The organism is Coprothermobacter platensis DSM 11748, from assembly GCF_000378005.1.
GTDB lineage: Bacteria > Coprothermobacterota > Coprothermobacteria > Coprothermobacterales > Coprothermobacteraceae > Coprothermobacter > Coprothermobacter platensis.
On the sequence record NZ_KB899040.1, the window covers coordinates 609,645 to 667,315 of the forward strand.

A 57,671-nucleotide genomic window follows, 5' to 3' on the forward strand; every position below is an offset into this window, starting at 1 on the left:
TGTGTTGGGTCCGATAGTAAAAGGGTTATTCCATGTAGAAGTGGACATGAAACAACCACTCACATATGGAAGATGGATACTTACCCCGAACCATACCAGTGCCTGGGACCCTGTGTGCCTTGCCGCTTCTTTGCCGCGCTCTGCTTACTTTGTTGCAAAAAAAGAACTGATGAGCATAATGGGACCTCTTCTTCATGCCTTAAACGGTGTTACCATTACTCGAGATACCCCAGATATAACGACGATAAAAACAATAAACAGACTTCTTTCTAAGGAAAAACTTGTAGTTATATACCCGGAAGCAAAAATCTTCACAGATGGTGTAATGGGACCTTTTAAAAGTGGGGCATTCTATTTTTTACGCAAACGAATATCTCCAGTGGTTCCCGTCGTTATAAAAGGACTGGAACGGCTTACGCCGGATTCTTTCTTTGGACGTCGGGTAAGTGTTTCTTTCCTAGAGCCTGTGTTTCCCGTAGATACTTTGGGTATGAGAGAAAATGCCATTGCTAATATGATTAAGAGTAGTATGGAGACAGCGTATGACGGAATGTAATAAGGAGATACATCTTGCTTTTCCTCAAGGACCATGCTTTGGTGTCAAACGCAGCATAGAAATATGCGAGAAACTTCTTAAGAAACATGATGCTGTGTATTGCATACACCCATTGGTCCATAACGAAGTAGTCATGCAAGACCTGCAAAAACAAGGGCTGATTCTGGAACCGCATTTGGAAAATATTCCTGATAACTGTTGGGTGATCCTGTCAGCTCATGGCACGTCGAAAGATGTAGTGGCTGAATTAAAAAATAAAGGTTGCCATATTGTGGATGCTGTGTGTCCGCTAGTCCTATTTGTCCACAAGAAGGCAAAAGAGACGGTCATTAGTGCTGGAAAAGTTAACATCGTTGGTGATCCAAAACATCAAGAGGTAGTTGCGCTTTTATCTGACCTTCCGAATGATTCTTACATCCTGGCAGGAGAGAATGGGAAGGCAATAGATCCACGTTTCCCTACTGTTTTTCAAAGTACTACAGACCCTCGTGTGCTTCAAGACCTTAGAAATGAAGGATTTTCAGTAGTAGATACCATATGTTTTGCTACAAAAGGGCGGCAAAAAGCACTAGATGAACTTATAGAAAACTGTGATGCGCTTGTTGTCCTCGGTTCTTCTACCAGCGCAAATACTAAACATCTTGCTATTAAGGCTCAGGAAGCCCACAAAAAAGTATTACTCACTTTAGATTTACTTCAAATAGAGCAATTTGTACAAAAGATTAGTTGCGTAGGCATTATTGCAGGAGCATCTACTCCTCTTTACGTTGTTTATGACGCATATGATAGAATAGTTAGCGCATATGAAAAGATTTGTGATTATCGGAGCTCCTAATGTTGGGAAATCCTCTTTATTCAACCGTCTTGTGGGCGGTCGTGATGCATTGACATATGATCAACCTGGAGTAACACGTGACTATCTCACACGTATAACTGAGTGGAGAGGGCGTTATTTCGAACTTGTCGATACGGGTGGTTTATACCGAGGCGAATCAGATTTAGAATCCTTTTGGCGTCGTTCACTGAGCATTGCAAAAGATGCAGATGTCATTTTGTTTGTTGTAGACGCTAGTAGACCGCTTACCACAGTGGAATATGATATTGCAACTGATTTAAGAAAGATGGGCAAGCCCACTGTAGTAATCGGAAATAAGATGGATCTTCTGAAAGACCCTTCGAGCCATGAGCTCTACACGCTTGGTTTTGAAAACGTACAATTAGTGTCTGCGACAACAGGCAGGAATACTGGTGATTTGCTTGATTTAATGTGGAATTTTCTTTCAGATGATGATAGAGAGGAACCAGTCAAGGATATTTCGTTTCATGTAGCTGTTATAGGCAGAACCAATGCCGGTAAATCGACACTCATGAACAAACTTCTGGGCATAGAAAGAGTTTTAGTTTCTGACATGCCTGGAACCACTTTAGACTTTGTATCTGAAACAATAAACATAAGAGACACCTCAATTGAAGTAACAGATACGCCTGGTTTAAGAAAAGGCGATCTGCGGCGTCTTACTGTACCGGAAATGCTCGCTGTAAAGCGGCTTGAGAATAGGCTGCGAAGACAACAAGTGCTTCTTCATGTGGTAGATGCACCCATGGGGCTTACAGCACTTGATGAGAAGGTTATACGCATCGCCGAAGAAGAAGGTATAGGATATATCGCAGTTCTGAACAAAATTGATTTGGCGAAGAATCCAGAAGAGGCTGCCAAGGTCTTGTCTGATGCTTTTACAAAGAAATTCCCTTGGGTAAACCGGAACGCTGTTGTTCCTGCGTCGGCTATCCAAGGCTACAATATCGACAAAATAAGAACTGCCATTCGTATGGCTCAATACGATTTGGAATTAACCTTTAAGTCTCGTGAGCTCACAGAACTTATCAAACCATTAGAGGAGCTGGTCAGCGGATATAAATTCTACTATGCTGTTCAGGTATCAACGCTGCCTGCTGTAGTTAAGATTTTTGCAAACAAAATGGAAATGCCAGGTAATCTTTTAACATTCTTGCGAAGAGAACTAAAGAAGAGAATGGGACAAAAAACGGCGCTTCCGAAAGTCATTTTGGAGAAATCATAGCATGGTTAGTTGGAATGCATCATACCATTTCATTGCGGTAGGTGGAATGGGTATGAGTGCATTAGCTAAGATACTTGCTGAAAAAGGTGCAACCGTTTCTGGTTGCGACGTTCAAGAGCAGTTTATGACCAAAAAGGATTTACAAGAACACAATGTTCGTGTACTTGTAGGTCAAAATGCGAGCCATTTGAATGGTGTCGACTATGCCGTTTTTTCATCAGCTATAAAGCCCAATAATATTGAGTTCCAAGCAGCTATGGAAATGCATGTGCCATTGTTACATCGCTCTGAGATACTGTCTGATTTGATGGATGACAAGCTTTCTATAAGCGTCACTGGAACACATGGTAAGTCTTCTACTACCGGTTTTATTGCTCAGGGTTTGGACTTAATTGGCTTCGAGCCTACATTTATAGGAGGAGCCGTTGTTAATGCATTAGGAGGCAATGCAAAACTGGGTAATGGCCCAGTGGTAGGTGAGGTTGACGAAAGCGACGGTAGCTTGTTGAGAATTCCTTCTTCTATTAAGGTTATTCTTAATTTGGACGATGATCATTTATCTTTCTACGGTAGTATGGAAAATCTAGCGTCTACGATGCAACAGTACATCAATGGTCAGCCACACAGCAGTATAGCTTTGTTGAATTACAACGATTCGCTATTGAAGAACATGGATCCGCGTAGCCGAAAGCTCTATTGGTACGGCTATGGCGCACCGGACTTTTGTATCGATTCCATTAAATTACAAGGTGTTCATCCGATAATCGATTTAAAATATAATCAGCAGACATTTACTATTTTGAACAATAAAATTTTCGGTGAGCATAATGGTTGGAACTTAGGTATGGCTTTTTCTGCTATGGTAATGGCAGGAGCCGATCCAAAACGTGCTGCTGATGCCCTCCAAAATGTTGAAACACCTCGCCGTAGGCAACAGATACTTGGTACGTTGGGCAAAACAGAAATCATGGTTGATATTGCATTACATCCCACGGAGTTCAGAGCATTAAGAGAAGTCTTCGAGAAAAACAACATGAATGTTTTGCTGGTATTTCAACCTCATCGTTATAGCAGGTATAAGCTACTCTTCTCAGATTTTGTCGAGGAGTTATCGAAGTGGCCACATGTCGTGATTACCGAAATCTATCCTTCAGATGAGCCACATGAAGATATAAGCAGTTACGGCATGTACGAAGATGTTGTAACGCAAGAAAAATACTTTATTCCTGATAAAGAAGAACTATTCCAATTCTTACCAAAAATTCTGTCGAATTTCGATGTCGTATTATTTGCAGGTCTGGGAAACATAGGTAATTGGGCAGAAGATTTCTTTTCCATTAACAAATGAAAAAATACTCGGTAGATACTCAGTTTTACAGCCTCGTTTTGTAAAATCATTAACCCTTTCTTAACCAAGCGTCGTATAATTTTAAAAGTAACAACCTATGTACACAAGCTTATTGGAGGAGGTGTTAATTTTGGATGGTAAGACCTTAAAGAGAGTTCTTTCCTTGGGTTTAGTCCTCGCTATGGTTATCGGCTTCGTTATCCCTATGAACGTAAATGCCCAGGAAGACGTTAAGATTACCGTGTTGGAAACTTCAGATGTGCATGGTCACATTTTAGCTTATGATTATGGCACAGACAAAGTTTCCGCTAACTACGGTTTATCTAAGGCATCAACGTACGTAAGCCAAGTACGCAAAGAAAATCCTAACACAGTACTCGTTGATGACGGCGATTTTCTACAGGGAACACCAATGGTAGAAAACTACTTGACAGCTACAGTGAACCCTATGGCTAAGGTGATGAACTACCTAAAGTACGATGCTGTCGTCCTTGGGAATCATGAATTCAATTTTGGTATGGACACACTATCAAACTTTGTTAAATCATTGGATGTTCCAGTGATTTCCGCGAATGTAGTTAAAGCGGGAACAGATGAACCTTATTTCAAACCATATGTCGTTGTGGAGAGAAATGGGGTAAAGATAGGGATTCTTGGATTGACTACACTTGTCGTGAAGAAAGTTGAAAAGCCATCTAATTTGCAAGGTGCAGACTTAATAGACCCAGTTGAAACTGCTAGCAAGTACGTCAACATACTGAGAAATCAGGAAAAAGTTGATGTCGTGATTTTAGCAGGTCATTCTGGCCTTGAGTACGATCCTGAAACTAATGTCCAGAGTACAAGAGAGTATCCGGAGAATTTTATTTACTCGGTTGTAACGAAAGTTCCCGGGATAGATGCAGTTTTGTCTGGACATGACCATTCACAGTTCGCTAAAGTGATAAAAACACCTTTTGGTACCACGGTACCTGTCGTACAGCCTAATTCTTGGGCTAACGCGGTGGGAAGAATTGATATTACCGTTACAAAAGCAGATGATGGTACATGGAAGGTTTCACAAGCAACCGGCACCACCGTTAATATGAAAGATTATGAAGAAGATAAGAACATCGTTGATATGCTTGCCAGCGAGCAAGAAGAAGTATTGAAGGACATTCGTACACCCATAGGTGAATTTACAGAAGACTTCCCAACCTTGGATTCCTTAGGTGCACGTGTATCCGATAATGCCTATTTCGATTTGCAGCTAAAAGCTATGGAATGGGCAGCAGGAACCGATATAGCTATCCAAGCTATATTGCCTACTAACGTGCCAACATTTAAGAAGGGCCCAATCACTGTAAAAGATGTTAATGCCCTCTACATATATGCAAACACGCTTTACAAGGCAAATGTTACGGGTCAAATGATCAAAGATTTGTTGGAAGCATCAGCTAAGTATTTTGTTTACAGCTATGATCCGCTCAATGGCGCTAAAATATCTTCCGACCCCAATTTCCGTGCTTACAACTATGATGCTGCTGATGGTATCGATTACAAAATAGATGTAACGAGACCTGCCGGTGATCGTGTCGTAGATTTGATGTACAAGGGCCAGCCTTTGCAGATGAATGCTACCTACACTATCGCCATTAATAACTACAGATTCGAAGGAATGAGAAATACTGCTTTGAAGGGCGCAGAAAAATTGTGGGAAAGTGACTATCCCATAACCGATTACATAATTCAATACATTAAAGAAAAGAAAACGATCGCTCCAGAAACGGATAATAACTGGTCTATAACGCCTACTTATCTACTCTACAGCACATCCACCGTTGTGAATGACTACGCTACGCTTGACCAAACAAAAACCCTTTATAGCGGGTATGAAGGGCCTACGGCAACACTCACAAGAGGGAGCGCAGCATGTTTCTTTACTCCCGTGTATGTGACGGAAACACCCACTGCAACTATTCCACCGTTCACGGATTTGGATCCAAATGCCAATAGCTGCGTAAAGCCTCTACTCCAGACAGGTTTGTATGCAGGGTACGGGGATAGTACCGTTAGGCTTAATAACGAGCTAACACGAGAACAAGCCGTGGTAGTAGCTTTACGTGGGTTAAAGGCTGCCAACAAGTTGCCAAGTGATGAAGAAACTGCTTCGATTTTGGCAACTTATTCAGATAAAGACCAAGTATCCGCATGGGCGCGTCCATATGTGGCTGCTGCATTAAAGTTCGGTTGGCTTGAGACCCGTGATGGGAAAATCGCTCCTCAGGACATCATAACTGAAGGCGAACTGGTCAACATGCTTCACTGGAGTCGATTCCCGAACGTCCGCATACTGAGTATTAATGATTTTCATGGCAATATCAGCACTTTCTACAACGATAGTTCGCTAAAAGCAACTGTTGGCGGCTATGAAACGATAGCTTGGTATGTTAACAAATATAGGTCTGAAAATCCACTTTATACTTATTTCTTTGACGCTGGTGACTTGATGCAGGGTACAGGCACATCCACTGCTCTTCATGGTGAACCCCTCATTGCACTGCACAATGCATTAGGTGTAGATGCCATGACTATAGGTAACCATGAATTTGATTGGGGCATAGACGTACTGAAGCAGAACATGAGCAAGGCGAATTTCCCAATAATTTCTTCTAATATCTATGAAAAAGCAACCGGCAAGCCTGTTGACTGGGCGCAACCTGACACTGTTATCCAAAAAGGATTCTTGACAGTGGGTGTCGTCGGCTACACAACGGCTGAAACATCCATAACTGCTCATCCTTCAATAGTCGGGGGCTTAAGCTTTGAGAGTGCTACAGTTGTTGAACCATATATTAAAGAGTTAAAAGATAAAGCTAATTTGGTCGTCGTCGTTGCACATGACAGCGCTTACCAAGACGCGAAAACAGGATCCATTACTGGCAATTCTATAAGCGACTCTATAACACAGATTGCAAGCTATAAACCAGATGCGCTTATAACTGGGCACAGCCACACATCTGTTGCTGGCTATGTAGACGGTGTTCCTACTGTTCAAGCTTGGTATAATGGTCGAAGGATAGGCGGTATCGGAATTCTGTACGATACACTGACTGGAAGCACACTCATGAATACGGCAACATTAATCGCGCCTATTGTTACAGAGAATACAAAAGTGCCAGATATTGCTGCAATTATAAAGAAATATGACGATCAAGTTGGTCCAGTATTCGGTACCGAAATTGGATATACAAAAAATGGACTAACAAGAAATTACAATGGCGAATCGAATTTAGGTGATCTGACATCAGATATAATTCTTGATGCTGCAGAAAAAGCTACGAGCGCTACCATTGACGCAGCTTTCCAGAATGCTGGTGGTATACGCATCGATATTCCAACTGGGACTATCACTGTTGGTACCATTTGGCAGCTTATGCCTTTCGACAACACGGTTGTGGTAATGGACCTGAAAGGAACAGATGTGAAGGCTTTGTTAGAACGTTCTTGCCTTAAAGAAGGGGAATCTGATGCAAATGGCGTTAGTAAGGGTCAGCTTCAGCCTTCTGGTATACGTTGGACGTGTGACACGAGCAAACCAATTGGCCAGAGGGTAGTTAGTATCACTTTTGAGAACGGAAAGACGTTTAGCGAAGACAGCGTTTACAAGATTGCTACCAATGACTTCTTAGCTACCGGTGGAGATGGCTTTGCTCAGTTTAAGAATGGTGCTAACATTACTAACACTTTTGTGGTAGTACGTGATGCCATAATTGATGCGTTTAAACAGATGACGGCGCAAGGTAAGACCATTGATTACGATATAGTAGGGCGCATAACAATCATTCCCTAAAAAGGTGTAATTAGCGTTCCTTATCGCATACCTTAACAAAAAGGAGGGAGGCCATTCAAAGAGGCTTCCCTCCTTTTTGTTATATAATCAAGCTTATGAAAATAGGATTAGCGCAAATAAACCCAAAGGTAGGAGACATTCAAGGCAATACAACAAAGATTCTTGGTTGTATTGAGAAACTCAGCACCGCGGATATAGTTGTTTTTCCGGAATTATGTGTGACAGGATACCCACCTGAAGATTTGCTATTCAATAAAGACTTTATTGCAGAAAGTCAGGTTGCCGTAGCAAAAATCGCTAAAGCTGTTAATTCTCACCAAGCTGTCATCATTGGGTGTCCCGAGCATACAAATGGGGAGCTGTATAATGCAGCTTTTGTAATAAACAACGGCCATATTATCGGTACCCATCGAAAAGTATTTTTACCTAATTATGATGTGTTTGATGAAATGAGGTATTTTAGTTCAGGGCAGACCGGAACCATCATAAGATTTGTTAATCATACAGTGGGCATCATTGTGTGTGAAGACCTGTGGAGGCCCGACGGGCCTGCTCAGTGGGAAGCATCTCAGGGAGCGCAAACCATTATTTCTATAAACGCATCACCTTTTGAACATGGTAAGATGGAAAGTCGATTGAACCTCATTAGGCACATGGCGAAGACATCAAAGGTAAGCATTGTTTACCTAAATATGGTGGGAGGGCAAGATGAACTGCTCTTTGACGGAGCCAGCGTGGTCGTGTCCGATGACGGTGACATTCAAGCAGTTATGCCATCATTCGAAGAATCTCTGTCTTTGGTCAATGTGCCTGCTTCCAGTGGTAATGATATCTTGCACAATGACAGTTCATTCTTGGCAAATGAATCTAACAGCATCGTGCATTGTTTTGATGTTCCTATGGAGACTTCAGATGAGAAGCCTATTTCCGACCTCGTAGAAGCTCCAATTGATTCTATAGCTAATATATATAAAGGGCTCGTTATGGGTATAAAAGACTACGTCACAAAACAGGGCTTTAAAGGTGTTATCGTCCCTGTTTCGGGTGGAATCGATAGCGCGTTAGTTGCCACGATGAGCGTGGACGCACTAGGTGCTGATCGTGTTAAGCTCATCTACTTGCCGACAAGGTTTAATAGTCCGGACTCACTCGAGGATGCAAAAAAGCTTAGCGATAATCTCGATTCACCGCTCATGGTTTTGAGTATTGATAGCATTTTTGAAACATTTGACAACACACTTAGGAATGAACTTCACAAGGAGTCTTTCGACATCGCTGACGAAAATCTTCAGGCGCGTATAAGAGCAAATATTGTGTTTTACATTTCCAATGCTACTGGTTACTTGGTTTTGTCATGCTCCAACAAAAGTGAAGCTGCTGTTGGGTATGGAACAATTTATGGCGATATGGCTGGAGGTTTTGCTCCTATCAAGGATGTACTAAAGACTCAGGTTTATCAATTGGCACGTTATAGAAATGATCTAAATCCTGTGATACCGGAGCGCATATTATCTCGGGCTCCATCTGCAGAGTTAAATGTGGACCAAAAAGACCAAGATGTTTTGCCTCCATATGACATACTGGATGCATTCATCAATGATTACATGGTCAGTAATATTCCAATCGAAAACTTAACGCAAAGGTATGGCAATGAAGTCGTAAGCAAAATTCTCCGGATGATAAAAGGAAGCGAATTTAAGAGAAAACAAGCGCCTGTGGGACCAAAGATTTCTCCCAGAAGTTTTGGTAAGGGCTGGCGTATGCCGATTGTTAATGGATTTATGCCAAAGGAGAACACGTTAGGAGATTGATGGTATAATAAATTACTGCGGGCGGGGCGTAGCGCAGTTTGGTTAGCGCGCTTGCCTTGGGAGCAAGAGGTCGGCGGTTCGAATCCGCCCGCCCCGACCACGATGGGCCCGTAGCTCAACTGGACAGAGCATCGGCCTTCTAAGCCGAGGGCTGCAGGTTCGAGTCCTGTCGGGCTCACCACTTATGGTGAGCGTAGCTCAATTGGTTAGAGCACTAGACTGTGGATCTAGGGGCTGGGGGTTCGAGTCCCCTCGCTCACCCCATAATATGTTCTCATTGTTGGGCCCGTAGCTCAGTTGGATAGAGCGACAGCCTCCTAAGCTGTAGGCCGCAGGTTCGAATCCTGTCGGGCTCACCACAAATGTGCGCCTGTGGCTCAATTGGATAGAGCAGCGGACTTCGGATCCGCAGGCTGGGGGTTCGAGCCCCTCCAGGCGCGCCAGCATTCTTAGGAATTCTTGAGGTACATTAATGGACATTGTTTCAGGGGATGGGAAATGTGTTCAGCCCTGTGTTGCGATAGTTTAGAGTTTGCCTGAATACCTTAACCCCAACGGTATTTTACGACTAAAGAAGGATTTCATGTAGCGATGACATTCTTGGTTTTGCGGACCTGAATACGAAAAACAGCCAGATTCCAGCTTCTAACCTAACGATTTTTCCCATCGAACGTGTTCCATGATTGCTAACACTTCTTGTGTTAATCCAGCTTTTTGAAGTACAACATACGCTAAGCTTAGTGAAGCATTGCAAATTGCAGGCAAACTGAGAAAAAGATGCCCTAATATGGCTGTTTCTATCATAAGCGTGAGCATTAAAGATAGCATAAGAACTTCCCAGTAGGCAGGGGGTAAGTATATGCCCTCGCTTTTTCACGTTTTCGTAATATCGTTCATCTGGAATACTTGAGTTTATTCTTACCAGAAAGAAATTTGAAAGAGGACCAAAGAAACAACAATAGCTAAGATCTAGAGTTTTACGACTCGAAAAATACCTAAACTTTTTGAAATCACGTTATTTTCTGACTTTGTGGCTTGTAACATTTATGTCACTTAACTGCATGATAGGTATGGATATGTGGGACACGAAAAATCATTCTTGAAGTCGTTCGAGCATTAACGGTTTCTCTTGCTCTTCTATTGTTCTTCCGATCTGTTCACGGACAAGGTCTACTAACTTTTCTGGGTATTTCTCTTTTATCAGTTTTAATGATAAACCTGCGTCTAAGGCGACTAGTATTCCGTCTAACATGTCATATGTGGCACCCATTGAGTATTCATCTGTTATGCCGGGGAGCAAGTCAGGTGTAGGTGGACGATCTAAGATCTCTTTAGGAACTCCCAACAGTTGAGATAGCTGCCTTACTTCGGTCTTGTAAAGATGGGCTATAGGAGCGATATCGCTTAGATCATCGCCGAACCTGACATAATAGCCTAAACGTCGTTCTGTCAAATTAGTACAGCCCGCTACAAGATAATTCAATTGTTCAGCGTAATAATAAAGGAGAACGGTTCTCACCCTATGCTTAATACGGTAATATGCAATTCCTTGATAGAAGTAGGGTAACGGTTTTGAAATATAGTCATTCTGGCCAAAAAACACTGGCTTACCGAGTTCCTTCGTATAGTTGTCGTAATACTTTCTAACAAGTCTTTCCCGCAAGGAGCGAGTTGGAATGTAAGAAAGTGGTAAATCTCTATAAATGCCGATATAACGCAAGACAGGAGTTAGAGACAAGACTTTGTAATCAACATGTTCGGCTTTCAGTAAATCTAATGCCAATGAGGTAGATAACTTCTGAGTGTCTTTTTCCGGTAGCACTAAAGCCTGTATTTTGCTCCTATCGACTGATTGGAGCAAAAGTTTTAAGACAGCAGCAGAATCTAATCCGCCGCTGATTCCGACAACAAAACCTTCTTTCTTATAGTGTTCTAACGAAGACCTCAAGAAAGAGACTATGCGATCTATTTCATTCCTAGCATCCACACCCATAAACTGAATTATATGCTACAAAAATGTTCATTAAAGCATTTTGTTGACAGTATTTTGAAGTTGTGATACTATTTAAAAAGGTTGGGCCCGTAGCTCAGCAGGTAGAGCACCGCCCTTTTAAGGCGGGAGTCGCAGGTTCGAATCCTGTCGGGCTCACCATTGGGCTGTTAGCTCAATAGGTAGAGCAACGGACTCTTAATCCGTGGGTTGCAGGTTCGAGTCCTGTACAGCCCACCAAAGACGGTGCGAAGGTGGCGGAACTGGCAGACGCGCTGGACTTAGGATCCAGTGGGCTAAACCCATGCGGGTTCAAATCCCGCCCTTCGCACCATTTTTTATTTTATTTTCCTAAATCTGAAAAAGTAGTTGACATTATCGGAGGAGGTCTGACATGAACTTAAACAAAGTTTCTTCTGTGGAGGTCATGGTTGAAGAAAATTACGACGGAGAGAAGTTTCAAGCCCTTCAAAATAAAGCGTTGGAAAAGTTAGCCAAGAGCATTCAGATTCCCGGATTTAGAAAGGGCAAAGCACCTGTCAGCTTGGTCAAGAATTACGTTAACCCAAGCTATTTTAAAGAACTGATTGTGGACGAAATGGTCGATGACATATTGGATAACGCAGGTTCACAGTTCGACGCTCCTATTTATAAAGTTCTTGTAAAAGAAGCAAATATTGAAGAAGACAAGGGTTTTGTAAAAATATCTGTGGAACTCCTTCCGCAGCCTAAGTTTGAGCAAATAAACTTCGAGGTTCTTCCCAAGTTTGAAGAGCAGCAAGTGAATGAGGATGAGGTTGCAGGAGTAGTGGATCATCTTCTCGAAGATCAGGCAGTTATAAGAAGTACTGATAGCGAAAAACCTGAAGATGGTCAGCTTGCTGAAATTGAATGGTCTTTACTGGATGAACAGGGTAATCCTCTTAAACCGAGGAGGACTACTGTTGAAATTGGAAAAGAAGAGTTCCTTGAAGGTACTGACGAATTGTTAAAAGGGATGACAGTGGGCGAAGAGAAAACAATGAAGACGCCTGATGGCCAATCTGAAATAAAAATAAAGTTATTAGACATAAAAGCTAAGGTAAAACCAGAGCTTACTGATGAACTTGCATCTGATCTTGGGTTTGATAACGCAGAAGCACTTCGAAACGCTGCTGAAGATGAAATTCGCCGTTACAAGACAGATCAATATGTGGATGGGTGGCTGAACGATATTCTGGATAAAATCGCTGAGCAGCTTAGCTTGGAATTGCCGACATCCATGATTGAAGAGGAGTACGATCACCGCTATGAAGAATTTATGAATATGTTAAATGAACGAGGGCTCACTCTTGAATCTTACGCTGCTCAAATGCAGCAAACACCAGACCAAGTTTTGACTGAGATAAGGAATAACGTTAATAAATCACTGAGGCGGTATTTCATACTGGAGTTCTTAAAGAGCTCTATGGGCATAGAAGCTGAAAACACAGAAGTATCTGAATATATGAAAACTCGCCAGGGTATAAATAGACAGGAAGCTCAGTATGAGCTTGAGATTCAGGAGTTAATAGATGCATTGAAAGAAAAAATCGGTACCGTTGCTGCATCGGAAGGTAGTGACGATCAGGTCGATGTAGCGGCAGATAAAGAGGAGGGTTAACAAGTGCCATTAGTACCTTATGTAGTAGAACAAACGCCTCGCGGCGAACGTGGTTACGATATATATTCGAGGTTACTTAGAGACAGAATTGTTTTCATCAACGGTGAAGTTGAGCCTGAGATGGCTGGATTAGTTATAGCACAGCTGCTTTTTTTGGAAGCAGAAGATCCTAAAAGAGACATTTATGTGTACATAAATTCTCCTGGTGGTGTAGTAACAGATGGTTTAGCTATTTACGATACGATGCAATACATCCAACCAGATGTGGTTACAATGTGCATTGGCCAAGCTGCAAGTATGGCAGCCATTTTGTTGGCAGCGGGTGCAAAGGGGAAACGTTTTGCGCTTCCTAATTCTCGTATTTTGTTGCATCAACCTATGGGTGGTGTACAAGGTCAAGTCACCGATGTCGAAATACAAGCAAAAGAGTTGGTAAGAATCAAACAACGTATAAATGAGATTTTGAGTCATCATACGGGTCAGCCTATTGACAGGATTTTAGAGGACACAGACCGCGATTTTATTCTTACTCCTGAAGAGGCTGTGCAATATGGTGTCATTGATCAAGTTATAACCAAGCGTCCTGGGAAAGAGGATTAGCACTTATGCCGAAAGAAATTAGATGTTCTTTTTGTGGTAGGACAGCGGATGAAGTTGATCAAATGCTTGCATGGCCTAATGGCCTATATATTTGCAATTACTGTGTAGAAGATGCTCACAAACTGCTGGACGCTAACAAAAAGAAATCTGCAGATTTTTCCGCTCTTGACGGGAAACTGCCCACACCATCGAAAATAAAGAGTTTCTTGGACCAATATGTGGTTGGTCAAGATCATGCTAAAAAGATTGTTTCGGTGGCTGTTTACAACCATTACAAACGTGTGAGAAGTAAACTAAGAGGCGATCGCATAGCTGCAGATTTAGGTAAAAGCAACATTCTTTTCATCGGTCCTACGGGTACAGGCAAGACATATGTAGCACAAAACTTGGCAAAACTGTTGAATGTTCCTTTTTCCATAAGTGATGCAACGAGCTTGACGGAGGCTGGTTATGTCGGTGAAGATGTAGAGAACATATTGCTTAGGTTGATCCAGGCTGCAGATTGGGATATTTCAAAAGCCCAGTATGGCATTGTGTACATCGACGAAATAGACAAAATTGCGCGCAAGAGCGAAAATCCTTCTATAACGCGCGATGTATCTGGCGAAGGTGTTCAGCAAGCACTGCTAAAAATTGTTGAAGGGACACTCGCCAATGTTCCACCCCAGGGTGGTCGCAAACATCCCTACCAAGAGTTTGTCCAAATAGACACGTCTGATATCCTATTTTTGGTAGGTGGAGCTTTCGAGGGGTTAGATGACATTATTAGGCAACGTCTTGGACGCCGTACTGTGGGTTTTATGTCAGAACAAAGAGTTTTGGATAGTAATGCCATTCTTGACGAAGTAATTCCTGAAGATTTACTCAAGTTTGGCATGATACCAGAATTTGTTGGGCGTTTTCCTGTTATTGCCACGTTCCATGAGTTGTCAAACGCTGATTTGGTGGAGATTCTTACGAAGCCAAAGAACAGCTTGGTGAAGCAATATCAGGCACTTTTTGCCATGGATGGTGTCGAGCTGGAATTTACTGATAAAGCAGTTGAAGCGGTGGCACAAGAAGCGCAAAAACGAGGCATGGGAGCTCGTGGCTTGCGCTCTATTATGGAAGAAACGCTTACCGATTTAATGTACGATATTCCTGAAAAACCGGAAATCAAGAAAGTGATAATAACGTCGAAATGCTTAAAAGGGGAAGAACCCATATTCCTAACAGAACTTGATCTAGCCGAAGGTAGGAGTGTTGCAAATTATGAGTGAAAAACTACCTGTAATTCCTTTAAAGAATGTTGTAATGTTTCCGGGTATAGTTTTGCCATTGCTTATTGGGCGGCCCAAAAGCATAAAAGCCTTAGAAGAAGCAATGAACGGCTCCAAGAAAGTTGTTTTGCTTGCACAAAAGGATGAAAACACTGACGACCCATCTATTGACGATTTGTATGATATAGGTGTTCAAGGCGAAGTTATACAAATTTTCAGGGCTCCAGATGGTACTGTCCGAATTGTTATTGAAGCTAAAACGAGGGTAAAAGCCACGGTTTCTGACAATGGTGATTATCTGGAAGCCGAATATGAAGAACTTGCCGAAGTAGAGGGAGATCCAACGCGGACGGAAGCGCTTGTAAAAGCCGCTGTGGCACGTTTTGAAGAATATGCGCGCCTGTCAGGAAGAATTCCTGTGGAAGTAGTTGCTGGCATCGGTGGTTTGGATAGCCCTGGCAAGATTGCAGACATGATAGCTGCCAACATGTTCATAAGCTATCAAGAAAAACAGAAAATACTTGAAATATTGACCATTCCTGAACGTCTTGAACATGTTCTTCAATTACTTTTGAGAGAAATTGAAGTTTTGAAATTATCTCAAGAGATTGAGGAAACTGTTCGAGAGAGAATGGAGAAAAATCAACGAGAATACATCCTTCGAGAACAACTGAAAGCCATACAAGAAGAATTAGGGGAGAAGGATGAAAGAACCATAGAGATCGAGCAGTATAAGAAGCGCATCGCAGAAAGTGGTATGCCAGATGACGCGCTGAAAAAAGCTGAAGAAGAGTTGGACAGGCTGCAACGTATGCCTCCATATTCGGCCGAGCTTGCTGTTATACGAACATACTTGGATTGGCTTCTTTCTTTGCCGTGGAACATAAGGACAGACGATGAAGATGATATCGACGCAGTGAAGGAAAAACTTGATAAAAGTCATTATGGTTTGGAAGAGGCAAAAGAACGCATCGTAGAATTCATAGCTACTAAGAAACTTTCAAAGCTCCCAAAGGCTCCTATTCTTTGCTTGGTCGGTCCTCCTGGTGTAGGAAAAACCTCCCTTGCGAAAGCAATAGCAACAGCTTTAAACAGAAAACTTGTCCGTGTATCTTTGGGTGGCATTAGAGACGAAGCGGAAATACGCGGCCATAGGCGCACATATGTTGGAGCTATGCCTGGTCGCATAATTCAAGGTATAAGACAAGCAGGGACAAAGAATCCTGTGTTCGTACTGGACGAGATAGATAAACTTTCGTCAGATTTTATGGGTGATCCATCAGCTGCTTTGCTTGAAGCATTAGATCCAGAGCAGAATTATGCTTTCCAAGACCATTATTTGGAAGTAGCTTTTGATCTGTCAGAGGTTTTCTTTGTCACTACAGCAAATAACCTTTATTCTATACCGCCTGCATTGCTGGACAGAATGGAAGTTATAAGACTCCCGGGATATACGGAAGATGAAAAGCTTCACATTGCAAAGCAATTCATATTACCAAAACTGTATGAACAAAGCGGTATTTCCGCAAACGAAGTTACGTTTTCCGATCAAGCTATTCTAAAAATAATCCGTGAATATACGCGTGAAGCGGGAGTACGTAATTTGGAGAGAAATCTGCTCAATATTCTTCGAAAGATGGCTGTCGAAAAACTGGAGAGTAACATCTCTCATTCACGTGTTAGTGTAAAAAATGTAGAAGAATATTTGGGCATACCTAAATTCCACTACGGTAAATCTTTGGAAAAACCCGAAATTGGTGTCGTTACCGGTCTTGCTTGGACAGAATTCGGTGGCGAGACAATGCTCATTGAGTGCCAGGTTGTAAAAGGTAAAGGTCAACTTATTCTAACTGGAAGTTTAGGACAAACATTGAAAGAATCAGCAATGGCTGCATTGACTTATGTTCGTAGTCGCGCAAAAGATTTAGGTATAGATGAAGATTTCTATAAAAAATATGACATACACATACATGCTCCTGAGGGTGCAATTCCGAAGGATGGCCCATCAGCGGGAATAACCATTGCCACGGCTATGGTGAGTGCACTTAAGAAGCAACCGGTTCCCAATGATTTAGCGATGACAGGAGAGATAACTATTACAGGTAAAGTTCTCGCCATAGGCGGCGTTAAGGAAAAAGTATTGGCTGCGCATCGCATTGGGCTGAATCGTGTTATTCTGCCAAAGGACAACAAAGTCAACATGGAAGAAATAAGTGATGAAGTAAAAAGAAAAGTGAAATTCTACTTTGTGGATACGGTTGACCAGGTGGTGGATATCGTTTTTGGGAAGAATAGCTAAAGTTTTTTTGGCTGTTTTTGGCATCATTTGCTTGTTTGCTGCTGGAAGCTTTGCTGAGAATGCACTGGTTGAGTCGTCGAAGCCTGTTTATACAGTGCTGTTACCTTACGAAACATACATGGGTAATCTATGGCAGGTAGAAGAGCTTCCAGACATCCTACAAGCAATGAATAGTGAGCATGTGGTGGCGCTGGTTTATTACCCTTTTCAAGATGTAGATAAGATTATTCAGGGTCTGAGCACGGATGTCATACTCGTCTCAAATAAACCCATAACATCAGACAAAAGGGTTCTATGGGTTAATATCGGTACATTTGCTAATGATGATTCATATTTAGATCTTTCCTATGAAACCCTACTCACCTATAAAGGCACGATGGCTGTTATCCAAAATAAGAAATTGTGCGCCAAGGATGAGCTCATGGCTTTGACAAATCAGTATTTGTGGTCAAAAACACAAGGTGTGTTTTCTGCTCAGGATTGCCCTTCAGATGCTTTGTTCATCGGTTATGGCAGCGGTTCTTCGCATAAGGTCATTGCTTTTGATGTAAAGGCTTCTATACAATCACTGGTTAAGGGCCAAAGAATTAGAAAGGTGGTCCAGTATTGAACCAGAAAAAAAGAATCTATGTACAAACGTTAGGCTGTCCTAAAAATATAGTGCGTACGCAAGATTTCTATAAGTCACTCGATTATGCCAATAATGAAGTTGTATATTCTCCAGACGATGCAGATGTAATAATTCTTAATACTTGTGGATTTATAGCTGATGCAGTAAAAGAGTCTGTTGTCAACGCTTTGGAACTTAGAGAACAATACCCTGATAAAGAAATAGTCTTCGCTGGTTGCGTTCCACTACGCTTTGGAACAGATACTGTAAGTAAAGAACTCCCGGAAATGAATGCGGTCATAAAAGGCATGGATGTTAATAGCTTTGTTACAAAAGCAAAGAATATGGATGGCTCTATTTTGACATTTCCTTACGCATACGTTTCAATAGCTGAAGGATGCAACGGTACTTGCAGCTATTGTACTATCCCTAAGTTTTGGGGACCTCTGCAGTCCAAATCGATAAAAGACATATTGGATGAACTAAACACTTTGACAGATATTGGTATAAAAGAGGTCGTGTTGGTGTCTCAAGATAGTGGAGCGTGGGGTACAGACCTTTATGGAAAGCCTTCATTATCGATGCTTATCGACGCACTTAGAGATACTGATATACCTTGGTTGAGAATCATGTACGTTAATCCTTCCTACATCAATGAGGCCCTACTAAGTAAATGGCGTGACAATGGGCGTATATTGCCTTATTTTGATATACCTCTGCAGTCTGGATCAGATAGATTATTAAAATTGATGCACAGAGGCTACTCTCGGAGCAAAGCACTTGAGTCATTAAAACTGGTTGATGAAGTATTTCCAGAAAATGTAAAGCGTACCTCGCTTATAGCAGGTTTTCCAACGGAAAGCGAGGACGATTTGAAAAATACTATAGATTTGATAATAGAAGGTAAATTGAATCATGTTGGTGTATTTGCTTATTCCGACGAAGAGGAAGCGCCATCTTACCAATTGCCACAGAAACTGAGCGAAGAAGAAATACAGCAGCATAAGAATGTGTTAGAAAACGTAGCACTTCAACTTCAAGTGGCATGGGAAAGAACACATATAGGGAAAAGTGTTTTGTGCTTGGTAGAAGCATGCAGTGACGGTAGTTTTGTTGGGCGCATGTGGGGACAGGCGCCAGAAATTGATGGTATCGTTGTTGCCCAAGGCAACGCCGAGCCCGGGGAGATGGTGGAGGTTGTTGTGGAAAAAGCAGAACCTGGTGTACTCATTGGCCATAAAAAAGGCGAAAAGGATAATAACTTCTCATAGAACGGTAAGCGTAGCAGAATCATGTACAGGCGGCCAAGTGGCGGCCTGGCTTACATTATTACCTGGTTCATCGAAAGTGTTCGATAGTGGTTATGTCGTTTATACAGTTGATGCAAAAAAACGTATGTTAGGTGTGGATACTAATGAGCCTACGTCAGCTGATACCGCTCTTTCTTTGGCAAGGGCACTACCGAAGAAAGACATAATGGTTGCAGTGGTAGGAAACCTTGGGCCATCTTCTGAAGCTGGTAGCGGTAGGGGAATAGTAACGGCATGCTTTATTGCAGACGAGTCAAAACATACGATGAGAAAGAGCTTCAGACATGGACGGTTAAGAAATAGAACTCTTAGTGCCTATTGGGTTCTGGACACAATTTCCAGGAGCTTTTTATGAGGTTATTCTTTGGTGTTCCTGTTTCAGAAGAACTTAGGACGTTTTATAAGAACTTTATTGAGCCTGAATTGGAGGCTCATGTTATAGGTAAAGCTGTAGAACCTGAAAACCTGCATATTACAATGCTTTTTCTCGGTGACATTTCTGATGTGGGTTTTATCAGCACAATTGCAAGTGATCTAAGCACCTTCTTACCCTTTGAGGTCACTGTAGGAGGATATAACTTTTTTGGGCATCCTCCACGCGTGTTTTTCATGGATGTTATAAAAGGCAAGAGCGAATTAAATGCTATTCATGATTGTCTGTGTACTGGAACAGGTCTCAATGACCCACGTTTTTCTCCTCATGTGACATTGGCACGTATAAAATATTCAAATACAGCCATACACAATATAATTAATAAGCTACCAAGTGATAATTTTACGTGGACAGTTAACAAAATCGTACTTTTTGAATCAAAATTGACGAATAAGGGGCCTATATATTCCGTTTACGAAGAATTTCCACTTAAAGCTTTATAATTAAAATAAGGAGGAAATGCCATGGAAACAAGTGAAAAAGAAAATCAAAGTGATAAACAAAAAGCATTAGACATGACAGTCCAATATGTTGAAAAAAGATTTGGGAAAGGTTCTTTAATGCGGTTAGGAGAATCTGGAAGTACCATGCAAGTAGATACTATATCCACAGGCGCACTCACGTTGGATCTTGCTCTCGGGATAGGGGGCATACCTCGTGGAAGAATAATAGAAATTTACGGTCCAGAAGGAGCAGGTAAGACAACACTTGCATTACATATTATCGCTAATGCTCAAAAGAATGGTGGAACAGCTGTATTTATCGATGCTGAGCATGCTCTGGACCCAGTGTATGCAAGAAAGCTGGGTGTCGATGTAGACAACCTTTATATCTCTCAACCAGATTATGGGGAGCAAGCTTTGGAAATTGCTGAAGAACTAAGCAAGAGCGGTGCTGTAGATGTTATTGTTATTGACTCTGTTGCTGCATTAGTTCCAAAGGCAGAATTGGACGGCGAAATTGGTGATTCATTTATGGGTTTGCAGGCTCGTCTCATGTCACAAGCCCTTAGAAAATTGACCGGTATAGCTTCTAAGACCGGTACTGCAATTGTCTTTCTTAACCAACTTAGAGAAAAAGTTGGTATCACGTTTGGAAATCCAGAAGTAACTCCAGGAGGGCGCGCGCTCAAGTTCTTTGCCTCGGCCAGGATTGAACTACGCAAATCAGAAAATATTGGCGGAAGCGGAGATGCCAGTGAAGGTGCGGTAATTAAAGCAAAAATTGTAAAGAACAAATTGGCTCCTCCATTTAGGACGGCCATGTTTGACCTTTATTTTGGAAAAGGGATATCTTGGACGGCTTCCGTGGTAGATGCAGCCATCATTGCTGGTGTTATTCAAAAAAGTGGAAGTTGGTATTCATATAATGACATAAGACTTGGGCAAGGTAAAGATAATGCAGTATCTTTTCTTGAAGAGCACCCAGATAGCCTTTCTGAAATAGAAAAAGCTGTTCGAGGAACTCTACAGGAGCTTCCAGTGGAGAGCGACGAGTAAGTGCATGGATCCTTGCGAAAAAAGCTGGTCTGGAATATTAAGACGTCTTTCGCGTAAAGATTATTCTAAACACGAGTTATTGGAAAAGGTTCCTGATGAATGTAAAGAGTTTGTCAATGAACGCCTCAATTCATACTTTCCGAACTTAGATGAAATGGTTTTGGAAGGTGAAATTAGGCGTGCAGTTAATCATGGAAAAGGTCCATTGTATCTACGAAACCGATTGTGGGAGAGAAAGGTTTCTGCGGATATGGAACTGCTGTTGGATAATGATGATGTTTGGCATAAAAGTTTAGACAATGCTTTACAAAAAGCAAAAAACAAGATTCAAGATAAGGAAAAGATCATTCAGTATTTGTTAAGACAAGGCTTTACGTACGAAATGATTTCACGGTTCATGAAGGAGGTTGATACCTAATGGCGATGATGATATTTGGTTTACTCATAGGCATAGTGGTTGGCGGTGTTTTAGCTTACTTCTACGCTATAAACTCGACGAAATCGAAAGTTCAAAAGATGATAGAGGATGCTCAGTCAGAGGCCTCATCCATTGTAAAAACAGCACGAGAGGAAGAAAAGAAAGCTCAGGAACGCTCTGAGTCGTTGGTAAAGCAAGCTCAAGAACAAGTTTCTTCTATGATTGCTGAGACAAGCAAGGAATTAAAATCGAGGAGAGAACAGCTAGACAAGCTTGAACAACGTCTTTCTCAGAGAGAACAGCAACTGGATAGACGGATGGACTCTATCGAAGCAAAAGAGAAAAGAGCTGAGCAAAAATTGCAACTGGCAGAAGAAAAGCTTAAATCTGCAGAGTCATTTGAGCAAGAAGCTGTTAAGAAGCTCCAGGAGATAGCAAATATGACTACTGATGAAGCAAAACAATTTTTGTTTTCACGATTAGAAGAAGAGTTGAAAGAGGAATTTGGAGAGAAAATAAGGACATTTGAGGAGAATTTCAAAGAAGAAGCTGACAAGAAAGCTTCAGAGCTTATTGTTAGCGCAATGCAACGTCTGACGACCGAAAAGCCTGAAGATCCTGTAATTTCGGTGGTAGAACTTCCTTCAGAAGAAATAAAAGGCCGCATCATAGGTCGTGAAGGAAGAAACATCAGAACCTTTGAACGTATCACAGGCGTGGATCTGATTATCGATGATACACCAGAAGTAGTCGTTGTCTCTTCGTTTGATCCTATTCGAAGAGAAATTGCTCGAAGAACCTTAGAAAAGCTCATAATCGATGGACGTATTCAACCTGCTCGCATAGAGGAAATCTTTGCTAAGGAAAAAGATGCCATTGAGCAAGAAATTGTGGAGGCTGGTGACAAGGCTGTTAGGGACCTTGGTATCAGGGAGATGAATGCGGATCTAAAGCACATCGTTGGCCAATTGAAGTTTAGAACATCATACGGGCAGAATGTCCTGAGTCATTCGGTCGAAGTTGGTTTCCTTGCAGGTATGCTCGCCAGCGAACTTCATCTTGACACACAACTGGCGAAACGTGCTGGTCTATTACATGATATTGGAAAAGCGCTTGACCATAGCATAGAAGGTAGCCACGCACTCATAGGAGCAGACGTAGCCAGAAAATACAGGGAGAATCCTGTGGTAGTGAATGCCATAGCGTCACACCATAATGAAGTCCCTCAGGAAAGCATGTACGCAGTTATAACACAAATTGCTGATGCTATAAGTGCCTCTAGACCAGGCGCACGTAGAGAAAATTATGCGGCTTACATAAAGAGAGTTCAACAGTTGGAAGAAATAGCTAAGGAGTTTGATGGTGTAGAATCAGCTTTTGCGGTTCAAGCGGGAAGAGAAATTCGTGTTATCGTTCATCCTGAAGTTATCGGGGACAATGAAGCATTTGCGTTAGCCCGAGATATTGCTAAAAAGATAGAAGAAGAGCTGATATATCCAGGTCAGATAAAAGTTACTGTAGTACGTGAGACAAGGGTCGCAGAATACGCAAAATGAAGATATTGTTCTTCGGAGACGTGGTCGGGCGGAGTGGTCGCCAAGCACTGAGTCGCCATGTGCAGGATCTAAAGACGTCACTCAATGCAGATGTTGTTGTTGCTAATGGCGAAAACTCCGCTGGAGGTCTCGGAATAAACAGAAAAGCTGTGGAGGAAATCTTAAACTGTGGCGTAGATGTGATTACCACGGGGAATCATGCCTTCCACTGGAAAGAATGGAAAGATGTTTACGAGAATTACCCCATGGTTGTTTTTCCAGCAAATTATCCAGATATGCAAGATCGTTCATGTTATTCAGTGAAGGGTCTAACAGTGATAAATTTACAGGGGAGAGTATTCATGGACTGCATCGATAATCCCTTTTCATCTGTAAAAAATGTTCTGCGTCGTCTTGATAAAGAAACAATAAAGCTGGTAGACTTTCATGCTGAAGCCACAAGTGAAAAAATCGCGATGGGTTATTTCCTTGATGGGCGTGTGGATGCTGTGGTGGGCACACATACCCACGTACAGACTGCTGACGAAAAGATGCTACCAAATGGAACTTTATACATAAGCGACGTGGGTATGACAGGCCCTTACGATAACTCCGTTTTAGGCATGGATAAAGAAGCTGTGATAGGTAAGTTTTTGAATAACAGACCCGTCCGGTATGAGTTAGCGAAAGGGAGAAACATAATAAATGGAGTATTCATAAATATTTCTGATTCCGAACGTTCAATTACTCGTATTTCCTTTTTAGAACAGGGAGAGGATTAATCTTGAAATATTACATCTTTACATATGGCTGCCAGATGAATAAGAACGATAGTGAAATGGTTAGCGGTTTGTTGAAGAGAGCGGGTTGGGAAGAAGCAAGTAACGCTGTTGACAGCGACGTTGTTTTAGTGAATACATGCTCTGTTAGGCTTCATGCTGAAGACAGGGCCATAGGCACTATCTCGGCACTCAAAAAATTGGGCAAAAAAGTAATAGTAATGGGATGCATGGTAGAATCCAGAGGCAAAGAACTTTTAGATCGATTTGCGCATGTCCAGGCTGCCGTTGGCCCTTCTTATGAAGCAAGAATTCCTGAATTGCTAATGAACGGTGATAGGCTGTTGCTCACTGGCGATGAAAGAGTAGATTTCGACGGATATGGACATTCAAGCCGTCAGCAAAAACACTCTGTTTACGTTACCATAATGAAAGGCTGCGATGATTTTTGTACGTATTGCATTGTCCCCTATACCAGAGGTAGAGTGCAATCAAGACCTGCTGAATCTGTTTTAGAAGAGGTTAAAGAATGTGCACAAGCAGGTGCTTCGGAAGTCACATTGCTTGGACAAAACGTGAACGATTACGGAAAAGACATAGAAGGCTGGGATTTCGCCCGCTTGGTAGAAGAGGTAGCAAAAGTCGACGGGATAAAGCGCATACGATTCATGTCTCCACACCCTGCAAATTTCACTAGAGATGACATTCTAAGGCTTACATCCATAGATAAAATGGCACCGTATTATCATTTACCTTTACAATCCGGAGACGATGAAATATTGCGTCTTATGAATCGTAAGTACACCACTGCGCAGTTTGAAGAGCTTGTTCAGTTTATTCGAGAAAGAGTACCAGGAGTGGCTATTGGCACTGACCTCATAGTAGGATTTCCAGGAGAAACAGAAAAACATTTTAGCAATACACTGGAGTTCTTGAAAAAGATGAGGTTTGATGTTATCTATATGGCAATATATTCTCCACGTCCAGGAACTCCTGCCGCAAAGTGGTCTGACCGGTTTGTCCCAGACGAAGTGATGAGGTTACGTTACGACGAAGTCATGAAGTTAGAAGAGGAAATTGCCTATGGTATAAATCAAGAATATGTAAACACACTGCAAAGCGTTCTTATTGATAGGATAGATCAGGAAAATGGAAAATTCATTGGTAGAACAGCAACAAATAAAACGGTCGTTTTCGATGCAAATAACGCACATACGGTAGGAGAGTTTTGTGATGTTTTGATTACCGAAGCGAAGTCATGGGTTCTTTATGGAAAGGCTCCTAATTAGTGTTCTTGGTCCTACCGGTGTCGGTAAGACAAATTTATCTCTTTACCTGACTCAAGAGCTAAAGGCTGCGAACATTATATCCATAGATACGGGAGCTTTTTACAAGGAGACGAGTGTTGGAACTGCAAAGCCTGAAAAAACGTCCATTAGCGTTGTAAAGCATTGGTTTGTCGATTGCCTTTCTTGTTCAGAGCTCTATTCCGTAGGATCATTTGTACAAGACTGCTCAGAAATTATTGAGGATCTTTGGCAGCAGGATATAACGCCTATACTGGTAGCTGGTACACTTTTCTACTACTATGCTCTACTTGGCGAGCGCAGCTATGCGTCGCTAGGTACTGATTACAGTATTAGGTCTGAAGTAGAATCTGATTTAGTGAAGTTTGGTGAATCTTTCTTGAGAAATGAGCTAAAGGCGTATGATCCTTTGAGAGAATCAGAAATAGCTATAGGTGACGAAAGAAGACTCGTTCGCGCTGTGGAAATACTTAGAATGGGCAAGAAACCATCAGAAGCGCAGGTTTATAATAAATTGCGTTTTAATTCAAATATAAAGATAGGTTTGATGATACCGCGAGATCCCTATCGTGAGCGACTTATGCAGAGAGTAAACACCATGATTGAGAAAGGTCTCATTGAGGAAGTTGAGGCTTTATTGAAACAGTTCAATGAAAGTAGCCCTTGTTTAAAACAAATAGGTTATAAGGAAGTGTGCAACTATTTAAAAGGGAATATCTCAAGTGTTGAAGAACTCAAGCAGAGAATATTCTACAGACACTGGGATTATGCTAGAAAGCAAATGAAATGGCTTAAGAAGGATGACAGCATTACTTGGTTTGATGCTTCTCAGCCCTTTGATGATCTTTGTGAGGAGGTCACAGTTTATGTTAGACGCACTTTGGACAATAGCACAGGTAAATTACAATAGGCTTCTCGATGCATTTCGTGCTGTAAGGCTCTCCGAATCAGATTTATGGGGATCCACAGGTTATGGTTTAGATGATCTAGGTAGAGATAAATTGGAAAACGTGTATTTTTTGTACTTTGGAGCAGAGGACGCATTGGTTCGGCCGAACATCTCATCTGGGACACATGCATCGTATCTTGTAGCATCGAGCTTGGGTTTAAAGGATAAATCGGTCTTATTTACACCGTTCGAACCGTATGATAGCGTTTTTGAAAATATAAGACCTTTGTTGGGGAAATGGTCTGTTTGGAATGGCCAAGACAATTCAAAGGCTGATGTCCTTTGGCTACAGCGTTCTGGGGGATATCGCTGGTTTGAAGGATTAAACATTACGCAAATGCAAACCATTATTGAGCGTTTTCATAGCATCAATCCTAACGGCATCGTTGTCGTTGATAATTGCTATGGAGAATTTGTTGAAGAAAAAGAACCTACTCATGTGGGAGCTGATCTTTGCTTTGGTTCTCTCATTAAGAACCCCGGAGGAACAATAACTCCTACCGGAGCTTATGTTGTAGGAAAGCAGGCATTGGTGGAACGAGTTAGTAAAACACTCTTTGGGCCAGCGTTGGCAGATGAGCAGGGTGCGACAGGGCCTTTTCTCCATTCGGCGTTTCATGGGCTATTCTTGGCACCACTACTTGTATACAATAGCTTGGTGTCGAAAGAAAAACTTGTAGACAAGCTTCCTAATGCTCTAGAAGAGCGTTTCCCATTTTCAGACATCATCGTTAGAACACGTTGGGAAACAAAAGAGAAAATGATCTCCGCTGCTCAACTTATTCAGCATGTAGGACCGGTTAACAGTTATGTAACTTTAGAACCTTTTGCTATGGGCGGCTATAAGGATCCTATCGTAATGGCATGGACTGGCTTTGTGCAAGGAGAATCACTATCCTTAAGCGCCGATGGTACTGTTTCAGAACCTTTTGAATTGTTTATTCAGCCCGGTGTTAATCCTTTTATAATTGAAGAACTGTCTGCAAAGTTGAACTCAATCGTTTAGTATGGTATTATATATTCCAGTTGGGTGCGTAGCTCAGTGGTAGAGCGCTACTCTGACACAGTAGAGGTCGAAGGTCCGATTCCTTCCGCACCCACCATTTATCTGCTATTGGGGTGATGTGAATGGACTCCGTGAAAATTGATGTGAATCCTGGCGAAATGTACAGTGTGCAAGAGTTAATTTCTAAGGCTAGCATAGATGCATTTGGAATTATTACAAATGGCCTTTTATATATCACCGGAGAATCTACCATATTGGGTGATGATCTTGAATTTGTCAGCAAAGAGGAAGCCTTAGAAATCCTCAGACATTCAACTGCTCACTTAATGGCTCAGGCCGTCAAACATTTATTTCCTAATGTGAAGCTTGGCGTTGGGCCATCTATTGAGAATGGCTTCTATTATGATATGCTCGTTCCTAGCGGAATGACTGAAGCTGATTTAGAGCGTATAGAAAAAGAGATGCAAAACATAGCAGAGCAAAAGCTACCTGTGGAAAGACGTTTCGTCACGAAGGTGGAAGCAAAAGAGCTATTCGAATCGAGAGGAGAAACGTTTAAAGTTGAAATTCTTGATGACATAGCTGATGAAACAGTTAGCATATATTCACAGGGAGATTATGTTGATCTTTGCAGAGGTCCACACGTTAATAATACGGGTCTTATAAAACACTTCAAACTGCTAAATATTAGTGGCGCTTACTGGCGCGGGGACGAGAAACGTGAACAACTAACAAGGATTTACGGCACGTCTTTCTGGTCTGAAGAAGAACTTGAACAGTTCTTACACAACCTTGAAGAGGCAGACAAGAGAGATCACCGGAAGCTTGGCAAGCAAATGGATCTTTTTTCTATAAATGAAGACATTGGACCTGGGCTCATACTGTGGCATCCAAATGGAGCTATAGTAAGAAAAGAAATAGAGGATTATTGGCGAGAAACGCACATAAAACAAGGTTATCAACTTGTTTTCACTCCTCACGTAGCTAGGACAAAACTGTGGGAAATATCTGGGCATTTGTCTTTCTACAAAGAAAACATGTTCCCTTCAATGGAGCTGGAAAACCAATCTTATTTGGTAAAGCCCATGAATTGCCCATTCCATGTACAGATCTATAAGACGAGGACGCGAAGTTATAAGGAGATGCCTATACGCTTTGCAGAGCTGGGTACCGTTTATCGTTTCGAAAGAAGCGGTGTTCTGCATGGACTTTTGAGAGTAAGAGGATTTACTCAGGATGATGCTCATATCTTCTGCACACGCGATCAAGTACAAGAAGAAGTGGAAAGCGTCTTAGATATGGCATTAGATATGAATAGGTTGTTCGGTTTTGAAGACCTAAAAGTTGAATTATCAGTGCGTGATTCGAAACACAAAGATAAGTATGTTGGTGATGATGACGTTTGGGAATTAGCGGAATCTGCTTTGGCTAATGCATTAAGAGCGAAGGACCTGAAGTTCACAGTTGAGGAAGGCGAAGCCAAGTTCTACGGGCCGGCTATTGACATAAAGGTTGGAGATGCATTAGGCCGTTATTGGCAAGGGCCCACAATTCAGGTGGATTTCAATTTACCTCGACGTTTTGAGATGAAATATACTGGTCCTGATGGTCTTGAGCACGAACCAGTCATGATACACAGAACACTTCTTGGTTCTATGGAGAGATTTTTTGCCCTCCTTATAGAACAATATGCGGGTTGGTTCCCCTTGTGGGTTGCTCCTGAACAGGTCCGTGTGGTGCCGATTACTGAAGAGCAGATGCCTTTCGCTTCTGAGGTCGCTCGAGAACTGCAAATGTTTAGAGTGACATTGGATACTGATACTGGCTCCAAGCTTGGCTATCGTGTAAGAAAGGCACAAAATGATAAAGTTCCTTACATTCTGGTGATTGGTAAAAAAGAAGTAGAATCGAATTGTGTTTCGGTAAGGCATGGAGTGAAAGGCGACCTCGGTCAAATGAGCGTCGAAGAGTTAAAGAATAACCTAAGCGAAGAAATTGAAAAGAAAGTTCATTTATGAAAACATTAGCAAACATAGAAGTCGCAATAGACTCTAACATTTACAAGGTCGGTTGGAAAAGTTTCCCTGATTCTTCTGCGCCAGAACGTCATGTTGTGGTTATCGGTAAGAGCGATCGTCTTGTGAATATTCTGTTGGACGAGTTTAGTAATTGCGAAGATATCGACTGTTTGAAAAAAGCAGCTGAGTTCTATGATGATGAAGCATGGCTATTACTTGAAGTAAACGGGACAAACCTTTTTGTAATTAACAACTCTAATTTGGTACTTTACCATGAGCAGGCGGGAAAAACCACTTGCCTGACAGACCCGCTATTTGATTTTACGCACAGGCTTACATGGCAGGATGAGGATGGATCACGAGTTAAAACGGTGAGCCAAGCTGTTATCAATAGTGATGATGTGATTCGTATTGAAGAAAATGGCTTGCGAATCGGGAGAATTATTGTTAAGTATATTGAAGAGCTTTATGCTGAAGAATCATTAGAAGAACAGGTTGCAGTTCCTGTCCATGTAAATAGGCTGAGGTCTAAGACGGGTCCTTACGTGTTGGTTGCCTTGATAGCGTTAGTAATCGTAGGCCTGGTTTTTGGACTCCATGGTTCTCGTTTCCTAGTTTTGAGTAAACCTTCAGAGAATAATGTGACCGAAACACCGACAACATCTTCAACGGACATTACTGCCGGCGTGCTTGATATGGTGAAAACAGCAACGAAAGCTCAATTAGGTTCTATTACAGGCAAATGGGTAAGCACAAGTTCAACACAGTGGTATGTTTCTGACGGATCTTACATTTACAGCAGTTATGGTAAGAACGCTGTCGGAACTTCCAAGGGATTGTTCATCGGTAAGCTATGGTATGTTGATACAGTTTGGTATCTGCAATATAGCGAAGGCATGATGCATTTAACTTCTCTAAAAGGAAACAAAATCTCCCTTACGGGAACAGACAAGACAGATTTCGACGCTGTGCGTGACTTTACTGCGTTCTCGTCTGAAACTACTGCAACAGCTATGGTTGTTAAGGACAATGGTGTTGAGGTTTTCAGTGGACAGAACTACCTTGCTCCGGTGAAAACGATAAGCTACCCGAGTGGTTACAAACTCATAGGTGCCATAAAACGAAAACCGTTAACTTTGCTACTTGGAAATGGAACTGATTTACGTATTATGCAGGTTGGAAATGGCGTATTGACGAGCGTGGGAACAGCAGAAAAAGCTGATTGGGCGATGATATCCGGGAATCAGGTGTATACTATTACGGGTAGTGTTCTACATACTCAATCGGTAGATTTTTTGCTGCCATTTAATTCTGCTAATATAGCTTCTGTGGATGGTATGGATGTATTACTAAAGCAGCCATGTCAATTACTAGAATTAAGACCTTAATACTTATAAGGAGGTAGATATTCCATGAATATTCCAGAAGGTTTAAAGTACTCTAAAGAGCATGAGTGGGTCAAGGTTTTAGATGGAACTAAGGTGATGGTTGGTGTTACTGATTTCGCTCAGGATGAACTAGGTGATATTGTTTTTGTGAATCTACCTACACCAGGCCAAACAGTGAATACAGGAGACACATTGGCATCTCTCGAGTCCGTGAAATCCGCAAGCGATGTGTATTCCCCTGTTAGTGGAAAAGTCGTTGAAATTAATGAAAAGCTGAAAAACACGCCAGAGGCAATTAACGATGACCCTTATGGCGAAGGTTGGATAGCCGTAATTGAATTGCAAGATGTGAGTGTTCTTGATTCGCTGATGAATTCCGAAGATTACAAGAAATTCATTGGTGAGTAAGTAGCACAGGTTCTTAGGAGGGACATAGGTGGACTTAGTCACTATTCAAAAAGAGATCCAAAATAAGAAGATTTTTGAGCTACGCCAAATTGCTAACCAGTTGGGCATAAAAAATGTGAAAAATATGACCAAGCAAGAGTTAACTGATGCGATTTTAAAAGTTGCTGAAGCAGAGTTAGAAAGTCAAGGTACTAAAGAGCAAGAACGTCGCCCTGCAGCTGAGCCTGTTCATCAGCAAGTGGAGACGCAGCGTGAAGAAGAACATGTTAGCGCTGTGCAGGGAACAACAACAGCAACCTCTGAACGCCGAGGTGCTGGTATATTATATTTTCCTGATGAACAGCAGGGGTATGCTCTTTTAAAAAACAAGTTTGGACCGACAGGGATAGACATCTATTTATCTATTTCACAAGCCCGGAAGTTCAGATTAAGAGAAGGAGATTATGTCGAGGGCATAATAAGGCCTCCGAGAGAGAAAGAAAAATATCCTGCAATTCTTCGTATCGAAAAAGTGAACGGGATACCTGTCGAAAGAATAGGAGATCGGGTAAAATTTGATGAACTTGTACCTGTGTTCCCTCACGAACGATTTAACTTATACTTGGGTCCGCAGGAAGTTACCAATCGTATGATAGACCTCTTCTCACCGATCGGAAAAGGACAAAGGGGTCTCATTGTCGCTCCGCCAAAAGCTGGCAAGACAACTATAATGAAAAAAATTGCCCAAGCTGTTACCACGAATCATCCTGAAGTGCACGTCATAATCTTACTCGTGGATGAACGCCCAGAAGAAGTAACGGATATGATTCGATCTGTTCCTGCTGCTGAGGTTGTGGCTTCTACATTTGATCTTCCACCTGAAAATCATATCCAAGTCGCCCACATTGTTCTTGAAAGGGCTAAACGATTGGTAGAACTTGGAAAAGATGTTGTAATTTTACTTGATGGAATTACGCGATTGACAAGAGCATATAATCTTGTAATACCGCCATCAGGGAGAACGCTATCAGGTGGCCTTGATCCAGCATCCATAAGGGGACCGAAACACTTCTTTGGAGCAGCTAGAAAGGTAGAAAGTGGTGGTAGTTTGACCATATTGGCCACTGCTCTTGTGGAAACAGGGTCAAGAATGGACGAGGTAATTTTTGAAGAATTCAAGGGAACGGGAAATATGGAGCTAATTCTTGATAGAAAACTTGCAGAGCGCAGGCTATTCCCAGCTATAGACATAAAGCGTTCTGGAACAAGGCATGAGGAAAAGTTATACACACCTGAAGAGTTGGATGCTATTTGGAAGCTGAGAAGAGCTATTGCAGGCCAGGAACTGGAAAATGCTGTAGAGGAAGTCATCAAGTTTCTTGGTAGAACCAAAGACAATAGTGAGTTCCTTGATCAGATAAATAGGCTTCAAATTCTTTAAAAAAGGAGCCAAATGTGGGGAGCGCAAGAGTAAAACTAATAAGTTACACACCTGAACCAGAGAAAGTGGTAGCGTACGCTGCGCGTATATGTTACAGCTCTGAAGACCCTTTCGAACTGTACGATCAGTTGTCTGAAGATCAGATTGCCCGAAGCATTAAGACCGTTAAGAAACGTGGCCACTTAAGTGTTTTAGAGCATGTAAGTTTTACGTTCGTTATCGATGGATGTTCCCGCGTATGTACACATCAATTAGTTAGGCATCGACTGGCATCTTATTCTCAGCGTTCCCAGCGTTATGTTAATCAGGAGAAAGAAGATTTTGTTATACCTCCCACGATAAAGGAAAATGCTGATGCTGTAGCGCTGTTTCAAGAACACTTGCAATCAAGCAAACGTTTGTATGAACAATTTCTCTCCCTTGGTATACCGAAGGAGGATGCACGTTTTATCTTACCTCAAAGCGTGAAAACAACTATAGTAGTTACTATGAATGCACGGGAGCTGTTGCACTTCTTCGCTCTGAGAACATGTAAAAGAGCCCAGTGGGAGATACAAGAGGTAGCAATGCTCATGCTTAATGAGGTAAGACCGCTGGCTCCGATACTATTCGAAGATGCAGGTCCTTCTTGCATTAGCATGGGTCAATGTCCTGAAGGCAACGAAAAGTGTTATGAAGAGGTATCTAAGCAATGGAAATAGTGACACAGGATGGATGGTTAGAAGTTATCACAGGTTGCATGTTTTCTGGAAAAACTGAAGAACTGGTCCGCCGTCTGAGGCGTGCAGTTATTGCGCGCAAGAAAACAGTTGCTATAAAACCAACCATTGATACACGTTATGATTTGATGGCTGTGGTATCCCATTCAGGCTTCAGTTTCAATGCGATCCCCATAGGTGATCCGAAAACAATTCTTTCCATTTCTAAAGATGCCGAAGTTGTAGGCATTGATGAATCCCAATTCTTTACAATCGATTTGATTCCGGTAATTCAAGAGCTTTTGCAAGAGAAGAAACGTGTCATAGTGGCTGGGTTGGACTTAGATTTCCGTGGCGAACCTTTCGGGATAATGCCTAACTTACTTGCGCTAGCTGACGAAGCAATGAAACTTCATGCCATATGTAGCGTTTGCGGCAATATTGCCACAAAGACACAACGACTTATAGATGGGAAACCGGCTCGTTATGACGATCCCACTATTTTAGTCGGCGGATTAGAATCGTATGAAGCCAGGTGTAATCTTCATCATGAAGTACCTGGCAAAACGCTTACACTTTTCAAGGAGTGATGGTTACTTATGGCTCTCGATAATATAATGGACAGCATACTACAAAGGTATGATTTTCTCAATAAAGAGTTGGAGAATCCAGCTATTGCATCTGATCCAGAAAAAATAATGAACCTTATGAAAGAAAAAAGTCAAATAGAGCCATTAGTTCAGCAGGTTCTGGAATATAAGAAATTACTCAGAGATCTTGAATCGACAAGGTCAATCATAGAAGAAACAGATGATCCAGACTTGAAAGCCATGGCTGAAGAAGAGATAGAAAGACTTCAAGCAGCACTTCCAGAGAAAGAAAAACAACTAAAGCTCTTGCTTGTAGAGCCAGATCCCATGGATGAAAAACCAGTTGTCGTCGAAATAAGAGCAGGTGTAGGTGGGGAAGAGGCAGCTCTTTTCGCTGGGGACCTTTTTAGAATGTACACACGCTACGCCGAACGCAAAAACTGGAAAATAGAACTAATAGATGCTAACCCGACCGACCTGGGCGGTTTCAAAGAAGTCGTGTTTTCTGTAGAAGGAGATCGTGTTTATTCAAGAATGAAATATGAATCCGGTGTTCATAGGGTACAGAGAATACCTGAAACGGAATCCTCTGGACGCATTCATACTTCTACTGCAACCGTGGCTGTACTCCCTGAGGTAGACGAAGTAGAAGTGGAAGTAAAGGATGAAGATTTGGAAATCGATACTTTTAGGGCTGGTGGACATGGCGGACAGAACGTTCAAAAGAACGAAACGGCTGTCCGTATAAGGCATAAACCCACCGGAATTGTGGTAACTTGTCAGGATGAGCGCTCTCAGCTGCAAAATAAGATGAAAGCCATGAAGGTTTTAAGGGCGAAACTTTATGAGAGAACATTGGAAGAGCGTCAGAAGAACATGTCTAGCTTTAGGCGTTCTTTGATTGGATCGGCTGAGAGGGGAGAAAAAATACGTACTTACAATTATCTTCAAAATCGCGTTACTGACCACAGAATTAATTTCACTATTTACTACCTTGACCGTTTCTTAGACGGCGACTTAGATGAGATGATAGATGCACTAGAGTCTGCTGATCGGGAGAACCGGCTATTAGAAATGGATGAAAGCGCTTGATCTGTTTAGTTTACTCAAGCGTTCTGATTCATCTAACGCGCTTCAGGACGCAACTATTCTTAATTTAATAGAATACTGCTTTCATATACCTAAGGCAAAGGTGTTCTCTAATAGCGATGTGTCTCCAAACACAAAAGAGCTTGACAGAGTTGTGTATTTGCTGCGAGAAAGAGTTCCGTTCGCATACATAACAGGCAGGGAATCTTTTTATGGAAGAGAGTTCTTTATAACTCCTGGAGTGTTTATTCCCCGTAACGAGACCGAAATTCTAGTCGAAGAGGCACTGAAAGCACCTTTTGAAAAGGTGCTTGACTACGGAAGTGGAAGTGGTGCCATATGCGTCACACTGCTTTTGGAAAATGACAAAAGTACTGCAACAGCAGTGGAAATATCACATGTAGGTTGTCTATGTACGTACTCTAATGCAGAGAAATTCAATGTAAGTAACAGGCTTACTCTTCTTACCAGCTTACCTGATAAGGGCATATTTGATTTGATTGTTTCAAATCCACCCTACGTAGATTTTAAATCACTCCAGAACGTAGATGAAAGTGTTAAACTTTTTGAACCAATGCAAGCCGTATTTCATGAAAATCCCACCAGCGTATATAACGACCTTCTCATTTATGGCAAAGAGCATCTTAGTAAGCACGGAAGAATTGTCTTTGAAATAGATGATGACTTAACTCCACAGATAGTTGACTTGGCTTTATCTCTGGGTTTTGATTGTTCGCTTACGAGAGACTTTTCTAATCTTAACAGAATAGCTGTTATTACCCCCCGATCATTCACGTAGTTACATCGTTATTCACTATCTTTTATAAAAAATAAAGGCGGTCGCTTATAAAATGACCGCCTTTTGCTTAAAATACTCTTTTAGCTATCGTACTCGTGCTCTAGTAGCAACATCGAAGATAACGGCAACCGCAAGAACGACACCGAGGATGATGTACTGTAGGGAAACATCTACACCTAACAGTAGCATTCCATTCGTGAGCGTTTGCATTACGAACGCACCAATTAGTGAATTGATTACTTTTCCTACACCACCTGCAGCTGAGACGCCACCTATATATGCGCCTGCTATAGCGTATAGCTCGAACATGGTTCCTGCCGTTGTTGTAGCTGATTGCAAACGTGACGCGAAGAGAACACCAGATAAACCAGCCAACATACCCATGGCGGTAAACACTATCAAAATAACATTCCTAACGTTTATTCCGCTGAGTTCTGCTGCTTCTGGGTTACCACCTACAGCGTAGATGTGCCTTCCTAAAACAGTCCGTTCTGTTATAAAGTAGAAGAGGAAGGTCACCAATAGAACTATTAACAAAGTCCATGAAATGCCCCTATAAGCAGCCAATTCATAGGTGAGGTACAAAAGACCAGCTGAAATAAACACCATTTCCAGGATAAACATATCCATAGGAAGTGGTTCAAAGCCGCGCTTTATTTGTCTTCTACGATTTGCTATGGAAGAATAAATTATCGCGATAACTGCTATTATGCCCAGTAACAGGGTCAATTTGTGATAACCAGGCAAGAAGTTCTTCAAACCTGGTATGTCTGGTATGTAGCCGTTTCCAATGGCATTGAACGTCTTGTTACTGATAATAATTGTTCCCATGCCACGTGTTGCTAACAATAGAGCGCCACGGTAAGCCATCCAACCAGCAAGTGTGGCAATGAATGAAGGTATATTCAAATATGCGACCATGGAGCCGTTCAAAAGCCCAGCCAATCCGCCCAGTGCTAACACAACCAAGATCGCTGGTAGGGCTCCAAAATGAGAAAACTGCATAAGGTTTGCTGCGACTGCGCCCAAAAAGCCAGACAAGAATCCTACTGACAGATCTACGTGCCTGATAACGATAACAAGTGTTTCACCGATAGAAAGCACACCCAGATATCCTGTCTGATCTATTAGGTTGCTGATATTCACTGGTGACAGGAAATTTCCCCCTGATAGAACCGTAAACACGACCATAATAGCTAACAATGCTAAGAACATAGCATAATCACGTATGTTTTCAACAAGGAATTTCTTTAAGTGTTGACCGAAGGAATTCAATTGTTCCACCTCCTCTTAGTCGATTGCATAAGTCATAACAGTTTCTTGGTCAGCTTTGTCCGCTGGTAGTTCGCCTGTTATTCGTCCGCGTCCCATAACATAGATGCGGTCACTCATCCCTAGAATTTCAGGCAATTCTGATGAAATCAGAAGTATCGCTTTTCCTTCTTTAGCAAGTTGCCTTATGAGAGTATAAATTTCATATTTTGCTCCAACATCAATACCACGCGTTGGCTCATCCAATATAAGTACTTCTGGTTCAGTAAACAGTCCCTTAGCGACCAAAACTTTTTGCTGTGTACCTCCACTAAGTGTTAAAACTTTCTCTTCAACATTTCTCGTTTTTATACTCAAGTTCTGCACGAAGTTTTCTGCAACATCTATTTCTCTTGCATCATCGAGTATGCTGCCATGCGATACTGCCACGAGATTTGCAAGAGATATGTTTTTCCTAATACTGTCAATAAGGATAAGACCTCTCTCTTTTCTATCTTCTGTTAGGTAGAAAACACCATTCCGAATGGCCTCTGTGGGAGATCTAAAGTGCACTGGTTTTCCATGCAAATACATCTCACCTTGCACTGTGTACTTGTACGGGTTTCCGAATATGCTTAGGCCAAGCTCTGTTCGTCCCGCGCCAATGAGGCCAAATAGACCAACGATCTCTCCTTTTTTGACATACAGATTAGCATCCTTAACAAGGTAACGTCCCGTCTTCGGATCGATTGCATTCCAATTCTTCACTTCGAACACTATTTCGTCAGTGGGCTCTGCGATCTTTGGAGGATACAGGTTTGTTATTTCACGACCCACCATGTGCTTGATTATAGTCGCTTCGTCTACGTCTTCTTTTGCCCTATCAAAATAAGCCACTGTGTGGCCATCGCGTAGAACAGTAATAGCATCTGCAACCTGCATAACTTCTTTCAGACGATGACTTATCAAGATTATTGTCACACCTTGTTTCTTTAACTCTGTTAGCAAGTTCAAAAGGTTTTCGCTTTCCACTTCACTGAGCGCAGAAGTTGGCTCATCCAAAATTAAAGCTTTGGGATTCTTACTCAGTGCTTTAGCTATTTCCACAAGTTGCTGCATGCTGACACTCAGCTCTTTGACCTTTGAACTAGGTCGAATATAATCTGCCCTTACAGCTTTAAGCAACTCTATTGAACGCTGAATTTCGGCTTCCGTGTCAACAACAGTTCCTTTTTTTATCTCATTGCCAAGAAAAATGTTTTCATAAACAGTCATTTCAGGAACCATAGAAAGTTCTTGATAAATAATTGATATTCCAGCCTTTTCGCTGTCACTAATGTTATGAAACTGGACGGGGTGACCCTCAATGAGTATTTCTCCACTGTACTGACCATAAGGGTACACCCCACTCAGAATTTTCATTAGAGTGCTCTTACCAGCTCCGTTCTCTCCAACCAAGCAATGTATTTCACCTTTTTTTACGCTTAAGTTGACGTCGAACAAGACCTGGACTTCGCCAAAAGACTTGTTAATGTTCCTAAGCTCTATGAGTGGGGTGTCCATCTTATCTCACCTGTTTTCTCGTGCTATTGTGTTGGCCAAGTGAAATCGCTTTCACTGTAATAGCCAGAGTCGATAAGGATAGACTTTACGTTGCTCTTATCGACAACCTGAACCTCAGACGGTTTTGATGGAACGTCTTTCACGTTATTGTTATATGTTGTAGTTGATTCTGGGGTTCCTCCGTCAAGGTAAGTCAATGCAGCATTGATAGCATCTCTTACCAATACTCTTACGTCTTTAAATACTGTCATAGATTGCTTTCCATCGATAATGTACTGTACGGATGGCTTTTCTGCATCTTGTCCAGTGATGACATAGCTCTTTACTGCTGGATCTGCCGCAAATGTGTCAGCAATGGATCTTGCTGTTCCATCATTTGGAGCCAGTATAAACACGTTACCCTTTAAAGAAGAGGAAGCTTGAGAAAGGTTGGCCTGTGCTAAATTTTTAGCGGTACTGAAATCCCAGTTTGTCGTGATCTGACCGATAATGCTGGACATTTCATCCCTGGTCAACGTCTGTTTGCTCTTTACAGCTTCTGCCTTGCTGGAGTTTGCGATAACAAACGTTCCGTCAGCAATTTTAGGTTGTAGAACTTCCCATGCTCCCTGGAAGAACAAGAAAGAGTTGTTATCGGAAAGAGCGCCTGCATAAAGATAAAGCGGGTTGTTCTTGCCTGTTGCATGGTCTACCAAATACTGACCTTGCTTACGGCCTACCTCGACACTATCAAACGTTACATAGTAATCAACAGCGTCTGTTCCGAGTATTAAACGGTCGTAGGAAATAACTTTTACTCCGGCATTCTTAGCTGCCTCTGCTGCTGCAGCTGCTGCGCTAGCATCCTGAGGGCACAGAATCAGCACTTTGATACCTTGGCTGATTAATGTCTCGACGTTAGATTTTTCGCGAGCAGAATCACCCTGGCTGAACATGATTTCAGCACTATAAGGCGTGTCCTTCAAAGCGTCGTTGAATCTGGTTTCATCCTGTATCCACCGCGGTTCATCTTTGGTAGGCAGAACGATACCGATAACTTTCTGCTTTTCAGACGTTGTTCCACCAGTGCTCGTGGCAGTACCTGTGTTGTTGCTTGAACCGTTGTTACTGCTGCACCCACTTACAAAACTCACAACCAGTAACAGTGCTACAAGTACTGCTACTGTTCCCTTAAAGCGTTTCATACACACACCTCCTAAAATGTTAAACTACGTATATTTTAAGACTTTATGAAACAAAGTTATAGTTAAATATAAGTTAAAATACCTCAATTTTTCTTTGGTTCTTCGGGTCGGTTATAATTTAGAAAGGAGGTGGAATAAATGAAATATGTATGCCAAGTATGCGGTTTCATCTATGATCCTGAAGAAGGAGATCCAGACAACGGTATAGCTGCTGGTACACCATTCGAGCAACTCCCAGATAACTGGGTGTGCCCTGTATGTGGTGCATCTAAGGACATGTTTGCCCCAGCAGAGTAAACTGAAAAACATTCAGTCTGGAAGGGCAAGCCTAGCTTGCCCTTTTTTTGAATAAATGCACCCATAAAATGGTATACACTAGTTGTCATAAAAAACATGACAACGAAATTGGAGGTGCATATAAATGTTTGATGACTTGTTTCAGCAGTTTTTTGGAGACGATTTTTCGGATCTATTTCCAGAGTTTTTCGAGAGAAGAAAAAGAGACCTCACAGATTATCTGTCTTCATCTGCTATGAACGCGCTTCAAGGAGCTGCTAACTTAGCAGGTGAAGCTGGACATAATGAATTGATGCCTGAGCACTTGGCCTATGCTTTACTTGAGGACGAAACGTTGCGGTCGGTTTTACAAAACCACGGCGTGAATGTCGACAAAATATTGCATGAACTGGAAACAACATTCAGCCCGAAAGGAACTCCAGTGAGCGAAGTTAGTATTGCACCGGAGTTGAAGTCCGTACTTGAAAGGGCTGTCAACATGTCAAGAAATAGTTTCTCTGAAAGTGTAACACCAGAAGAACTTCTCCTTGCCATTATCGAAGATGGTGGAACAGCCTCTCAAATTATGCAGAGGAATAATCTAAAATCAAGCAATTTAATAGATATCATCAATGAAGAAATTAGGAATAAGCCAATTGGTAGAGTAGGGCAAAAAACAACAGAAGGAAAAAGTAATACCAAATTACAGGAGTATGGTCGAGACCTCACCGATCTTGCGCGTCAGGGAAAACTTGACCCCATAGTAGGAAGAGATAATGAAATACAACGTGTACTGGAGATCCTGTCAAGGAGAACAAAGAACAACCCTGTACTCATAGGAGACCCTGGAGTCGGGAAAACGGCCATTGTTGAAGGAATAGCTGAACGAATAGCTTCAGATGATGTGCCTGATGCCCTAAAAGGAAAGCACGTTGTGGAATTGGATATAGGCTCACTGGTTGCTGGTACAAAATATCGTGGTGAATTCGAAGAGCGCATGCAGGAAATCCTTGACGAGATAATGAGTAAGAAAGATGAACTAATACTATTCATAGATGAACTCCATACCATTGTTGGAGCAGGAGGAGCAGAAGGAGCAGTAGACGCTTCAAATATGTTGAAACCAGCTTTAGCTCGTGGCGATTTACACGTCATAGGTGCTACTACTATTGACGATTACAGAAAATACATTGAAAAGGACCCAGCATTGGAAAGAAGGTTTCAGCCTGTTTACGTACCAGAGCCTACACTTGAAGATACCATCGCCATATTGAAAGTGTTGAAGGATAAACTGGAGGCACATCACAAGGTTAAGATTTCAGACAGTGCCATAAAGGCTGCCGTGTATTTATCTGATAGGTACATCGCAGATAGACATCTACCTGATAAGGCAATAGACCTATTGGATGAAGCGTGCGCCAAAGTTCGTCTGAGTAGATCTAGTGTACCAAAGAACATTAAGGATATCGATGAGGAAATTAACAAGCTTCAAAAAGAGTTAAGGTCTGCTGTGGACAAAAATGAATTCGAAAGGGCAGCAGAGCTTCGAGATAGAATTGCTGAGTTAAAAGCGCATAAAGAAAAGGCGGAAACGTCTGCCTTTGGCAATCAAAGTGCAGAACTGACCGTAACTGATAAAGAAATTGCTCAAGTAGTTTCTGCTTGGACGGGTATTCCTGTTACAGAACTTGAAGAGAGCGAAAAGGAAAAGCTGGCTCGCTTGGAAGAAATTCTTCACGAAAGGGTAGTTGGCCAGGATGAAGCTATATCTGCTGTTTCACAAGCTATAAGGCGTGCCAGGACGGGTTTGAAAGATCCAAAAAGACCTATAGGGAGCTTCATATTCTTAGGCCCTACAGGTGTGGGTAAGACCGAGCTTGCAAAAACGCTTGCGGAAGTTCTATTTGGAGATGAGTCGGCACTTGTTCGTTTCGATATGTCTGAATACATGGAAAAACATACTGTCAGTAGGCTTATTGGTTCTCCTCCAGGATATGTTGGTTATGAAGAGGGTGGGCAACTAACAGAAGCAGTAAGACGTCGTCCTTACAGTGTGATCTTGTTCGATGAAATAGAAAAAGCACATCCTGATATACACAATTTGTTGCTTCAAGTATTGGATGACGGTAGATTAACGGACGCAAAAGGTCATGTAGTAGATTTTAAGAACACAATAATCATAATGACTAGCAATCTCGGAAGTCAGATTCTAATGGATGCCGCCGATGGGAAAATAGCAGAAGAAGAAGCTCAAAAGAGGGTAATGGATCTCTTGAAAACCCACTTTAGGCCTGAATTCCTCAACAGAGTAGATGATATTGTGTTCTTTAAACCTTTGACCAAGGACGAACTCAAAGACATAACAAGGCTCCAACTAAACAATCTCGCAGAAAGGCTCCAAGAGCAACATGTGAAACTTGTACTGACAGATAAAGCGATAGAACATATAGCCGAGCTTGGGTATGACCCTGAACTTGGAGCACGACCACTCAAACGGGTTATACAAAAAGAAATAGAAAACAGAATTGCTGAGAAGATGGTGCGCGGCGAAATCAAGCCAGGGAATTCTGTTGAAATTGATTTTGATGGAACACAGTTCGAACTAAAAAGCGCGTAATAGGACACCTCAATAATGTAGGCCCAGACGTTTGTCTGGGCCTTTTTTGATATGTAAACTTATAAAGAAACAACTTCCGATAATGTGCATTATGTTACATAAATCTAAGAAAATGCGTTAAAAACCTTTGTCATATCACACTTTTTCGACATTTCTATAGTTCTTGCAAAGCCTCAGACAACTTCTGTTTCATTTCATTGACGTCAACATAATTCTTTATAAGAACAAGCTTTACATCAGCATTTTTGAAAGAACTTGCAAATTCTGGAGATGTCACAACAATATCAGCTTTCTGAGACTTAGCGCTACTCACATCAGAAACATTTACAGCAGCTTTGACCCCAAGTTCTTTTAGAACTTTATCAATAGTCATCTTTAGTACAACTCCTGATCCAAGTCCCATACCACATACCGCCAATATAGAAACGTTCGTTTTCTTACCTACATCCATTTCAGATCCTCCTTAAAAACGCTTTTCTATGCTTCTGCTTGGTTTAGCCGAGTTGTTACATAACTTGCTATAGCCAATAAAACTACGCAGACACCAATAACACTGATGTACGCTCCTACAGAACCGAGTCTCGACAGGCTACCACCAAGGATTCCGGCCCAGCAAAAGTCGCTATCGCCGAACGTTGTATTGGCCAACCCTAAACCACCCAGGTAAGACAACAGCAAAGCCGGTAGAAACGTGATCAAAAGCCCATTTACAAAAGAACCAATAATGGCGCCCCAGAGTCCACCCGTGGAATTCCCGTATACTCCTGCTGTTCCTCCATCAAAGAAATGTGGAATCATGCCTGGAATAATGAACGCTAATCCCAATGGGCCCACTAAGAACATGCCAACAATTCCGCCGATAACGCTGAAGATAAATCCAATTACCACTGCATTAGGCGCATACGGGAAAACAGTTGGGCAGTCCAGTGCTGGTACAGCATTGGGTATTAAACGCTCTGCAATTCCTTGGAACGCTGGTACAAGTTCTGCTAATATCATACGTACACCATAGATGATAATCCCTATAGCAGCTCCAAAAGTCAGCCCTTGCATAATCGCATACATTATGTAATTACCACCGCCCGTGTAATCCTTTAAAACATCAGGACCCGCAACTATGGCTAGAAATACATATATTATCATCATTACAACGCTTGTGATTACCAATGGTTCTTTAAGAAAAGCCAAATTTTCAGGTACTTTGATCTCTTCAGTAGACTTACTCCCCTTGCCCACAAGTTTACCTATGAGACCTGACACCAAGTACCCAAGAGAATTGTAATGTCCTAAGGCGAAACCAGCGTCACCTGTGATTTTCTTGGTAAATGGATGAACAAAAGCTGGCATGATGGTGGCTATTGTGCCTTGAAGAATAGATCCTATTATGATCAGATTTGCCCCTTTTATGCCGGCACTTCCGATAACGACCGCCAACACCGTCGCCATATACAATAAGTGATGCCCTGTAAGGAAGACAAACTTTGCAGGAGTTATAAGTGCAAATATGAGGTTAAATACAAAGCCAAGCGCCATAATAGCTGCTACTTCAGTTGCGAAGTCTTTCAGAGCAAGGGCGACTATTGCTTCATTTGTAGGAATTACTCCATGGAGATTAAATGCTTCTTTTACCATAACTTCCAGTGGGCCAAGTGTAGTAATTACCAAGTTTGCACCAGCTGAGAGGATTAGAAATCCAAGTATGGTCTTTACAGTACCGCTCAACGTGTCGCTAAAAGATTTCCTTAGTGCCAACAAACCTACTAGCGACATTAGACCAACAAGCAAAGCTGGCTTGCTCAAAATCTCATTTACAATGAAATTTAAAACTGCCATAAATCCTCGCCTCCTCCTGTTTATGGACCACATCTATTCTGTTGCCTAAAGATATTATACAGTTTACCGGCAAAATTATCAGCTTTCCCCCTTTTGATACATGTGAATGTTCAGAATACTGTTTTTAAGAAGTTAAGGGTTAAGAGAGCCTTTCTGACTTGCACTGTTCTTTTGAGTTCTTCCCCTGTAAAACCCTTTGAACAGGCGTGAAAAATGAAACAAATTGAGATTTTTGTCTTTCACGCTAATAATCCCCCTTATCGCAGCAACGGAAGATATGTCGTCTTTTCCTTTGTAAAATGACACAAGCTCTCTTCCTTTAGAAGTTAGCGGAGCTTTAATAACTGATAGTATTACTGCTATACAAGGTAAAGCGAACCAGAACATCAGCAACATCCTCGCACGTAAAAAATAGAATGGAATCCAACCAATAACGCTTACTATCCATAAAATTAAGCTCCACTTAGAAAGCTGGCTTTCAATATCCCATCGAATGTAGGGCTCGCTGCTCTTGATTACCCAGAGGAAAAACTTTTCCCGGAGCGAGAAGAAATAATCAGCCAATTCTGATGCAGAAACTGAGCTACCGATATTATCGAAAACAGGGTGCCCTAATGTCTCAGAACTTTTTCTAATAAGCTTAAGTTGATCGTCCTCAATGTCGACATAAAAAACGTCTTGCTCTACGAGGTATATCATATCTGAGATGACTAAGTCTTCAGTTTCTTTTCGCGTTCTAACATAACCGTATAGAGATGGCCAATAAGTCATAATGTTAATTATAAAGCAGAAAGCGTGGGTTGTCAGAAATGATCTATAAAGGCTTGCATCTTAGTATAGGTGATGGCATAGATGCTATATTAAAACAGATAGATGAACTTCAGATAAACTGTTTTCAGCTTTTCTTGGAGAGTCCACTTTCATGGACGCCTATGAAAGGCATATACAGGTTCCAAACACTGATAGAAAAAGCACGTACCTCCTTTGGAGTCAATACAGTTTTTGTACACTCTCCTTACTTGGTACACTTATCCAGTGGCAACAGTTCTACTCGAGTGAAATCGTGGAAGAAAGTCAAAGAGGACTTGATAATAGCAACCGAATTAGGAATTGACGGTTATGTCGTGCACTTGGATATGGCGCAAGAAAACGATTTAATTACCTTTAAAGAGGAATATTCCTATCATCTTGGCGTTACTACAGCTTCAACTCCCCTTCTGTTTGAAAATATGGCATCCGCAAAGCTAATCGGTTCAAATCCATTCTTCGTTCAGAAATGTGTGGACGAAATCTCAAACATATATCCTGCTTTGGTCTGCCTAGACACAGCTCACTTAGCAGCTGCAGGCTATGATATCGACCATATACTGGAAAATCCTACTTTTCAAGATGTTTTGGATGAAACCACGCTTGTGCACCTTAATGATTTAAAAACTGCTACAGGATCTTCACGCGATGTGCACGAAAACATCGGCGCGGGTTCTATAGGCTTCGGAACCTTGAAAAGATTTGTTAGGTCTTTAAAAGATGGTACATCTGTTGTTTTAGAAACACCACAAGACAAGGTAGACAATAATAGGAAAAACATCGAAGCACTAGACCGAATGATAAAAGAATGAAGAAAGGGCCTTTCGAGGCCCTTTCTTTTGTTCCATCACTAAAGTTAACACCTGTTTGTCAGTCTTCACCTTTCTCGAAGACGACACCATCAGCTTTCGGAGCTTTTGTCTTACCTATGAATCCTGCCAAAACGATCAGGGCAAGAACATATGGGAATGTCTTTATAAGTATAGGAGAGATGTTAGACAGGAGCGGTATCTGTTCTTGGAAATAAGTGAGCGTTTCTGCGTAACCAAAGAGCATTGATGCTAAAGCTGCGTTCAATGCATTATAGTTTCCAAAGATCATTGCCGCTAATGCGATGTAACCTCTTCCTGCCGTCATTGCATCAATCCACTGATTTGGGTAGAGCGTAGCAGCGGCTAAACCTGCGAAAACTCCAGAAAGAATTACTCCAATATACTTATACATGTAAACATTAACACCCAAAGAATCAGCCGCCCATGGATTTTGGCCACAGCTTCTAAGCCTTAAGCCAAACCGCGTTCTCTTGAACAACCATATGGTAAAAAGTGCAAGCGGTATGAAAAAGAATGCCAGCACATTTATCCCGAAAACCGTAGGTGGCACATAAGGGTTAACAGGGCTTTGCGTTTCCATTCCAAAAGCTTGCATGCACAGAAAACGCGTCAAGCCAGCAGCCAAAATGTTAATGGCAGTACCACTGACAACATGGTCTACCTTAAAAGTTATGGTCACTACACCATGAATAAGAGCTAACAAAACTGACCCTAATATGGCTGCTAACAAACCAATAAACCAATTACCTGTAGTCTTCGCACCCCATACATAAAAGAATGTTCCGGACAGCATCATACCTTCTATAGCAATGTTGACAACACCACCTGTCTCAGAGTAAACACCTCCAAGGGCACCGTATGCTATAGGAGCACTAATCTGCAATCCTCTCAGAAGAAAATACCATATGTTAAACATTTTGACCAACCTCTTTTCTCCTCAATGTACGTACATAACGTCTGAGTATTTGGTCGAATACAACAACAGATAGAATCATGATGCCACTAATAGCATTGATAAGTGAATTAGGTACTTTTGTGTACATCTGCAAGCCATAACCTGCCCTTGTAAGGAACGAGAACAGTAGACCTGCAAAAACCACACCTATAGGATTGTTACGGGCTAAAAGAGCAACAGCTAATCCTGTAAAACCAAGCCCCTTGGTTATATTAGGTGTGAAGAACTTTGATATATAGGCAACTTCCTGAAGTCCAACCAGCCCTGCTATGGCGCCTGATATCATCATGGTAGTAAACAGTGTCTTTTTTATATCAACACCCGCATAGACGGAAGCTGAAGGGTTTTGCCCTACCCAACGAATTCGTAACCCTAAGGACGATTTGAATATAAGAAACCACAGACCAATAACTACGACAATAGCTATGACCCAGCTAAAGTCCACAGCTACATAGTTAGGGAACTTGAAACCAAAAATGCCGGTGATACTATTAACGATTTTGTGAAGTGACGGAAACACAGCTGTCGGCTTTAAATAAGGAGTGCGGAGGTTGTATGAAAGTGCTTGTCCTCTTACACCATTAAAAGGTCCATTGACAAGATATAAAACTACCGCGGAAGCAATTTGGTTCATCATAATTGTTCCTATAACTTCGTGGACGCCCTTATAGACTTTAAGCAATATGGGTATCAGTGCCCAGAGCATACCACCAGCCATTCCAGCTAGTACCACAACCAGTATGTGTATTGGCGTAGGTAAATTCAAATAAGCACCAGCAACACCTGCGCAGAGTGCACCGAACAAATACTGCCCTTCCACGCCAATGTTGAATAAACCTCCCTGAAAAGCCACAGCGTTAGCTGCACCGGAAATTATGATAGGAACGGATTGTGAAATGATGTAAGCGATACCAGCTTGACTAAAGGAAAAAGATATAATTGCTCCCAATGCATTAGATGGGCTTTCTCCTATAAACCACACAACGATCATCATGACAACCATTGCGAACAAGAATCCTAATACAGGAGATATTCCTTCTAGTAATCTGTACCACCTTTCTCGGCTATTAACTTTCTGCTTTTTTTCGTCAATCATTCTTCTTTCACTCCCAGCATGTAAAGTCCAATCTGTTCAGGTGTTGCTTCTTCTCGACTGAATTCTTTAATGATTTTTCCTCTATAGATGACCCCAATTCTGTCTGAAAGCGCCAAAATCTCTTCTAAGTCTGCAGAAACTAAGAGGATAGCTTTTCCTCTGACTTTCTCATCAATAATCTGTCTGTAAATAAACTCAGTGGCACCCACATCTACGCCTCGAGTCGGATAAGCAGCGATCAAAACAGATGGATCAAAACTGATTTCTCTGCCAACTATGAACTTTTGTTGGTTACCACCACTGAGAGCATTAGCTGGCACATCCACTGAAGGCGTCCTTACATCAAACTGCTGGATGATACTGGCTGCTTTTTCACGCATAGCTTTGTAATCTATTATTCCGTGATGCTGAAATTCATCTTTCCATTGCCACCCAACGGCGGCATTAACATATAGAGGCATATTCACAAATAATCCCTGCTTCTGACGATCGGCAGGGATGTGTCCAATGCCGATTTTGCGCCGTCCAAGTGGACCAATTTTCGTTATACGTTGGCCACACACTTGCACACTGCAAAGCAAAACGTCACCAGACGAAGGGAAAATTTCTCCGGATACGACTTGAAGCAATTCTTCCTGACCGTTGCCTTCCACGCCAGCTATACCGTATATTTCCCCAGCTCTTACGTGGAAGCTCAGCCCATCGAGTTTCTTAACACCACCTTCCACCAGGGTGACATCTTTGAGAACCAGCAAATCTTCTCCCACTTCAACTTCTGGCACAGGCACCTGTAGCAAAACGGGTTTGCCTACCATCATTTCAGCGATTTTTTGCCTGTTGGCCTCTTGAACAGGCATCTCGCCAATGACCTTGCCTCTTCTTATAACTGTTATTCTGTCAGCAATGGCTACGACCTCATCTAATTTGTGTGATATGAATATAATCCCTCGACCTTGTGCCTTCAGTGTCTCCAGCGTCTTGAATAATTCTTCAGTTTCCTGAGGCGTCAGTACAGCAGTAGGCTCGTCCAGTATTAGTGTCTCTGCCCCTCTATACAGGAGCTTCAAAATCTCCACGCGCTGTTGCAATCCAACAGGAAGAGAATCTACATCTACGTCCAGTTCCACTGGCATGGCATTCTCTTGCATTATTTTCTCGATCTTCTCGCGAGCAGATTTAGCGTCTACAGTTCCTCCTGAGACAGGCTCGCTTCCAAGTACGATGTTTTCCAACACTGAAAGCCCAGGAACTAGCATAAAGTGCTGGTGAACCATACCTATTCCCAGCGCTACGGCTTCGGCAGGGCCAGTTATTCTAACTGGTTTCCCTTTGACAAGGATTTCACCTTTATCTGGCTTGTACTCACCATAGAGTATCTTCATCAAAGTTGTTTTACCGGCGCCATTCTCTCCAACGAGCGCGTGTATCTCACCCGGGAAGAGTGAGAGTGTTACGTCGTCATTAGCTACAACGCCTGGAAACAGTTTTGTAATTCCTTTAAGTTCAATTAAAGGAATTTTCTCATTTGCAGTATCGGAGTTTACCAATCTTATCACCTCTACTTGTATTAAGCTTCAAAGTCTGGCAAAGAAATTATAGCATTACACAGGGAAAAAAAAGGGCTACCATTCTAAGGTAGCCCTTTTTTTACGAATTAATCTTAGGGAAGCTGAAAGTTAGCCAGCTCAGCGTTGCTCGCTGGAACTACGATTTCACCGTTAATAATCTTCTGCTGTAGCTCTTCAATCTTAGGAGTTACACTTTCCAAAAGTGACTTGTTGTAGTCATTAACGGCATAGCCAACACCGTTTTCTTTCAAGCCGAAGTTCCTAATACCACCCTGCCAATTGCCATTCATGAAATCCTTTGCTGTGTCATAGACGGAGATATCAACACGCTTCAATGCAGAAGTTAATATCCTGCCGCCTATTGCCTTTTCCTGGGAATCGGTACTGGAATTGTAGATAAGACCTTGGTCACTATCTACACCGATTGCCCATACATCTTTGCCTGCCTGATAAGCTTCATACGTAGCCTGGAATACACCAGCACCTGAAGCGCCAGACGCGTGATAGACAATGTCTGCACCCTGGTTATAGAAAGATGACGCAATTTCTTTTCCTTTCGCAGGATCCTTAAACGCATCGCCTGTTGTACCGATGTACTGAGAAAGTAGGTTACCTGATGTTCTCAGCTTGGGATTTACGTACATGGCGCCAGCTTTATAGCCAGCTTCAAAAGTCTCTATCAAGGGAGACTGCATTCCGCCGACATAACCAATCTTATTCGTTTTGGTCATGTAACCTGCAATTGCACCAACTAAGAAGGAACTTTCATTGGCTTTAAAGTTCAAGCAAACAATGTTGCTTGTAGATGTAAGACCGTCGATTGTACCATCAACAATTGCGAACTTGGTGTCAGGGAAATCTTTTGCTACATTGATCATTGGGTCAGTAAACATGAAACCAATACCGAAAATGAGGTTGTAACCGTCCTCAGCTAATGTTCTGAGAAGTTGTTCTCTGTCCTGTCCACCCTCTTTTGGCTCCAAGTACTTCAGTTCTACTTCTGTTCCGTAGTTTACTTTGTCAGGGTCATCTTTGATATAACCCTTGTAGTCTTTAGCAATTTGAACTAATCCCTGATAAGCAGAATCGTTAAATGACTGGTCGCCTCTGCCACCGATATCAAACACTAAGCCTATTTTGTACTTTGGCCCAGTACTAGCATTGTTGCCATTATTAGCGTTATTCTGACTAGAGGTGCAACCGCCGAGCACTAATGACACGGCTAGCAAGGCGACTACGATACCAACAGTAAATTTCTTCACTCTTACTCCTCCCCTTTCACAGTTTTCGATTGTGGAAGTATAACTTCCACTTGCGTAATATTATACTATGCTTAAAGTAGTGTCAAGATTAGCCATAACAAACTGTTAAAGGAACTTAAACCAGTAAGAACTAAAATAACGTGGACTAGCTTAAAAGAGTAAAAGGAGGTTGAATAAGGTGTCTGAAAATAAACGCTTAGGCGTATTAACAGGTGGAGGCGATGCTCCAGGTTTGAACCCAGCCATTAGAGGTGTTTTTTACAAAGCATCAGAGTTGGGTTATGAAATCGTAGGTCTAAGAGATGGTTGGAAAGGTCTTTTAGAAAAGGATGCAATACCACTGACTAAAGAAGAAGTGGATGCTGCTTTAACAAAGGGCGGTACTATCCTTGGATCCAGTAGAACAAACCCTTATAACCGCGAAGGCGGTAAAGAACTAGCTGAGAAAAACTTCCATGAACTAGGGCTAAATGCACTGATCGCAATCGGAGGAGAGGATACACTCGGTGTCGCTGGCCAGTTGGTAAGAGATTTTCGACTTCCAATAAATGGAGTACCAAAAACCATAGATTTTGATGTTCCTGAAACAGATTTCACTTTGGGCTTTTTTACCGCTTTAGAAGTCACCACAGACGTTTTGGAACGGCTTCAAGACACTGCAAGGAGTCACCACAGGGTTATGGTGCTGGAAGTGATGGGAAGACATGCAGGTTGGTTGGGCTTATTTACGGCAGTTGCCGGAGGCGCTGACTATGTTTTGGTACCTGAAAAGAAAGCTAACATTGATGACCTGGTACTGAAAGTGAAGCAGGCTGTCTCCAATAAAGGTTTTGCAGTTGTCGTCGTTTCAGAGGGAGCAGTGCTTGATGAAAGCATGTTAAAAGATCGTCCTGTGGATGAATTTGGCCATGTACAGCTTGGCGGTATGGGAGAAGTCGTAGCAAGTTTTCTTGAAAAGCAACTGAATATGGAAGTAAAAGCTGTCATCTTAGGTCACGCCCAGCGTGGTGGAAAACCATCGGTTTTAGATAGGATACTGCCCCAACTGCAAGCGATAAAGGCAGTGGAATGGTTACATGATGGACAAACAGGAGTGCTTGCAGCATATAGAGAAGGCAGTATTAAACCTATAGATTTAACAAAAGTCGTAGGAAAGAATCGTCCTTTACCTGAGTCGCTTATAAACGACTTCAGCGTGTTTTTTAGAGGTTAATCACTATGAAAAGGGTCGGGATATTGACGTCCGGCGGAGACTCACCTGGTATGAATGCTGCCATTGCAGGTGCAGTTACTGCGGCTGAGCAGAAGCGTATCGAGATCATTGGCATTTGGAACGGTTATGATGGCCTTTTAGATGAACAGTTCTTGCCTCTTAGCTCAAGCAGGGTCAGAGGTATTAATTCCCTTGGTGGAACAATTTTAGGTACTTCTCGTAGCGAACGATTCATGTTACCTGAGTGGAGACGTCGAGTACCCGACACCATGGCTTCGACAGGTTTGGATGGCTTAATAATAGTAGGAGGCAACGGTTCTTTAAAAGGAGCCGTTGCCTTAGAGCAAGCCGGCATACCCACTGTTGGGATACCAGGCACTATTGATAATGACCTCGGAGGAACAGATTTTACTCTCGGTTTTGTAACAGCTGCTGAGACTGCTGTTAAAGCAGTACGAAGGCTCACCGACGTAGCCCTTTCAGAAAAAGGCGTTTTTGTAGTGGAAGTGATGGGTCGGAATTCGGGATACATAGCTATGTTCGTAGGGTTAGCAACAGGAGCGGACTTTGTTAATATACCTGAAGCGCCATCTACTCCACAAGAAATCGCTCTGAAACTTAGTCAATCAGAAGAGAGCGCCATAGTTATCTGGGCCGAAGGATGCGGAGATCCATCTGCAGCGGCTGAAACGCTAAAAGCAGCACTCCATCGGGACGTTGAGATTTCTCGTATAGGGTACTTGCAACGCGGAGGTACTGCTTCCACGCTGGATTCATTTATAGGTTTTGGTATGGGGGCGGCTGCACTGAATGCACTTTCAGAAGGTAGACGCAGTGTGATGATTGGCGTGAGAAACTTACAACCGGTTGAAGTCCCCTATGAAGTGGCTGTACAAACGAACCCTATTCCGCCATATCTTCAACAGATATTACTACCGCTCTTAAACACACGTTGACGTTTAATCTCGTACAAAGCTATACTGAGAGCAACATGAACATTTAAGCTTTCAAAGTCTGTGGGGATATTGGCTGAGCTATCGCATAGCGCCATGACAGTTTTCCTTATTCCCTTGTCTTCAGAGCCGATAACCAATGCAATAGGACCTGATAAATCGTAGTTGTACACGGCTTCACCCTCGTGTGCATCCATGGCTATAATAGAAAATCCCTTTTCCTTAAGCCTCGGAATCACTTGCTTTATGTTCAAGCGCCATACATTACACTTGAGGGCAGCACCTCGGGAAACCTCCACAACCTTTGGCGTAATAGCTCCTGTATTATGGAGGTCGAGCAATACGTTAGGTGCTGAAAACGCCACAGCTGATCGGAAAATCGTACCTAAATTGGTTGCGTCGGTTACACCATCTATTACAATAAGTGGATCTCCCACGTACTTTAGTTCATCCCAACCCAGATATTCCACTTCAGATGGTAAAAAGCCAACCCACTCTTTTTCAGGAAAAAACTCCTTGGGAACTGCAACAGTGGGTATGGGTCTGGTTTTTTCGATCTTGTTTATCAGTTCTTTCACTTTCTCCAACTTGTCAGTTCTGACCCATATTTTTTCCACTTTACCTGCATCTAATGCTTCTTGTAAAGGATCCAAACCATACGACAATTCTTTTTTTAAGCTCATTTAATACCATCTACTCCTTTATCCATCGAGTTCCATTCTTTGTATCTTCAATAGTAATGCCATGCTTGCTCAATAAATTTCTTACAGAATCAGCTTCAAGGAACTTCTTTTCTTTCCTTAGTTCATTCCGTAAATCGACCAGATCTTGTACTAATGAATCGTCAAACTGGCTTTCTGGCAATAAGCGTAGTCCGAAGATATCTTCCATAGAGAATGCAAGGAAATCCCTTATGAGAGAAGCTTCTTTTCTATTTACTTGATCAGTACTCAGCTGAGACATTACCCTGTGAACACATGATAATGCTCCTGCAGTGTTCAAATCTTCTTCCAAATAACTAGTAAAGTCCTTCTTTACTTCCTCCAATACATTTACAACAAAATCGCGAATCTCCCCTTCTGTTGTTATCCAGTTCAAGCGTTCCTTGTAAGCCCTTATATTCTTTACCGTTGCATCGGCTTGAGCATATGATTCTGCAGAGAACGTAACAGCATCTCTGTAGTACGTAGATAAAAGTAAATACCTTAAAACGTCAGGATCATATTGTTCCATTATTTCTTGTGCGCCTATGAAGTTGCCTAAGCTTTTATGCATTTCTTCTTGCCCTATTCTGAGCATACCCGTGTGCATCCAGATTTTAGCAAATGGTTTCTCACCCATGAGAGCTTCCGATTGGGCCCTTTCGTTTTCATGGTGGGGAAAAATTAAATCGGCTCCACCTCCGTGAAAGTCCAACGGATAAGTACCAAATTTTATCGATATCACGCTACATTCAATGTGCCAACCAGGTCGTCCATCACCCCACGGACTATCCCACCATATATTATCGCTAGGTTTTCTCGCTTTCCAAATAGCAAAGTCCCTGGAGTCCTGTTTATATGGAGACGGTTCTATGCGAGCCTCCATCTGAGAGATGTCTTCCGCATTTCTTCCAGAGAGTATGCCATAGTCTGGGAATTTTCCCACAGAAAAATAGACTCCATCTGGTGTTACATAAGCATAATCACGTTGAATTAGCTTCTCGACGGCATCTATAATATCAGGCATTACTTGTGATACACGGCCATATATATATAGCGGTTTGACGTTAAGATAGTCCATTAACCTGTAATACGCCCTTTCATATGTCTCTGCTAAAGCTAAAGGGTGCACAGAAAGCGCTTTTGAACGTTCGATAATTTTATCGTCTACATCCGTGAAGTTAGAAATAAAAACAGGTTTGTAGCCCATACTTTGAAGAAATCTTTGAAATAAATCGAAAACTAACGCTGTTCTAACATGCCCAAGATGAGGTTCATCATAAGGCGTAATGCCACATACATAACCGACAACAGAATCACCAGGTTTCTTATCTAGTTCAATAAGCCTACGACTTTCCGTATCATAAAGTCTCATAATTTCACCTCAAACGCATTTGTAAATGACACGCACACTATACCATCTAAAGGTTTTCCAAACACATTTTCACTATGCGTTACAGATACGTGCACCTTCGCATTTAGAATGGAACTCAAATGATTTTCCATCAGCTTAAGCCATGGACCTAAACGAGGTTGATCTGCCAATAGAAGTACAGAAACATCGGAGACAGTGATATTCATTTCTTTTGCCATTAGCAAAACAGCATTCAATATGTCTGTGGAGGGCTTGTTCTCCCATGTTTCATTATTTGGGAATAGAGTCCCTAAATCGCCTTTGCCAATCATCGACAGAATGCTTTCTGCCACAGCATGGATCACCACATCACCATCGGTCCACGATTTCAAACCAACTACAGAATCAGTAATCTGCACGCCCCCTAATATTAGTGGGCAGGACGGATCAAAACGATGGAAATCCCAACCTATACCTGATGTTTTTTCAAACATCAAATCCCCAATAAAAATATCTCCAGGGAATGTGACTTTTAAATTCTTACGTTCTCCTTCTATGGTGTGTACTTTGAAGCCTAAATCCTGTGCCACACTAGCCTCATCGACATCTTCATTCGACGACTCCATAACAATTGACAGTGCTTCGTAAGTGAACCCTTGCGGAGTTTGAACACGAAGAATTCCATTTCTCGATAAAGGAACACTTTCCTCTCCGGCCATTTTTCTTAGAGCGTCTTCTATATCAATTACTGGCACAACAACGGGATAAATGTCTAACCATGCTAGCACACGCTCGAACAGATCGTCACTAGCTAACGGACGAGCTGCATCATGGATAACAACTTTATCTACATCTGATAGCAACGCAAAACCATTCTTCACTGATTCTTTTCTCGTAAGGCCCGGAGGTGCTACTAAAAGTGACTTATCCTTAGGCTGCTCGTCAGAAACTATAACAATTTGGGCGAAAAGCTGCTTTAAGTAGGGAAGCCTCAATTCCCAATAATCCAATAACGAATAACCATGGAACACTGGAAGCGATGCTTTTCCTCTTCCTCCAGAAAAACGCTGTCCTTTGCCTCCCGCGACAAGAATCAGACCGTTCATAGTTCTCAGTCAGCAACCTTTGTAAATATTATTTTCCCAGTATCGCTAACATGTACATTGGTTACCACGACTCTAACTGTGCTGCCAATAAGGTCAGCAGCATCCTCTACGACGACCATGGTACCATCGTCGAGGAATCCCACACCTTGAGCTCTGATTTTTCCCTCCTTGACCACCTTTATTGTTAATTCATCTCCCACATTAATATTTGGCCGAAGTGCAACAAACACTTCGCTAAAGTTGATAACATCAGCATTGTGTAAACGAGCAATTTTTGCCAAATTTGAATCAAGGGTGACAATTGTTGCTTTCTTATCACGAGCATATTGGATTAAAGCATCATCTACACCTTTTACGCCTCTAGGAGTATATTCTACTAATGCCAAACGTTTACTGCTCTCCTTCATTTGTTCGAGAACTTTTAATGCCCTTTGTCCTTTGTCTCGTTTTACAGGATCTGTGCTATCAGCTAATTGCATAATTTCCTTCACAACGAAGGATGGCACCACTACTCTGCCTTTAAAAAGATCGAGATTGATCAATTCCAGGATACGTCCATCAACCAAAATAGAAGTATCCAAAACAAATTCTGGTTCCATTCCAATTATGTTTTCTCTTTTTTCCCTCGCTCGGTAAATAACAATGGCTCCCCATACAGCGATCACATCAAGAATAAGTAGAATGCCGACACCGAGCGCATATTCCCCAGCATAAATAAGTGGGATGAGTATAGGAACACCCACAACATTAGCTAATATGATGCCTATACCGATGTATTGAAACTGCTGAAACGGAAATGTAGCTGCTCGCTGAAATGCTTGCTCAAACCACTTATCAAAAACTGAGCGGCACGAATAACCGACAGCCAAAGATACGATCGCTGTCGTTCCTAAAATTATTAGGTTGTGGCTATTGAGGAACCGCACAGGAAAAAGACGCTCCACAGCATAGAGCGCAATAAAAACAACAATGGAATAAAACATTCCTCTAAAAAAACGTAAAATACGCACAAAAATCACCTCACAAAAGGTTAAAAGAGTTCTTTTATTAATTCTACAACAGTGGAGGCTTTAGTTCTAATAAGGGAAGCGCTCTGAGATATCTTTGGGTTTTGCTGAGGAATCAGTATGCCACCTGTGAGAAGAATTTCTCCGTAAACGAGAACATTCTGAGAAACAGCGCGCTCTTTTAAACTCGAATATATCGCAGCCACGATGGCCGCGTCTATACCGTAATCATTCACAAAAAAATCTGTTGTGATGTCCACGTAGACATCATACTTGTACATAGGTATTTTTAAGTATTTTTGCATTACCGCGGTAAGTAACAAAAGTCTACTGTTAGGATAGCGAGAACTTATCCTTCTGGGCATCTGGCCATAAGATTCTGTAACCAAGGCATGAACTTGAACAAACTCAAAATGCG

At 42.0% G+C, this 57,671-nt stretch carries 51 protein-coding genes and 9 tRNA genes (1 of these 60 only partly in view); 43 read left to right on the top strand and 17 right to left on the bottom strand.

The features are described 5' to 3' along the window. The 11 genes from D890_RS07765 to D890_RS0103390 form a co-directional block, all read left to right on the top strand. On the top strand, positions 1–556 hold a 556-nt coding region (locus tag D890_RS07765; protein ID WP_169333493.1), incomplete at its 5' end, for a lysophospholipid acyltransferase family protein. Then, positions 543–1,391 (top strand): hypothetical protein, encoded by an 849-nt coding sequence (locus D890_RS0103345; RefSeq protein WP_018963121.1) that lies wholly within the window; start codon positions 543–545, stop codon positions 1,389–1,391. The genes D890_RS07765 and D890_RS0103345, both read left to right, overlap by 14 nt. Beyond that, positions 1,360–2,637 (top strand): ribosome biogenesis GTPase Der, encoded by a 1,278-nt coding sequence (gene der / locus D890_RS0103350; protein WP_018963122.1) that lies wholly within the window; start codon positions 1,360–1,362, stop codon positions 2,635–2,637. The genes D890_RS0103345 and der overlap by 32 nt, the downstream gene beginning before the upstream one ends. A 1-nt stretch (position 2,638) precedes the next feature. After that, positions 2,639–3,985, top strand: a complete 1,347-nt coding sequence (locus D890_RS0103355; RefSeq protein WP_018963123.1) for a UDP-N-acetylmuramate--L-alanine ligase — start codon at positions 2,639–2,641, stop codon at positions 3,983–3,985. Between the two features lie 121 nt (positions 3,986–4,106). Then, entirely contained in the window at positions 4,107–7,817 is a 3,711-nt protein-coding gene (locus D890_RS0103360; RefSeq protein ID WP_026291304.1) for a 5'-nucleotidase C-terminal domain-containing protein, read from the top strand. A gap of 95 nt (positions 7,818–7,912) precedes the next feature. Next, the gene (locus tag D890_RS0103365; RefSeq protein WP_018963125.1) at positions 7,913–9,628 is read left to right on the top strand and encodes an NAD+ synthase; all 1,716 of its coding nucleotides are present in this window, start codon (positions 7,913–7,915) and stop codon (positions 9,626–9,628) included. Positions 9,629–9,650: 22 nt separating this feature from the next. Beyond that, positions 9,651–9,728, top strand: a tRNA-Pro gene (locus tag D890_RS0103370). Between the two features lie 4 nt (positions 9,729–9,732). After that, positions 9,733–9,809: transfer RNA gene (locus D890_RS0103375), tRNA-Arg, on the top strand. A gap of 6 nt (positions 9,810–9,815) precedes the next feature. Then, positions 9,816–9,892 (top strand) — tRNA-His (locus D890_RS0103380). An 18-nt stretch (positions 9,893–9,910) separates the two neighbouring features. Then, positions 9,911–9,987 (top strand) — tRNA-Arg (locus D890_RS0103385). Positions 9,988–9,994: 7 nt separating this feature from the next. Then, positions 9,995–10,071 (top strand) — tRNA-Arg (locus D890_RS0103390). Positions 10,072–10,273: 202 nt separating this feature from the next. Here the strand turns inward: D890_RS0103390 and D890_RS08055 are convergent. Then, positions 10,274–10,432: a hypothetical protein gene (locus tag D890_RS08055; RefSeq protein WP_245533133.1), complete on the bottom strand. Its 159-nt coding sequence runs from the start codon at positions 10,430–10,432 to the stop codon at positions 10,274–10,276. Positions 10,433–10,721: 289 nt separating this feature from the next. Beyond that, a complete protein-coding gene (gene nadE, locus D890_RS0103400; RefSeq protein ID WP_018963127.1) occupies positions 10,722–11,621 on the bottom strand; it encodes an NAD(+) synthase in 900 nt (299 codons plus the stop codon). 83 nt (positions 11,622–11,704) lie between these two features. Between nadE and D890_RS0103405 the strand changes: the two genes are divergently transcribed. The 27 genes from D890_RS0103405 (at position 11,705) to D890_RS0103535 (ending at position 35,674) form a co-directional block, all read left to right on the top strand. Further along, a tRNA-Lys gene (locus tag D890_RS0103405) sits at positions 11,705–11,780 on the top strand. 2 nt (positions 11,781–11,782) lie between these two features. After that, positions 11,783–11,858 (top strand) — tRNA-Lys (locus D890_RS0103410). Positions 11,859–11,866: 8 nt separating this feature from the next. Continuing rightward, a tRNA-Leu gene (locus D890_RS0103415) sits at positions 11,867–11,952 on the top strand. A 60-nt stretch (positions 11,953–12,012) separates the two neighbouring features. Next, complete coding sequence (locus D890_RS0103420; RefSeq protein WP_018963128.1) at positions 12,013–13,260, top strand: trigger factor; 1,248 nt, start codon at positions 12,013–12,015, stop codon at positions 13,258–13,260. 3 nt (positions 13,261–13,263) lie between these two features. Continuing rightward, positions 13,264–13,860, top strand: coding sequence for an ATP-dependent Clp endopeptidase proteolytic subunit ClpP (gene clpP / locus D890_RS0103425; RefSeq protein ID WP_018963129.1), 597 nt, complete (start codon positions 13,264–13,266; stop codon positions 13,858–13,860). A 5-nt stretch (positions 13,861–13,865) separates the two neighbouring features. After that, on the top strand, positions 13,866–15,119 hold the full coding sequence (clpX, locus tag D890_RS0103430; protein WP_018963130.1) for an ATP-dependent Clp protease ATP-binding subunit ClpX: 1,254 nt from the start codon (positions 13,866–13,868) through the stop codon (positions 15,117–15,119). After that, positions 15,112–17,418, top strand: a complete 2,307-nt coding sequence (gene lon / locus D890_RS0103435; protein WP_018963131.1) for an endopeptidase La — start codon at positions 15,112–15,114, stop codon at positions 17,416–17,418. The genes clpX and lon overlap by 8 nt, the downstream gene beginning before the upstream one ends. Continuing rightward, positions 17,402–18,028, top strand: a complete 627-nt coding sequence (locus tag D890_RS0103440) for a hypothetical protein (protein WP_018963132.1) — start codon at positions 17,402–17,404, stop codon at positions 18,026–18,028. Before lon ends, D890_RS0103440 begins: the two co-directional genes overlap by 17 nt. Further along, the gene (locus D890_RS0103445) at positions 18,025–19,299 is read left to right on the top strand and encodes a MiaB/RimO family radical SAM methylthiotransferase (RefSeq protein WP_018963133.1); all 1,275 of its coding nucleotides are present in this window, start codon (positions 18,025–18,027) and stop codon (positions 19,297–19,299) included. Before D890_RS0103440 ends, D890_RS0103445 begins: the two co-directional genes overlap by 4 nt. After that, positions 19,250–19,693, top strand: a complete 444-nt coding sequence (locus D890_RS07575; protein WP_245533169.1) for a CinA family protein — start codon at positions 19,250–19,252, stop codon at positions 19,691–19,693. The genes D890_RS0103445 and D890_RS07575 overlap by 50 nt, the downstream gene beginning before the upstream one ends. Then, positions 19,690–20,214 (top strand): RNA 2',3'-cyclic phosphodiesterase, encoded by a 525-nt coding sequence (gene thpR, locus D890_RS0103455; RefSeq protein WP_018963135.1) that lies wholly within the window; start codon positions 19,690–19,692, stop codon positions 20,212–20,214. Before D890_RS07575 ends, thpR begins: the two co-directional genes overlap by 4 nt. A gap of 21 nt (positions 20,215–20,235) precedes the next feature. Continuing rightward, positions 20,236–21,270 carry a recombinase RecA gene (gene recA / locus D890_RS0103460; protein WP_018963136.1) on the top strand — a complete coding sequence of 345 codons (1,035 nt, stop codon included), beginning with the start codon at positions 20,236–20,238 and terminating at the stop codon, positions 21,268–21,270. Positions 21,271–21,274: 4 nt separating this feature from the next. Then, positions 21,275–21,688 (top strand): RecX family transcriptional regulator, encoded by a 414-nt coding sequence (locus D890_RS0103465; protein WP_018963137.1) that lies wholly within the window; start codon positions 21,275–21,277, stop codon positions 21,686–21,688. Continuing rightward, the gene (rny, locus tag D890_RS0103470) at positions 21,688–23,244 is read left to right on the top strand and encodes a ribonuclease Y (protein ID WP_018963138.1); all 1,557 of its coding nucleotides are present in this window, start codon (positions 21,688–21,690) and stop codon (positions 23,242–23,244) included. The genes D890_RS0103465 and rny overlap by 1 nt, the downstream gene beginning before the upstream one ends. After that, positions 23,241–24,005, top strand: coding sequence for a TIGR00282 family metallophosphoesterase (locus D890_RS0103475; protein ID WP_018963139.1), 765 nt, complete (start codon positions 23,241–23,243; stop codon positions 24,003–24,005). Before rny ends, D890_RS0103475 begins: the two co-directional genes overlap by 4 nt. Before the next feature lie 2 nt (positions 24,006–24,007). Then, positions 24,008–25,291, top strand: coding sequence for a tRNA (N6-isopentenyl adenosine(37)-C2)-methylthiotransferase MiaB (gene miaB, locus D890_RS0103480; RefSeq protein ID WP_018963140.1), 1,284 nt, complete (start codon positions 24,008–24,010; stop codon positions 25,289–25,291). Next, entirely contained in the window at positions 25,272–26,219 is a 948-nt protein-coding gene (gene miaA / locus D890_RS0103485) for a tRNA (adenosine(37)-N6)-dimethylallyltransferase MiaA (protein ID WP_018963141.1), read from the top strand. Before miaB ends, miaA begins: the two co-directional genes overlap by 20 nt. Then, positions 26,176–27,264, top strand: coding sequence for a methionine gamma-lyase family protein (locus D890_RS0103490; RefSeq protein WP_018963142.1), 1,089 nt, complete (start codon positions 26,176–26,178; stop codon positions 27,262–27,264). The genes miaA and D890_RS0103490 overlap by 44 nt, the downstream gene beginning before the upstream one ends. Positions 27,265–27,286: 22 nt before the next feature. After that, positions 27,287–27,361, top strand: a tRNA-Val gene (locus tag D890_RS0103495). A 25-nt stretch (positions 27,362–27,386) separates the two neighbouring features. After that, positions 27,387–29,282, top strand: coding sequence for a threonine--tRNA ligase (gene thrS, locus D890_RS0103500; protein ID WP_018963143.1), 1,896 nt, complete (start codon positions 27,387–27,389; stop codon positions 29,280–29,282). Next, positions 29,279–30,670 carry a hypothetical protein gene (locus D890_RS0103505; protein ID WP_018963144.1) on the top strand — a complete coding sequence of 464 codons (1,392 nt, stop codon included), beginning with the start codon at positions 29,279–29,281 and terminating at the stop codon, positions 30,668–30,670. The genes thrS and D890_RS0103505 overlap by 4 nt, the downstream gene beginning before the upstream one ends. Before the next feature lie 24 nt (positions 30,671–30,694). Further along, positions 30,695–31,078 (top strand): glycine cleavage system protein GcvH, encoded by a 384-nt coding sequence (gcvH, locus tag D890_RS0103510; protein WP_018963145.1) that lies wholly within the window; start codon positions 30,695–30,697, stop codon positions 31,076–31,078. Between the two features lie 28 nt (positions 31,079–31,106). Next, entirely contained in the window at positions 31,107–32,498 is a 1,392-nt protein-coding gene (gene rho, locus D890_RS0103515; protein ID WP_018963146.1) for a transcription termination factor Rho, read from the top strand. Positions 32,499–32,512: 14 nt separating this feature from the next. Next, a complete protein-coding gene (gene thyX / locus D890_RS0103520; protein WP_018963147.1) occupies positions 32,513–33,199 on the top strand; it encodes an FAD-dependent thymidylate synthase in 687 nt (228 codons plus the stop codon). After that, entirely contained in the window at positions 33,190–33,786 is a 597-nt protein-coding gene (locus D890_RS0103525) for a thymidine kinase (protein ID WP_018963148.1), read from the top strand. Before thyX ends, D890_RS0103525 begins: the two co-directional genes overlap by 10 nt. Before the next feature lie 9 nt (positions 33,787–33,795). Then, the gene (gene prfA / locus D890_RS0103530) at positions 33,796–34,878 is read left to right on the top strand and encodes a peptide chain release factor 1 (RefSeq protein ID WP_018963149.1); all 1,083 of its coding nucleotides are present in this window, start codon (positions 33,796–33,798) and stop codon (positions 34,876–34,878) included. Continuing rightward, positions 34,865–35,674: a N5-glutamine methyltransferase family protein gene (locus tag D890_RS0103535; protein ID WP_018963150.1), complete on the top strand. Its 810-nt coding sequence runs from the start codon at positions 34,865–34,867 to the stop codon at positions 35,672–35,674. The genes prfA and D890_RS0103535 overlap by 14 nt, the downstream gene beginning before the upstream one ends. Positions 35,675–35,758: 84 nt before the next feature. On the opposite strand, the gene D890_RS0103540 is transcribed toward D890_RS0103535, so the two are convergent. The 3 genes from D890_RS0103540 to D890_RS0103550 all read right to left on the bottom strand — a co-directional run bounded on the left by D890_RS0103540 (position 35,759) and on the right by D890_RS0103550 (position 39,672). Further along, positions 35,759–36,889, bottom strand: coding sequence for a sugar ABC transporter permease (locus D890_RS0103540; RefSeq protein ID WP_083916956.1), 1,131 nt, complete (start codon positions 36,887–36,889; stop codon positions 35,759–35,761). Positions 36,890–36,964: 75 nt separating this feature from the next. After that, complete coding sequence (locus tag D890_RS0103545; protein ID WP_018963152.1) at positions 36,965–38,488, bottom strand: sugar ABC transporter ATP-binding protein; 1,524 nt, start codon at positions 38,486–38,488, stop codon at positions 36,965–36,967. Positions 38,489–38,511: 23 nt separating this feature from the next. Beyond that, entirely contained in the window at positions 38,512–39,672 is a 1,161-nt protein-coding gene (locus tag D890_RS0103550; RefSeq protein WP_018963153.1) for a sugar ABC transporter substrate-binding protein, read from the bottom strand. A gap of 138 nt (positions 39,673–39,810) precedes the next feature. Here D890_RS0103550 and rd point away from each other — a divergent pair, with 138 nt between their 5' ends. Together rd and D890_RS0103560 are read left to right on the top strand one after the other, a co-directional pair. Beyond that, positions 39,811–39,969: a rubredoxin gene (gene rd / locus D890_RS0103555; RefSeq protein ID WP_018963154.1), complete on the top strand. Its 159-nt coding sequence runs from the start codon at positions 39,811–39,813 to the stop codon at positions 39,967–39,969. 124 nt (positions 39,970–40,093) lie between these two features. Next, positions 40,094–42,565, top strand: a complete 2,472-nt coding sequence (locus D890_RS0103560; RefSeq protein WP_018963155.1) for an ATP-dependent Clp protease ATP-binding subunit — start codon at positions 40,094–40,096, stop codon at positions 42,563–42,565. A 154-nt stretch (positions 42,566–42,719) separates the two neighbouring features. Here the strand turns inward: D890_RS0103560 and D890_RS0103565 are convergent, their stop codons facing one another. The 3 genes from D890_RS0103565 to D890_RS0103575 all read right to left on the bottom strand — a co-directional run bounded on the left by D890_RS0103565 (position 42,720) and on the right by D890_RS0103575 (position 45,169). After that, positions 42,720–43,016, bottom strand: coding sequence for a PTS sugar transporter subunit IIB (locus D890_RS0103565; RefSeq protein ID WP_018963156.1), 297 nt, complete (start codon positions 43,014–43,016; stop codon positions 42,720–42,722). Between the two features lie 26 nt (positions 43,017–43,042). Continuing rightward, the gene (locus D890_RS0103570; RefSeq protein ID WP_018963157.1) at positions 43,043–44,398 is read right to left on the bottom strand and encodes a PTS ascorbate transporter subunit IIC; all 1,356 of its coding nucleotides are present in this window, start codon (positions 44,396–44,398) and stop codon (positions 43,043–43,045) included. Positions 44,399–44,530: 132 nt separating this feature from the next. Next, on the bottom strand, positions 44,531–45,169 hold the full coding sequence (locus D890_RS0103575) for a hypothetical protein (protein WP_156802663.1): 639 nt from the start codon (positions 45,167–45,169) through the stop codon (positions 44,531–44,533). 38 nt (positions 45,170–45,207) lie between these two features. Here D890_RS0103575 and D890_RS0103580 point away from each other — a divergent pair, with 38 nt between their 5' ends. Further along, positions 45,208–46,017: a TIM barrel protein gene (locus D890_RS0103580; RefSeq protein ID WP_018963159.1), complete on the top strand. Its 810-nt coding sequence runs from the start codon at positions 45,208–45,210 to the stop codon at positions 46,015–46,017. Positions 46,018–46,075: 58 nt separating this feature from the next. Here D890_RS0103580 and D890_RS0103585 read toward each other — a convergent pair whose 3' ends face one another. The 4 genes from D890_RS0103585 to D890_RS0103600 form a co-directional block, all read right to left on the bottom strand. Next, positions 46,076–46,954 (bottom strand): ABC transporter permease, encoded by an 879-nt coding sequence (locus D890_RS0103585; RefSeq protein ID WP_018963160.1) that lies wholly within the window; start codon positions 46,952–46,954, stop codon positions 46,076–46,078. After that, positions 46,947–48,089: an ABC transporter permease gene (locus tag D890_RS0103590; RefSeq protein ID WP_018963161.1), complete on the bottom strand. Its 1,143-nt coding sequence runs from the start codon at positions 48,087–48,089 to the stop codon at positions 46,947–46,949. Before D890_RS0103590 ends, D890_RS0103585 begins: the two co-directional genes overlap by 8 nt. Beyond that, complete coding sequence (locus D890_RS0103595; protein WP_018963162.1) at positions 48,086–49,636, bottom strand: ABC transporter ATP-binding protein; 1,551 nt, start codon at positions 49,634–49,636, stop codon at positions 48,086–48,088. Before D890_RS0103595 ends, D890_RS0103590 begins: the two co-directional genes overlap by 4 nt. A gap of 113 nt (positions 49,637–49,749) precedes the next feature. Further along, complete coding sequence (locus D890_RS0103600) at positions 49,750–50,919, bottom strand: BMP family lipoprotein (RefSeq protein WP_018963163.1); 1,170 nt, start codon at positions 50,917–50,919, stop codon at positions 49,750–49,752. A 178-nt stretch (positions 50,920–51,097) separates the two neighbouring features. On the opposite strand from D890_RS0103600, the gene D890_RS0103605 reads away from it, so the two are divergent. Together D890_RS0103605 and D890_RS0103610 are read left to right on the top strand one after the other, a co-directional pair. Then, the gene (locus tag D890_RS0103605; protein WP_018963164.1) at positions 51,098–52,132 is read left to right on the top strand and encodes a 6-phosphofructokinase; all 1,035 of its coding nucleotides are present in this window, start codon (positions 51,098–51,100) and stop codon (positions 52,130–52,132) included. Between the two features lie 5 nt (positions 52,133–52,137). After that, positions 52,138–53,088: an ATP-dependent 6-phosphofructokinase gene (locus D890_RS0103610; protein ID WP_018963165.1), complete on the top strand. Its 951-nt coding sequence runs from the start codon at positions 52,138–52,140 to the stop codon at positions 53,086–53,088. Here the strand turns inward: D890_RS0103610 and D890_RS0103615 are convergent. The 5 genes in view from D890_RS0103615 to D890_RS0103635 are tightly spaced (at most 20 nt apart) and all read right to left on the bottom strand, a layout consistent with a single transcriptional unit that may run on beyond the window. Beyond that, positions 53,052–53,768 (bottom strand): TrmH family RNA methyltransferase, encoded by a 717-nt coding sequence (locus D890_RS0103615; RefSeq protein WP_018963166.1) that lies wholly within the window; start codon positions 53,766–53,768, stop codon positions 53,052–53,054. The two genes, D890_RS0103610 and D890_RS0103615, sit on opposite strands and share 37 nt — an antisense overlap. Positions 53,769–53,778: 10 nt before the next feature. Then, positions 53,779–55,161, bottom strand: coding sequence for a cysteine--tRNA ligase (gene cysS / locus D890_RS0103620; protein WP_018963167.1), 1,383 nt, complete (start codon positions 55,159–55,161; stop codon positions 53,779–53,781). Then, on the bottom strand, positions 55,158–56,246 hold the full coding sequence (locus tag D890_RS0103625) for a 2-C-methyl-D-erythritol 2,4-cyclodiphosphate synthase (RefSeq protein WP_018963168.1): 1,089 nt from the start codon (positions 56,244–56,246) through the stop codon (positions 55,158–55,160). The genes cysS and D890_RS0103625 overlap by 4 nt, the downstream gene beginning before the upstream one ends. Positions 56,247–56,251: 5 nt before the next feature. After that, positions 56,252–57,256: a PIN domain-containing protein gene (locus tag D890_RS0103630; RefSeq protein ID WP_018963169.1), complete on the bottom strand. Its 1,005-nt coding sequence runs from the start codon at positions 57,254–57,256 to the stop codon at positions 56,252–56,254. 20 nt (positions 57,257–57,276) lie between these two features. Then, positions 57,277–57,671, bottom strand: the end of a protein-coding gene (locus tag D890_RS0103635) for an ATPase domain-containing protein (RefSeq protein WP_018963170.1). Its footprint extends 811 nt past the window's final position; 395 of the gene's 1,206 nt are visible here — the last part of the coding sequence; its start codon lies off the right edge, out of view — the gene reads right to left on this strand; it ends in the stop codon at positions 57,277–57,279.

Excerpts from the sequence above, each read along its gene's own strand:
- D890_RS0103575 (WP_156802663.1), bottom strand. The coding sequence starts at position 45,169 with ATGACTTATTGGCCATCTCTATACGGTTATGTTAGAACGCGAAAAGAA.
- miaA (WP_018963141.1), top strand. The coding sequence starts at position 25,272 with ATGGAAAGGCTCCTAATTAGTGTTCTTGGTCCTACCGGTGTCGGTAAG.
- thpR (WP_018963135.1), top strand. The coding sequence starts at position 19,690 with ATGAGGTTATTCTTTGGTGTTCCTGTTTCAGAAGAACTTAGGACGTTT.
- D890_RS0103365 (WP_018963125.1), top strand. The coding sequence starts at position 7,913 with ATGAAAATAGGATTAGCGCAAATAAACCCAAAGGTAGGAGACATTCAA.
- nadE (WP_018963127.1), bottom strand. The coding sequence starts at position 11,621 with ATGGGTGTGGATGCTAGGAATGAAATAGATCGCATAGTCTCTTTCTTG.
- clpX (WP_018963130.1), top strand. The coding sequence starts at position 13,866 with ATGCCGAAAGAAATTAGATGTTCTTTTTGTGGTAGGACAGCGGATGAA.
- D890_RS0103580 (WP_018963159.1), top strand. The coding sequence starts at position 45,208 with ATGATCTATAAAGGCTTGCATCTTAGTATAGGTGATGGCATAGATGCT.
- D890_RS0103565 (WP_018963156.1), bottom strand. The coding sequence starts at position 43,016 with ATGGATGTAGGTAAGAAAACGAACGTTTCTATATTGGCGGTATGTGGT.
- D890_RS0103545 (WP_018963152.1), bottom strand. The coding sequence starts at position 38,488 with ATGGACACCCCACTCATAGAGCTTAGGAACATTAACAAGTCTTTTGGC.
- D890_RS0103540 (WP_083916956.1), bottom strand. The coding sequence starts at position 36,889 with ATGTTCTTAGCATTGTTAGCTATTATGGTCGTGTTTACGGTTCTATCA.
- D890_RS0103570 (WP_018963157.1), bottom strand. The coding sequence starts at position 44,398 with ATGGCAGTTTTAAATTTCATTGTAAATGAGATTTTGAGCAAGCCAGCT.
- D890_RS0103420 (WP_018963128.1), top strand. The coding sequence starts at position 12,013 with ATGAACTTAAACAAAGTTTCTTCTGTGGAGGTCATGGTTGAAGAAAAT.
- gcvH (WP_018963145.1), top strand. The coding sequence starts at position 30,695 with ATGAATATTCCAGAAGGTTTAAAGTACTCTAAAGAGCATGAGTGGGTC.
- der (WP_018963122.1), top strand. The coding sequence starts at position 1,360 with ATGAAAAGATTTGTGATTATCGGAGCTCCTAATGTTGGGAAATCCTCT.
- D890_RS0103465 (WP_018963137.1), top strand. The coding sequence starts at position 21,275 with ATGGATCCTTGCGAAAAAAGCTGGTCTGGAATATTAAGACGTCTTTCG.
- D890_RS0103490 (WP_018963142.1), top strand. The coding sequence starts at position 26,176 with ATGTTAGACGCACTTTGGACAATAGCACAGGTAAATTACAATAGGCTT.
- D890_RS08055 (WP_245533133.1), bottom strand. The coding sequence starts at position 10,432 with ATGATAGAAACAGCCATATTAGGGCATCTTTTTCTCAGTTTGCCTGCA.
- D890_RS0103525 (WP_018963148.1), top strand. The coding sequence starts at position 33,190 with ATGGAAATAGTGACACAGGATGGATGGTTAGAAGTTATCACAGGTTGC.
- D890_RS0103590 (WP_018963161.1), bottom strand. The coding sequence starts at position 48,089 with ATGATTGACGAAAAAAAGCAGAAAGTTAATAGCCGAGAAAGGTGGTAC.
- D890_RS0103610 (WP_018963165.1), top strand. The coding sequence starts at position 52,138 with ATGAAAAGGGTCGGGATATTGACGTCCGGCGGAGACTCACCTGGTATG.
- D890_RS0103345 (WP_018963121.1), top strand. The coding sequence starts at position 543 with ATGACGGAATGTAATAAGGAGATACATCTTGCTTTTCCTCAAGGACCA.
- D890_RS0103625 (WP_018963168.1), bottom strand. The coding sequence starts at position 56,246 with ATGAACGGTCTGATTCTTGTCGCGGGAGGCAAAGGACAGCGTTTTTCT.
- D890_RS0103560 (WP_018963155.1), top strand. The coding sequence starts at position 40,094 with ATGTTTGATGACTTGTTTCAGCAGTTTTTTGGAGACGATTTTTCGGAT.
- rd (WP_018963154.1), top strand. The coding sequence starts at position 39,811 with ATGAAATATGTATGCCAAGTATGCGGTTTCATCTATGATCCTGAAGAA.
- thrS (WP_018963143.1), top strand. The coding sequence starts at position 27,387 with ATGGACTCCGTGAAAATTGATGTGAATCCTGGCGAAATGTACAGTGTG.
- D890_RS0103550 (WP_018963153.1), bottom strand. The coding sequence starts at position 39,672 with ATGAAACGCTTTAAGGGAACAGTAGCAGTACTTGTAGCACTGTTACTG.
- recA (WP_018963136.1), top strand. The coding sequence starts at position 20,236 with ATGGAAACAAGTGAAAAAGAAAATCAAAGTGATAAACAAAAAGCATTA.
- D890_RS0103535 (WP_018963150.1), top strand. The coding sequence starts at position 34,865 with ATGAAAGCGCTTGATCTGTTTAGTTTACTCAAGCGTTCTGATTCATCT.
- D890_RS0103585 (WP_018963160.1), bottom strand. The coding sequence starts at position 46,954 with ATGTTTAACATATGGTATTTTCTTCTGAGAGGATTGCAGATTAGTGCT.
- D890_RS0103355 (WP_018963123.1), top strand. The coding sequence starts at position 2,639 with ATGGTTAGTTGGAATGCATCATACCATTTCATTGCGGTAGGTGGAATG.
- lon (WP_018963131.1), top strand. The coding sequence starts at position 15,112 with ATGAGTGAAAAACTACCTGTAATTCCTTTAAAGAATGTTGTAATGTTT.
- D890_RS0103475 (WP_018963139.1), top strand. The coding sequence starts at position 23,241 with ATGAAGATATTGTTCTTCGGAGACGTGGTCGGGCGGAGTGGTCGCCAA.
- D890_RS0103615 (WP_018963166.1), bottom strand. The coding sequence starts at position 53,768 with ATGAGCTTAAAAAAAGAATTGTCGTATGGTTTGGATCCTTTACAAGAA.
- D890_RS0103505 (WP_018963144.1), top strand. The coding sequence starts at position 29,279 with ATGAAAACATTAGCAAACATAGAAGTCGCAATAGACTCTAACATTTAC.
- cysS (WP_018963167.1), bottom strand. The coding sequence starts at position 55,161 with ATGAGACTTTATGATACGGAAAGTCGTAGGCTTATTGAACTAGATAAG.
- prfA (WP_018963149.1), top strand. The coding sequence starts at position 33,796 with ATGGCTCTCGATAATATAATGGACAGCATACTACAAAGGTATGATTTT.
- rny (WP_018963138.1), top strand. The coding sequence starts at position 21,688 with ATGGCGATGATGATATTTGGTTTACTCATAGGCATAGTGGTTGGCGGT.